The organism is Stenotrophomonas sp. Y6 (genome assembly GCF_022436665.1).
GTDB lineage: Bacteria > Pseudomonadota > Gammaproteobacteria > Xanthomonadales > Xanthomonadaceae > Stenotrophomonas > Stenotrophomonas acidaminiphila_A.
The window spans coordinates 1-55,357 of record NZ_JAKUKB010000008.1 but is presented as its reverse complement, the minus strand read 5'-3'; the positions used below and the strand labels follow the sequence as shown (position 1 = coordinate 55,357).

At 65.3% G+C, this 55,357-nt stretch carries 61 protein-coding genes (1 of these 61 cut by a window edge); 56 read left to right on the top strand and 5 right to left on the bottom strand.

The window, feature by feature from the left end:
• The 47 genes from MKP15_RS09975 to MKP15_RS09745 all read left to right on the top strand — a co-directional run.
• On the top strand, positions 1–1,997 hold the 3' portion of the coding sequence (locus MKP15_RS09975; protein ID WP_240212606.1) for a DNA topoisomerase III. The gene continues 16 nt to the left of window position 1, outside the view; only the last 1,997 of its 2,013 coding nucleotides appear in the window; the start codon falls outside the window, past its left edge; its stop codon occupies positions 1,995–1,997.
• Between the two features lie 533 nt (positions 1,998–2,530).
• Positions 2,531–4,147 (top strand): DNA cytosine methyltransferase, encoded by a 1,617-nt coding sequence (locus MKP15_RS09970; RefSeq protein ID WP_240212605.1) that lies wholly within the window; start codon positions 2,531–2,533, stop codon positions 4,145–4,147.
• A gap of 243 nt (positions 4,148–4,390) precedes the next feature.
• Positions 4,391–4,948, top strand: coding sequence for a hypothetical protein (locus tag MKP15_RS09965; RefSeq protein ID WP_240212604.1), 558 nt, complete (start codon positions 4,391–4,393; stop codon positions 4,946–4,948).
• A gap of 330 nt (positions 4,949–5,278) precedes the next feature.
• Positions 5,279–5,491 carry a hypothetical protein gene (locus MKP15_RS09960; RefSeq protein ID WP_003290186.1) on the top strand — a complete coding sequence of 71 codons (213 nt, stop codon included), beginning with the start codon at positions 5,279–5,281 and terminating at the stop codon, positions 5,489–5,491.
• A gap of 21 nt (positions 5,492–5,512) precedes the next feature.
• On the top strand, positions 5,513–5,905 hold the full coding sequence (locus MKP15_RS09955; protein ID WP_003290188.1) for a hypothetical protein: 393 nt from the start codon (positions 5,513–5,515) through the stop codon (positions 5,903–5,905).
• Between the two features lie 143 nt (positions 5,906–6,048).
• Positions 6,049–6,735 (top strand): hypothetical protein, encoded by a 687-nt coding sequence (locus MKP15_RS09950; RefSeq protein WP_205168987.1) that lies wholly within the window; start codon positions 6,049–6,051, stop codon positions 6,733–6,735.
• 79 nt (positions 6,736–6,814) lie between these two features.
• On the top strand, positions 6,815–7,552 hold the full coding sequence (locus MKP15_RS09945) for an ABC transporter substrate-binding protein (protein WP_240212603.1): 738 nt from the start codon (positions 6,815–6,817) through the stop codon (positions 7,550–7,552).
• 97 nt (positions 7,553–7,649) lie between these two features.
• On the top strand, positions 7,650–7,928 hold the full coding sequence (locus MKP15_RS09940) for a hypothetical protein (protein WP_011347586.1): 279 nt from the start codon (positions 7,650–7,652) through the stop codon (positions 7,926–7,928).
• Between the two features lie 282 nt (positions 7,929–8,210).
• The gene (locus tag MKP15_RS09935) at positions 8,211–9,023 is read left to right on the top strand and encodes a GTPase (RefSeq protein ID WP_240212602.1); all 813 of its coding nucleotides are present in this window, start codon (positions 8,211–8,213) and stop codon (positions 9,021–9,023) included.
• Positions 9,020–9,241, top strand: coding sequence for a hypothetical protein (locus tag MKP15_RS09930; RefSeq protein ID WP_011347584.1), 222 nt, complete (start codon positions 9,020–9,022; stop codon positions 9,239–9,241). Before MKP15_RS09935 ends, MKP15_RS09930 begins: the two co-directional genes overlap by 4 nt.
• A 79-nt stretch (positions 9,242–9,320) precedes the next feature.
• Positions 9,321–9,674 (top strand): DUF3085 domain-containing protein, encoded by a 354-nt coding sequence (locus MKP15_RS09925; protein WP_011804748.1) that lies wholly within the window; start codon positions 9,321–9,323, stop codon positions 9,672–9,674.
• A gap of 365 nt (positions 9,675–10,039) precedes the next feature.
• Positions 10,040–10,957: a DUF3577 domain-containing protein gene (locus tag MKP15_RS09920; RefSeq protein WP_041855054.1), complete on the top strand. Its 918-nt coding sequence runs from the start codon at positions 10,040–10,042 to the stop codon at positions 10,955–10,957.
• Between the two features lie 57 nt (positions 10,958–11,014).
• A complete protein-coding gene (locus tag MKP15_RS09915; RefSeq protein WP_011347581.1) occupies positions 11,015–11,704 on the top strand; it encodes a DUF3275 family protein in 690 nt (229 codons plus the stop codon).
• A gap of 94 nt (positions 11,705–11,798) precedes the next feature.
• Positions 11,799–12,122, top strand: coding sequence for a hypothetical protein (locus tag MKP15_RS09910; protein WP_010894230.1), 324 nt, complete (start codon positions 11,799–11,801; stop codon positions 12,120–12,122).
• A gap of 101 nt (positions 12,123–12,223) precedes the next feature.
• On the top strand, positions 12,224–12,631 hold the full coding sequence (locus MKP15_RS09905; protein ID WP_240212601.1) for a hypothetical protein: 408 nt from the start codon (positions 12,224–12,226) through the stop codon (positions 12,629–12,631).
• A 16-nt stretch (positions 12,632–12,647) separates the two neighbouring features.
• Positions 12,648–12,908, top strand: coding sequence for a hypothetical protein (locus MKP15_RS09900; RefSeq protein ID WP_011347578.1), 261 nt, complete (start codon positions 12,648–12,650; stop codon positions 12,906–12,908).
• Positions 12,909–12,984: 76 nt separating this feature from the next.
• On the top strand, positions 12,985–13,635 hold the full coding sequence (locus tag MKP15_RS09895; protein ID WP_240212600.1) for a hypothetical protein: 651 nt from the start codon (positions 12,985–12,987) through the stop codon (positions 13,633–13,635).
• Between the two features lie 40 nt (positions 13,636–13,675).
• Positions 13,676–14,809, top strand: a complete 1,134-nt coding sequence (locus MKP15_RS09890) for a DUF6094 domain-containing protein (protein WP_345778732.1) — start codon at positions 13,676–13,678, stop codon at positions 14,807–14,809.
• Between the two features lie 50 nt (positions 14,810–14,859).
• Positions 14,860–15,180 carry a methyltransferase gene (locus tag MKP15_RS09885; protein ID WP_205169323.1) on the top strand — a complete coding sequence of 107 codons (321 nt, stop codon included), beginning with the start codon at positions 14,860–14,862 and terminating at the stop codon, positions 15,178–15,180.
• Positions 15,181–15,270: 90 nt separating this feature from the next.
• Positions 15,271–15,576 carry a hypothetical protein gene (locus MKP15_RS09880; protein ID WP_240212598.1) on the top strand — a complete coding sequence of 102 codons (306 nt, stop codon included), beginning with the start codon at positions 15,271–15,273 and terminating at the stop codon, positions 15,574–15,576.
• Positions 15,577–15,711: 135 nt separating this feature from the next.
• Complete coding sequence (locus tag MKP15_RS09875; protein WP_240212597.1) at positions 15,712–17,991, top strand: helicase-related protein; 2,280 nt, start codon at positions 15,712–15,714, stop codon at positions 17,989–17,991.
• 111 nt (positions 17,992–18,102) lie between these two features.
• Positions 18,103–18,789, top strand: a complete 687-nt coding sequence (locus MKP15_RS09870; RefSeq protein ID WP_240212596.1) for a hypothetical protein — start codon at positions 18,103–18,105, stop codon at positions 18,787–18,789.
• Between the two features lie 336 nt (positions 18,790–19,125).
• Positions 19,126–21,312: a c-type cytochrome gene (locus MKP15_RS09865; protein ID WP_240212595.1), complete on the top strand. Its 2,187-nt coding sequence runs from the start codon at positions 19,126–19,128 to the stop codon at positions 21,310–21,312.
• A complete protein-coding gene (locus MKP15_RS09860) occupies positions 21,299–22,417 on the top strand; it encodes a hypothetical protein (protein ID WP_240212594.1) in 1,119 nt (372 codons plus the stop codon). The genes MKP15_RS09865 and MKP15_RS09860 overlap by 14 nt, the downstream gene beginning before the upstream one ends.
• 188 nt (positions 22,418–22,605) lie before the next feature.
• Positions 22,606–23,205 (top strand): PilL N-terminal domain-containing protein, encoded by a 600-nt coding sequence (locus tag MKP15_RS09855; protein WP_240212593.1) that lies wholly within the window; start codon positions 22,606–22,608, stop codon positions 23,203–23,205.
• Entirely contained in the window at positions 23,202–23,828 is a 627-nt protein-coding gene (locus MKP15_RS09850) for a hypothetical protein (RefSeq protein ID WP_240212592.1), read from the top strand. Before MKP15_RS09855 ends, MKP15_RS09850 begins: the two co-directional genes overlap by 4 nt.
• Positions 23,829–23,840: 12 nt before the next feature.
• On the top strand, positions 23,841–24,566 hold the full coding sequence (locus MKP15_RS09845; protein ID WP_240212591.1) for a TIGR03759 family integrating conjugative element protein: 726 nt from the start codon (positions 23,841–23,843) through the stop codon (positions 24,564–24,566).
• Positions 24,548–25,138, top strand: coding sequence for a transglycosylase SLT domain-containing protein (locus tag MKP15_RS09840; RefSeq protein WP_240212590.1), 591 nt, complete (start codon positions 24,548–24,550; stop codon positions 25,136–25,138). Before MKP15_RS09845 ends, MKP15_RS09840 begins: the two co-directional genes overlap by 19 nt.
• On the top strand, positions 25,135–25,674 hold the full coding sequence (locus tag MKP15_RS09835; RefSeq protein WP_011347565.1) for an integrating conjugative element protein: 540 nt from the start codon (positions 25,135–25,137) through the stop codon (positions 25,672–25,674). Before MKP15_RS09840 ends, MKP15_RS09835 begins: the two co-directional genes overlap by 4 nt.
• A gap of 4 nt (positions 25,675–25,678) precedes the next feature.
• Positions 25,679–27,871 (top strand): type IV conjugative transfer system coupling protein TraD, encoded by a 2,193-nt coding sequence (gene traD / locus MKP15_RS09830; RefSeq protein WP_046934842.1) that lies wholly within the window; start codon positions 25,679–25,681, stop codon positions 27,869–27,871.
• Positions 27,868–28,617, top strand: a complete 750-nt coding sequence (locus MKP15_RS09825; RefSeq protein WP_011347563.1) for a TIGR03747 family integrating conjugative element membrane protein — start codon at positions 27,868–27,870, stop codon at positions 28,615–28,617. Before traD ends, MKP15_RS09825 begins: the two co-directional genes overlap by 4 nt.
• Positions 28,618–28,715: 98 nt before the next feature.
• A complete protein-coding gene (locus MKP15_RS09820; RefSeq protein ID WP_240212589.1) occupies positions 28,716–29,096 on the top strand; it encodes an RAQPRD family integrative conjugative element protein in 381 nt (126 codons plus the stop codon).
• Positions 29,093–29,326: a TIGR03758 family integrating conjugative element protein gene (locus MKP15_RS09815; RefSeq protein ID WP_011347561.1), complete on the top strand. Its 234-nt coding sequence runs from the start codon at positions 29,093–29,095 to the stop codon at positions 29,324–29,326. The genes MKP15_RS09820 and MKP15_RS09815 overlap by 4 nt, the downstream gene beginning before the upstream one ends.
• A gap of 17 nt (positions 29,327–29,343) precedes the next feature.
• Entirely contained in the window at positions 29,344–29,700 is a 357-nt protein-coding gene (locus tag MKP15_RS09810; RefSeq protein ID WP_011347560.1) for a TIGR03745 family integrating conjugative element membrane protein, read from the top strand.
• Positions 29,701–29,712: 12 nt separating this feature from the next.
• A complete protein-coding gene (locus tag MKP15_RS09805) occupies positions 29,713–30,111 on the top strand; it encodes a TIGR03750 family conjugal transfer protein (protein ID WP_240212588.1) in 399 nt (132 codons plus the stop codon).
• Positions 30,108–30,800 (top strand): PFL_4703 family integrating conjugative element protein, encoded by a 693-nt coding sequence (locus MKP15_RS09800; protein WP_240212587.1) that lies wholly within the window; start codon positions 30,108–30,110, stop codon positions 30,798–30,800. Before MKP15_RS09805 ends, MKP15_RS09800 begins: the two co-directional genes overlap by 4 nt.
• Positions 30,797–31,714, top strand: a complete 918-nt coding sequence (locus MKP15_RS09795) for a TIGR03749 family integrating conjugative element protein (RefSeq protein ID WP_240212586.1) — start codon at positions 30,797–30,799, stop codon at positions 31,712–31,714. The genes MKP15_RS09800 and MKP15_RS09795 overlap by 4 nt, the downstream gene beginning before the upstream one ends.
• On the top strand, positions 31,704–33,122 hold the full coding sequence (locus MKP15_RS09790; RefSeq protein WP_240212585.1) for a TIGR03752 family integrating conjugative element protein: 1,419 nt from the start codon (positions 31,704–31,706) through the stop codon (positions 33,120–33,122). Before MKP15_RS09795 ends, MKP15_RS09790 begins: the two co-directional genes overlap by 11 nt.
• Complete coding sequence (locus tag MKP15_RS09785; RefSeq protein WP_023435212.1) at positions 33,103–33,543, top strand: TIGR03751 family conjugal transfer lipoprotein; 441 nt, start codon at positions 33,103–33,105, stop codon at positions 33,541–33,543. The genes MKP15_RS09790 and MKP15_RS09785 overlap by 20 nt, the downstream gene beginning before the upstream one ends.
• On the top strand, positions 33,543–36,410 hold the full coding sequence (locus MKP15_RS09780; protein ID WP_240212584.1) for a conjugative transfer ATPase: 2,868 nt from the start codon (positions 33,543–33,545) through the stop codon (positions 36,408–36,410). The genes MKP15_RS09785 and MKP15_RS09780 overlap by 1 nt, the downstream gene beginning before the upstream one ends.
• A 13-nt stretch (positions 36,411–36,423) precedes the next feature.
• Positions 36,424–37,209 (top strand): DsbA family protein, encoded by a 786-nt coding sequence (locus MKP15_RS09775; RefSeq protein WP_240212583.1) that lies wholly within the window; start codon positions 36,424–36,426, stop codon positions 37,207–37,209.
• Between the two features lie 181 nt (positions 37,210–37,390).
• On the top strand, positions 37,391–37,885 hold the full coding sequence (locus MKP15_RS09770; RefSeq protein ID WP_205168788.1) for a JAB domain-containing protein: 495 nt from the start codon (positions 37,391–37,393) through the stop codon (positions 37,883–37,885).
• Positions 37,886–38,047: 162 nt separating this feature from the next.
• Positions 38,048–38,494, top strand: a complete 447-nt coding sequence (locus MKP15_RS09765) for a TIGR03757 family integrating conjugative element protein (protein WP_205168786.1) — start codon at positions 38,048–38,050, stop codon at positions 38,492–38,494.
• Positions 38,491–39,438, top strand: a complete 948-nt coding sequence (locus MKP15_RS09760; protein WP_240212582.1) for a TIGR03756 family integrating conjugative element protein — start codon at positions 38,491–38,493, stop codon at positions 39,436–39,438. Before MKP15_RS09765 ends, MKP15_RS09760 begins: the two co-directional genes overlap by 4 nt.
• Positions 39,439–39,447: 9 nt before the next feature.
• Positions 39,448–40,845 (top strand): integrating conjugative element protein, encoded by a 1,398-nt coding sequence (locus MKP15_RS09755; RefSeq protein ID WP_011347549.1) that lies wholly within the window; start codon positions 39,448–39,450, stop codon positions 40,843–40,845.
• Positions 40,842–41,213, top strand: coding sequence for a hypothetical protein (locus MKP15_RS09750; protein WP_011347548.1), 372 nt, complete (start codon positions 40,842–40,844; stop codon positions 41,211–41,213). Before MKP15_RS09755 ends, MKP15_RS09750 begins: the two co-directional genes overlap by 4 nt.
• Positions 41,214–41,227: 14 nt before the next feature.
• Positions 41,228–42,751, top strand: coding sequence for a conjugal transfer protein TraG N-terminal domain-containing protein (locus MKP15_RS09745; RefSeq protein ID WP_011347547.1), 1,524 nt, complete (start codon positions 41,228–41,230; stop codon positions 42,749–42,751).
• A 6-nt stretch (positions 42,752–42,757) separates the two neighbouring features.
• Here MKP15_RS09745 and MKP15_RS09740 read toward each other — a convergent pair whose 3' ends face one another.
• The 3 genes from MKP15_RS09740 to MKP15_RS09730 form a co-directional block, all read right to left on the bottom strand.
• Positions 42,758–43,117 carry a DUF3742 family protein gene (locus tag MKP15_RS09740; protein ID WP_240212581.1) on the bottom strand — a complete coding sequence of 120 codons (360 nt, stop codon included), beginning with the start codon at positions 43,115–43,117 and terminating at the stop codon, positions 42,758–42,760.
• Positions 43,118–43,216: 99 nt separating this feature from the next.
• The gene (locus tag MKP15_RS09735) at positions 43,217–43,834 is read right to left on the bottom strand and encodes an RES family NAD+ phosphorylase (protein ID WP_011347545.1); all 618 of its coding nucleotides are present in this window, start codon (positions 43,832–43,834) and stop codon (positions 43,217–43,219) included.
• Between the two features lie 12 nt (positions 43,835–43,846).
• Positions 43,847–44,473 carry an integrase gene (locus tag MKP15_RS09730; RefSeq protein WP_240212580.1) on the bottom strand — a complete coding sequence of 209 codons (627 nt, stop codon included), beginning with the start codon at positions 44,471–44,473 and terminating at the stop codon, positions 43,847–43,849.
• A 313-nt stretch (positions 44,474–44,786) separates the two neighbouring features.
• On the opposite strand from MKP15_RS09730, the gene mobH reads away from it, so the two are divergent.
• The gene (gene mobH, locus MKP15_RS09725; protein WP_240212579.1) at positions 44,787–46,628 is read left to right on the top strand and encodes a MobH family relaxase; all 1,842 of its coding nucleotides are present in this window, start codon (positions 44,787–44,789) and stop codon (positions 46,626–46,628) included.
• 64 nt (positions 46,629–46,692) lie between these two features.
• Here mobH and MKP15_RS09720 read toward each other — a convergent pair whose 3' ends face one another.
• Together MKP15_RS09720 and gcvA are read right to left on the bottom strand one after the other, a co-directional pair.
• Positions 46,693–47,265, bottom strand: coding sequence for a DsrE family protein (locus MKP15_RS09720; RefSeq protein WP_228903378.1), 573 nt, complete (start codon positions 47,263–47,265; stop codon positions 46,693–46,695).
• A gap of 182 nt (positions 47,266–47,447) precedes the next feature.
• On the bottom strand, positions 47,448–48,383 hold the full coding sequence (gene gcvA / locus MKP15_RS09715; protein WP_114470476.1) for a transcriptional regulator GcvA: 936 nt from the start codon (positions 48,381–48,383) through the stop codon (positions 47,448–47,450).
• A 200-nt stretch (positions 48,384–48,583) separates the two neighbouring features.
• On the opposite strand from gcvA, the gene MKP15_RS09710 reads away from it, so the two are divergent.
• The 8 genes from MKP15_RS09710 (at position 48,584) to MKP15_RS09675 (ending at position 55,255) form a co-directional block, all read left to right on the top strand.
• The gene (locus MKP15_RS09710) at positions 48,584–49,357 is read left to right on the top strand and encodes an SDR family oxidoreductase (RefSeq protein WP_240212578.1); all 774 of its coding nucleotides are present in this window, start codon (positions 48,584–48,586) and stop codon (positions 49,355–49,357) included.
• Positions 49,358–49,429: 72 nt separating this feature from the next.
• Positions 49,430–49,711: a hypothetical protein gene (locus MKP15_RS09705; RefSeq protein ID WP_041836231.1), complete on the top strand. Its 282-nt coding sequence runs from the start codon at positions 49,430–49,432 to the stop codon at positions 49,709–49,711.
• Positions 49,712–49,779: 68 nt separating this feature from the next.
• Positions 49,780–50,121 carry a carboxymuconolactone decarboxylase family protein gene (locus MKP15_RS09700; RefSeq protein ID WP_206540221.1) on the top strand — a complete coding sequence of 114 codons (342 nt, stop codon included), beginning with the start codon at positions 49,780–49,782 and terminating at the stop codon, positions 50,119–50,121.
• Between the two features lie 73 nt (positions 50,122–50,194).
• Entirely contained in the window at positions 50,195–50,863 is a 669-nt protein-coding gene (locus MKP15_RS09695; protein WP_046934841.1) for a cupin domain-containing protein, read from the top strand.
• A gap of 2 nt (positions 50,864–50,865) precedes the next feature.
• Positions 50,866–52,014: an FAD-dependent oxidoreductase gene (locus tag MKP15_RS09690; protein WP_240212577.1), complete on the top strand. Its 1,149-nt coding sequence runs from the start codon at positions 50,866–50,868 to the stop codon at positions 52,012–52,014.
• 18 nt (positions 52,015–52,032) lie between these two features.
• Positions 52,033–53,211 carry a MalY/PatB family protein gene (locus MKP15_RS09685; RefSeq protein WP_240212576.1) on the top strand — a complete coding sequence of 393 codons (1,179 nt, stop codon included), beginning with the start codon at positions 52,033–52,035 and terminating at the stop codon, positions 53,209–53,211.
• A 36-nt stretch (positions 53,212–53,247) separates the two neighbouring features.
• Positions 53,248–54,276, top strand: coding sequence for an alcohol dehydrogenase (locus tag MKP15_RS09680; protein ID WP_114470773.1), 1,029 nt, complete (start codon positions 53,248–53,250; stop codon positions 54,274–54,276).
• A gap of 52 nt (positions 54,277–54,328) precedes the next feature.
• Complete coding sequence (locus tag MKP15_RS09675; RefSeq protein WP_240212575.1) at positions 54,329–55,255, top strand: MFS transporter; 927 nt, start codon at positions 54,329–54,331, stop codon at positions 55,253–55,255.
• Positions 55,256–55,357 lie beyond the last annotated feature (102 nt).

Sequence of the window (55,357 nt, the reverse complement as noted above, 5' to 3'; positions counted from 1 at the left end):
GCGAGAAGCCATCGCAAGGCAAAGACATTGGTCGAATCCTCGGCGCAACGCAGCGCGGTGAAGGCTGTCTCAGCGGCTCCGGCATCACCGTCACCTGGTGCATCGGCCATCTCGTAGAAGCGGCAGCTCCCGAGGTCTATGACGCGGCGCTCAAGCGCTGGTCGCTGGAGCAGTTGCCCATCATTCCCCAGCAGTGGCGGGTCGAGGTCAAACCGAAGACCGCCACGCAATTCAAGGTCGTCAAGGCGCTTCTGGCGAAGGCGACTCATCTGGTCATCGCCACCGATGCCGACCGCGAGGGCGAGCTGATCGCCCGCGAGATCATCGACCTGTGCGGCTACCGCGGCCCCATCGAACGGCTGTGGTTGTCGGCGCTCAACGATGCGTCGATCCGCACCGCGCTCAGCAAGTTGCGGCCGTCTTCCGACACGCTGCCGATGTACTACTCGGCACTGGCGCGCTCACGCGCCGACTGGCTGGTGGGCATGAACCTCAGCCGGTTGTTCACGGTGCTCGGGCGTCAGGCCGGCTACGACGGCGTGCTGTCCGTCGGTCGCGTCCAGACGCCGACCTTGAAGCTCGTCGTGGATCGCGACCGCGAGATCGCGGCCTTCAAGTCGGTGCCGTTCTGGGCCATCGACGTGTCCCTGTCCGCGGGCGGTCAGGCTTTCAGCGCGCAGTGGGTTCCGCCAGATGGCTGCACCGACGACGCCGGCCGCTGCCTGCAGCAGCCTATCGCCCAGCAGGCCGCGCAGCAGATCCGCGCTGCGAGCAGCGCCCAGGTGGTGTCGGTCGAGACCGAGCGCGTGCGCGAAGGGCCACCGCTGCTGTTCGACCTGGGAACGCTTCAGGAGGTTTGTTCCAAGCAGCTTGGGCTGGATGTGCAGGAGACGCTGGAGATCGCCCAGGCCCTGTATGAGACCCATAAAGCCACCACGTACCCGCGTTCCGATTCGGGCTACCTGCCCGAAAGCATGTTCGCCGAGGTGCCGACTGTTCTGGACAGCCTGCTCAAGACCGACCCCTCGCTGCGCCCGATCATGGGCCAGCTCGACCGCTCCCAGCGCTCGCGCGCCTGGAACGACGGCAAAGTGACGGCGCACCACGGCATCATTCCCACCTTGGAACCCGCGAACCTCTCGGCCATGAGCGAGAAGGAACTGGCGGTGTACCGGCTGATCCGCGCGCATTACCTCGCGCAGTTCCTCCCTCACCACGAGTTCGACCGCACTGTAGCCGAGCTGTCCTGCGGCCAGCAGAAGCTGGCGGCCACCGGAAAGCAGGTGGTCGTCAAGGGTTGGCGCCTGGTGCTGGCCGAGCCGCAAGCGGACGAGGACGGTGAAGCCACGGCGCGCAGCCAGGTACTCCCCCCGCTGCGCCAGGGCATGGCGTGCCAGGTGGCCGAGGCCGAGATCAAGGCGCTCAAGACGATGCCGCCCAAGCCCTACACGCAGGGCGAACTGGTCAAGTCCATGAAGGGGGTCGCCAAGCTGGTGACGGACCCGCGCCTGAAGCAGAAGCTCAAGGATACGGTCGGCATCGGCACCGAGGCGACACGGGCCAACATCATCAGCGGGCTGATCACCCGCGGCTACATCGTGAAGAAGGGGCGCTCCATTCGCGCATCGGATGCGGCGTTCACCTTGATCGATGCCGTACCCGCGGCGATTGCCGACCCCGGAACCACCGCCGTGTGGGAACAGGCACTCGACATGATCGAGGCCGGACAACTCACCCTGGACGTGTTCATCGGCAAGCAGGCCGCATGGATTTCGCAACTGATCGCGCAGTACGGCAGCACCTCGCTGTCCATCAAGGTTCCTCAGGGTCCCGCTTGCCCGCAGTGCGGCGCACCGATGCGCCAGCGCACCGGCAAGACCGGCCCCTTCTGGTCGTGCAGTCGCTACCCCGACTGCAAAGGCACGCTGCCGGTCGAAACCGGCGCGTCCAAGCGCGGTGCCTCGCGCCCGCGCAGTAGCGGCCGCAAGGGCTCTTGACCGACCCCGTTCCCCGAGAGCCGTGCCCGCCATCGGCGGCGTGGCCCATGTCCCGCACGCCCTGCGGGACGCCCAGCGCGCAACGCCTTCTCTTGTCCGTGTGCGCGTCCCGCCCGGCCGCCCCCGGCCGCGGGACCTGAAGGTAGCTTCTCCGCGAACCGTGTCCGGGTTTTCCCGGCGCGTTCTGCTGATCTGCATTTTTCCGCCTCTGCGAAGGGTCCCCCGATGGCTTGCCAGCCTGCGAGCCACCCGGAGACCCTTCACGGTCAGCGGTATTCGATGCCGTGCCCAACGGCGAAAAACTGGGCTCCTTTTGTGCGCGGATGTGCGCCAGAAGATGCCGGCGCCAACCACGACTTGCGCCGGGTGCGATTGCTGACAGCAGACGGTTCTAGCGACGACCGGCCTGCAACAGCCCACGGGTGGTTCCGTCCTCCCGAGCCGAAGGCCGCAAGGCCTTCGGCGCCTTTCTCCTGCCAATCAACGTCCGGCCAGGCCACACGGTCCAGGGCCACACGAACAGGAGACCCGACATGAACCCGCAACCTCGCACCCCACGCGGTGCGCCCCAGGCCGCGCCACTGCTGTACGGCAGCGTGTGCAGCGGCATCGAGGCCGTGAGCCTCGCCTGGCAACCCCTCGGCCTCGAAGCCGCGTGGTTCGCCGAGATCGAGCCGTTCCCGAGCGCCGTGCTCGCCCACCGTTACCCCCGCGTGCCCAACCTGGGCGACATGACCGCGATCGCCCGCCAGGTGCGCGCCGGCACCGTGCCGGCGCCCGACATCCTGGTCGGCGGCACGCCGTGCCAGTCGTTCAGCGTTGCAGGTAGCCGTCGCGGGCTGGATGACCCGCGCGGAGCCCTTTCCCTTGCCTATGTGGAGCTTGCCAATGCCATCGACCAAATCCGCCACCAAGACCGCCGCTCGCCGGCAACGCTCGTCTGGGAAAACGTCCCCGGCGTCCTCAACGACCGCAGCAATGCCTTTGGGCATTTCCTGGGCGCACTGGCCGGAGAAAGCCGTGCGCTCCAGCCGCCAGGGGAAAAATGGGCGCACGCGGGTTGTGTGTCTGGACCCCGCCGCCGCATCGCCTGGCGCGTGCTCGACGCTCAATATTTCGGTGTCGCCCAACGCCGCAAGCGCGTGTTTCTTGTGGCAAGTGGTGGAGATGACCTCGATCCCGCAGAAGTACTTTTTGAGCGCGCAGGCCTGCTCGGGGATTCTTGTGCGGGCCGCGCGCCGTGGCAAGAAGCTGCCCGCGATGCTGAACCGGGTGCTGAAGCAGCAGGCGCATGCGCAGGACTTGCAGGATTCGCAGGACTGAAGCAGCCCTACGGCAAGGTCACGGCGACGTTCGGATTCAGCGGTGGCATTGGCCCCGTCGATGTGGCGGCATGCCTGATGGCCGCTGGCCCCAAGCACGACATCCGCACCGAGACGTTCATGGTGCAGTCGGTCGCCGGCAGCATCGCCCACACCCTCGACACCGCCAACAACGGCAAGGGCAGCAGCGAGGACGGCACCGGCAAGGGCGTTCCGATCATCGCCTTCACCGCCCAGGGCAGCGGCGCGGATGCCACGCTCGACCTGACGCCGACGCTGCGCGCTGGCGGCCATCGCAACAGCCATGCGAACGCCGGGGTCGTGCCCGCCATCGCGTTCGCGCAGAACAACCGCGGTGAAGTGCGCTTCGAGTCGGGCCATGGCCAGGTCGCTTGCACCGTGCTGTCCAACGGCAAGCCGGGCTACGGCGTGCCTATGGTGGCCTGCGTGTCTCTGCGCGGCCGCGAGCAGGGTCTTGCCGCCGAACTGGGCGGCAGCGTAGCTGGCGCGCTGCGCACCAGCGGCGGCGGCGCGGACAAGCCCTATGTCCTGGCTCCCGACTTCGAGGCGCATTTCCGCTACGACTGGAACGACCCTGGCCCCGGCGACTGGTCGCACTGGCGGGTGCGGCGGCTGATGCCCGTGGAATGCGAGCGGCTGCAAGGCATGCCCGACGACTACACGCTGATCACCTACCGCGGCAAGCCCGCCGCCGACGCTCCACGCTACAAGGCGATCGGCAACTCCATGGCTGTCCCGTGCATGGCATGGCTGGGCCAGCGCCTGGTGCAGTACCTGCACAAGACGGGCTCAACCGCTTCGGATTGATCGGCGACGCAGCCTGCGGGCCGCGCCATTCTCCCTCCTGCATTGCCGATGTATCGGCAGCAGCCCGCAGCCAGGGTGTCAAGGCTGCCGCGGGTTCTACCCGTGCCACCCACCAGTTCGCCTCGGCATCTCACCGGCGAACGCTGCCCGCCGGGGCATCGATGCCTCTTTTCTCCAACCCACGGGATGGCCGCCACGTCCCGTCGGGGGCATGTCGCCACCCGGTCGATTTCAGGACTTCCCATGGACAACATCACCAAGCAAGACCGCATCACGCTGAAGAACCTCAAAGTGGCCGACTTCGCCAGCGAAGAAACGATGTGCTTCAGCGCCACCGTCGTGTTCGACGGCACTCCCATCGCCGAGGCCCGCAACGACGGCCACGGCGGCTCGACTTTCCTCCACGCGCTCAACGGCAAGGCGCCACTGCTGGCGCAGGCCGAAGCCTTCGCCAAGGGCCTGCCGCCTGCGCCGCTCGACCTCGGCCAGGAGGGCGAAGACCCTCACTACATCGACATGACGCTCGACTTCCTGGTCGATGAACTGGCTGACGCCATGCACGCGGAACGCAAGGTGCGAGCCGCGTTCAACCGCGACATCGGCAACAAGGTGCTGTTCATCAAGGACGGCAAATTGCTGTTCATCAAGGGCATCAAGCTCAAGGCCATCGCCGACCGCAAGGCGTACTTCGCTTCGCTGCGCGCCCGGCAGGCCCAGCCCATCGTCATCCTCGCCGAGCTTGCACCCGAGCAGGCATTCGAGCTGTGGAAGCAGCATGTCCTGGGCGACAAGCCCGACTGACCCAGCACCGACGCACTCTCCTGACAGCCCCGCACTCGATGCGGGGTTTCTTTTTCTCTGCGCGCATCAATCGGGGGTGGGCCGGATGCCGTTTTCCAACTGACGCGACGCGGCCCGCGCACGAAGCTGCCCGCATGTTCGCTGATTCGTCAGCACATGCCAGCAGCCAGGGTTCCAGGCTGCCGCGGGTCTCTCCCGCGTTGCCCACCAGTCCGCATCGCATCAATTCCGCGGACGCGCGTCCTCGTGACGCTGATGCTTTTTATCAACCGCGTGCGGGAGCTGCCATCCCGTGAGGGACGAGGCCCCGCTTTTCCAAGGAGCCCGTCCATGTCCCAGCAAGCCTCTTTCGGCCAACTGGCCCTGACCTACTGCGGCAAGTTCCTGCCGCTCGAAGTCCTGCAAAGCGCCGCCGGTCACTACATCGGCACGCGCGATACCGAAGGCCCCGTTTCGCGGGAATCCCGCGAGTACTTCCGCAGCTATGCCGCGGCTCAACGTGCCCTCGAAAGAGGCGGCTGGTCTCAGCTCGCCATTCCCTGATCCAACTGGAGGAATCACGTCATGAACCAGCTTCTACCAAGGGAAGTCGTCGATCAGATCATGCGGGAAGAACAGCATTTCGCGGCCGCGCCCCAAGCCTTTTTCGAGGCCTGGAAGCGCGGTGTCGAGATCGCTGGCCCCGAATGGTTCGGCGACGGCACCCGCGAAGGTCTGAACCAGGCCAAGAGCAAGTGGGATCTGCGTCCCAACATGCTGCAGCTCAACGACGCCCTCGGCGTCCTGAGCAGCGGGGAACGCATGTTCCTGTCCGCCATGGTCAGCTTCTACAACGCGCGCGAGGGCGGTGCCATGCTCAAGCGCTGCCACTTCAACGGACTGTCGGATTTCGACGGTCTCGATCTGCAACGCCGCAAGGTCATCGCCGACCTGCTGGTGAACTACAACGGCTGGTGAGCCGGTCGCCGGTGCACCACTGCTTTTCGTTCCCCCCGAGAGGGACATGCGCCCACAAGGCCATGTCCCTCAATTTCTTCTTCATCACCCTGCGGATGCCATCGTCCGCATGGGCTGGCTCCGCTTTCTCGAAAGGAGCCACCATGGCGAACAACTACTACGAAGGCACGGGCGTTCTCGTTCTGGAGCGTGTTACCCCCGTCATCAAGGCGCTGTTCGGCGCCTTCGCGCTGGACGATGGCCATCCCGGCAACGGGCAGGCCTACATCGCTCAGATCGCCGAGACCAATGATCCGCAATGGACGGATGTGCTGGACGGTCTTGAAGACCTGGCCGTACAACTCGGCATCCCCATGCCCGACGACGAAGAGTTGTCGATTCCGTCTCTGCTCGAACGACTGGCCCCTCACTTCGGTGCCGAGCAGGACGCGGAGCTGGAGAACCTGATCGAACACCACCAGTTCGAGGACAGCGCCGACCTGGATGCCTTGCTTCTGATCGCCTCCTGCTTCGATGACGGCCATCGCCTGACCGCTATCCAGTTCGAGGGTTGTTGGTACTGCAGCAAGCCGAGGCTGTTCGAGTTCGGCGGCAACGGCTGCTACCTGAGCCGCGAGGTGCAGGTCTTCAGAACGTCCTCGCAAGCGCTCCAACTCGGCGACCAACTACGCAAGACCATCCTGGCCGCCGACATCGAAGAGGCCTCGGCGTTGATCGCGCTGGAGGCCGCCAACCTGCTCGCAGGCATCAACGACGAGCAGTTCCGCCTGAACGTGCGCCGTCGCGTCGCCGACCGACTGGCCCAGATGCCAACGATCAGCGCCGCCTGACGCATTTTCCATTTTCAACCCACCGGGTCCAATTCCCGGTGGCGGGAATTGGCTCCATTATTCAATCTGGAGAGTTCCCATGTCCCAGAAACCCAATCCCTTTCTCCGTGGCTACTGGAATCTGAAAATCGTCCGCACGCTGTCCATCAGCTACGAGGACGGAAGCCCGCATGTCTGGCGAAACATCCACCCGAGCCAACAGCACTTCTCCGACGAGGAACTGGTTTCATCCTCCTGCATCGTCAGCAGCGATATCGCGGTGGTCAGCAACAGCCCCGAACCCCTGGGTGCCGAAGCGCTGGCCGAGTGCGATGCCGGTGAAGGCGTCGGCGGCGAGGGCGTGATCGGTGCCGTGGTCTATGCCATCCATGGCGAGGACTTCGACGGTCGCCCGGTTCACGTCGGTGACACCTATTCGGCAGAGGCCGCGCGGGAAGTCGTGCAGCGCCTGAGTTTCGAGACCGGCTATTACAGCCGTTGCTGGGAAATCAGCACCGCACACATCAGCCAGGAAACCGGCCAGTACCTCGCCAACCTGGCTGACCTCGCCACGCCGGAGGCCTTTCTGTTCATCGCGTTCCGGGTTCCGTACAGCCCGGCGATCGGCGTCAAGCTGATCTCCACGCCCTGGACGGACCATAACCTGGAGCACGCCGTGGGCATCAGCGCAGAGCAGCTTCGACAAGAGCACCGGAACAAGGGCATGCCGGACGACTTGGCGAACATCCTTGAACTGGCTGGCCAGGCCGATGTTCGCATCCTGATCCTCGACGCCGACGCTCCCGTGCTGCTGGGCCTGCCGCTAGTCGAGTCCTAGCAGCCTCGCCACGCACCGGCCTTCCTCTTTGTCTCCCCCAAGCCGGCCCGACTCCTCGCCAGGAGCCGGGCTGGTCCATTTTCATAGGAGCACCCTCATGTTCCCTGAACTCACCTCGCGCGTACCCGACTTCGAGCACCAACTCGGAGCCTGCGTCAATGCCATGAGCCAGGACGACGCCATCGGCCAGATCCTGGTATTCGAGCGCATGCGTGGCACGCTGCACATGCGCCATATCGCCAGCGCCGACTTGGTAGATACCGACATTGACGACTACGAAATGGTCGTCTTCGACGGTGGCAACACCAACGGCGACACGTGGAAGCATGTCTTCTTCCCGCGTCAGCGCGAGCACTACTTCGTGTACGAAGCCTGACCCGACCAGCCCCTTTCGAGGGGCTTTTTCTTGCCCGCAGCACAGGAAACCGGGTGCGGCGAAATGCCATTTCATGCAGGCGAGTAGCCCGGCCCAGGGCCATCCTTGCGCCATGTTCGTCGGCGTTGCCGACACATGCCCAGGCAGCCGAGACCTTCGAGGCTGCAAGCGCGGGAAACCGTGCTGGTCGTTTCTTCCTACGGACGCTCCGCGTCCATCCACCCACAAGGGACCTCTCCCTTGCGGGCGGGGAATCCCTTGTTCTTCCTCAAGGAGATTCCCATGGACCGTTCCCTCATCAAATCCATGATGCCTTCGCTTGTCGCAGGCCATGTGCCCCGCAACGTGCGGTCGTTCAAGTACCGCGTGTTCGATGATCAGCCGCAGTCCTCGACGCTGGGCTTCGCCATCGATCCCCAGCCCTTCGACGGCAAGGTGGTCGCGGCCAACGACGACGCCATCGTCGTCAAGCTCAAGCCCAGCGAGTTCGCGGTGCTCGATCCCAACCTGGTCACCACCGTTCCCAGCGAGGGTGCCAAGGTGCATGTCCAGCCCTACGCACGGCGCCGTTTCGACGGCCTGCGCGCGGACACGCCGGAAGAGCGCACCGAGTACACGTCAGATGGCAGACCCTACACCATCAAGACGCACATCCTCGGCTCCGCGCCGGCCAAGCTTCCCATCCCCGAGCCGCAGTGCATGGAACTGGGCCAGCTCATCCAGCAGTTGGAGGAAATGCCGGCGCCCGACGGGTTCCGGTGCATCACCCACATGCTGGTCGACGCGGGCGCCCGCGACTTCACCTGGGTCGATCCCAAGCCGTCCAAGATCATCGAGACGCCTCCGGCGATCAGCTTCACGGTCTCGACCGCGAAGTTCGAGGGCCAGGTGACGATCCTCTACGACCGCGGCGGCGACACCTACGTGGTGGAACTGCATCGAGACGGCGCACTGGTCGATCGGCATGACGAGGTCTATTTCGACATGCTCGGCGAAGTGCTGGAGCGGCTCATCGATGACGGGCGCTGGCGCCTGATCGACGTGAGCGTGATCGACGCCAAGGCCACCCGGCGACGCCAGGCGGTTGCGGCATGACGTGCGAGACAAGCAACTGCTGGGTGGTGCATTCGCCCAACGAGTCGGCCATCAGCAACGATGGTGCCGGCTTCTGGTCAAACGAGTTCGGCTGGGTTCCGTTCGACCAGGCGACGCGCTTCTCGACGGAAGAGACCGGGCGCTTGCGCCTTCCGTTCTCGACTGGTGGCGATGCGCGCTTCGTTCCGTGGCAGGAAGCCCTACGGCACTACGGCTGAATCCGCAGCCCACCGGCGACTTGTCCCACAGGCCTTCCATCCATTCGGGTGGAAGGCCTTTTTCTTCAGGAGATCAACCATGTCACTGCGATTCAAAGGCTCCGACATGCGCCCCGTGCTGACCGAGGCCATTGCCAACCAATGCCGCATTGTCCTCGCCAAGGACCAAGGCGTGTACTTCCTCGCCGAGCACGGGGAGCGCCGCCCCGATGGCCGCGTGAAGCTGCTGGCCTATGCCGTCGGCTGCAACCCGGATACCGACCCGTTCGATGACTGGTGGGAACTGGCGCGCGCCGAGCTGGGTGGCGACGACTTCGGCGAGTTCTTCGACCCGACGGACCGTGTTTTCACCCGCATTCTGCAAAGCTCGGACGATCTGGAGCTGACCGTCACCTCGACGTACCTGTCACTGGCGGCGGTGGAATGGGCGTAGCCCAGAAATGTCCCCGTCCCCCTTGAAGCCCCCAGTTTGGGGGCTTTCTTTTGGGCGGAACCAGGCAACCCGGAAAAAAGGAAACGCCCGGATGCCGATTGATTGCTGCCGCGCGCGCGAGGCCCGGCCATGCTGACCCCATGCCTGCTGACGTTGTCAGCGACATGCCAGGCAACCATCGGTCTTCGAGGTTGCCGCGCAGTTCCCACTGCGTGACCGAGCCAGCTCGCACCGCATCCATCCGCGAGCGGCCACCAGTCCTGGTGGCGGATGCTTTCGCCTTATCAACCCACCGCGGGGTTACGCACCTTTCCCCGCATGCGTGGGGCCGGTGTGTCTCCGCTTCATCCCTATGGAGATTCACCATGAGCACCACGTCCAACGAGAAATCGTATTTCGACCTCCACACCTCGGGCATCGGCTACATCCAGCGTGCTCGCGAGGTTCCCGTCCGGGGCGGCCGCCGTGCGCAGCCCTTCCTGGCATGCACCATCGCCGCGCTGGTCGGTTCCGCCAAGGACCCCAGCTACCGCTACTTCGACGTCAAGGTCTCGGGTGCCGAGGCCAAGAAACTGGTCGAGCGCTACATCGGCGTTGACGATCCCAAGCAGCGGCCGCTGGTGCGCTTTCGCCTCGGCGACCTCTGGGGCGATGCGTACATCCGCGACAAGGGTGAGCACAAAGGCCAGGCCGCCGCGTCTCTGAAGGCGCGACTGCTGAAGGCCGAGCCGCTTGACCGGGCCGAACTGGCTTCGATCAAGCAGCACGAGCTGATCACCCGCGGCATCGGCTACCTCAGCCGTCCGAAGGACGTCTCCCCCAAGGATGGCGATCCGTTCCTGTCGTGCTGCGTCGCGGCGCTGGCCGGACCTGTCGGTGAACCGGAATATCGGTACTTCGACACCATCGTCGCCACCCCTGAAGCCGAGCACCTGGTTCGCCGGTGCGTGCAGGCCATCGAAGGGGACCGCAAGGTGCTGATCGCCTTCCGTCTGAACGACATGAAGATCGATCCGTACATCCGCACCAAGGGCGAGCGCGCCGGGGAACCGGGAGCGAGCCTGGAATCGACGCTGGTCCACATCGGTCTCATCAAGATCGACGGCACCCAGGTCTATCCGACGAGCCAGACGCAAGCCGAGGCGCCGCAAGCCGAGGACGCACCCGCGCCCGAAGCCGAGGTTGCCGCCGAAACCGCTGCCGACCAGCCTGTCGAGCCCGCCGAGCGCGAGCCCGCAGGTGAAGTCGAGGAGCAGGAGCCGGCATTGGCTGCTTCGTTCTGATCCGGCATGGCCCCTCACGGGGCCTTGCCTTTTTCCTATTCCCCAAGGAGAACCATCATGGCAGCCACATCGGCATCCACAAGATCGGCACTGCCCATCGTCGTATCAGGCCAGCTTTCGATTCGCACAATCCACGGCCGCAATGGTCCGTTCTGCGTCGGCTACCTCGTCACTCCTATCGGAAACTTCGCGGTGAAGGACGCGGAGCTGGAGCAATACCCCGAAGGCAAGTACGACGGGGAGTTCGTGATCCGCTACATCTTTCCGAACCCGATCCCCATGCGGGGCGGCATCAAGTTCGAGATTCGTTGCAACCTGGATGGCATGACGCTCTTCGGCGTTGACAAACTGAGCCGCGACGATATTCGCAGCTTTTCCACCCAGGACATCGATCCGCTCGATGAAGAACTGGGGGCGCAGCCTGCGGCAACGCCGGCCAAGTCCACCAAGGCATCCAGACCCGCCAAGCCCGCATCCGTGCAGGCGTCCGCGGACCCGATGGTCGATACCACGCCTTTCGGCGTGGATGCGCCGACGCCCGCTGCGGCGGCTGCCCCCGGCAGCACCGAAGATGGCGACGCCGCACTGTTCGGGCTGCTCTGGCCGCTGGGTGAGTCCGTGAAACTGGATTCGACCATCGACCGGCGCACCCTGCGCGCGCAGATCGCCCGCCTGGGTGAACTGGGCTACGCGCTGGACTTCAAGACGCAGGAGTGGAGCCGCCAGGCCGAACTGCAACCTGCGTGATCGCAGACGCCGCATCCGCGGTGTTCTTCATCCACCCGCCGGGGTTCCTTCCCCATGCGGGGGAGGCTCCGGCTTTCTTCTGGAGGTCTCCATCATGTCCACCATCGCTTGCGATGCACCTCATTCCACGCTGGACGAACCCGCGTGGCGCGCTGTCTGCAAGACGGCCGCCGAGCACGCCCAGCGTGGTTGCGGCCTGTCCTGGGATCACTGGGTCACGCTTTTCAGTTCGGAGATCGACGCGCAAGCCAGTCGGTTGCCGGAAAGCCAGCGGGCTCAGGCCCTGGAAATCGCGACCCAGGAATGGGACTACGCAACACCTGCCGAACGGCAGGAAACGCAGGAGTGGAACGCTGCGAACGGCTACTGCTCCCATGGCATCGAACTGGGCTACTGCCCAGCCGGTTGCGGTTCCTAGTCCGCACCGGACTCCATCGCCGCACGCGCGGCATTCCATCACCCGCTGGGGGCTCTCCCCCCACGGGGAGGCCTCCGGCTCGATTCTTCAGGAGGCCTTTCATGGGCTGGTATTTCTCCCCCCAATCGCGGTCTGAACTGATCGCGGAACTGATCGCACCGCAGGAGACCGAGCGCGCCAGCGTCAGGGTCATCGCCCACGCGCTGCGCGGCAACGTCCTGTGGTCCGTCGCGGAAGTGACGGCCAAGGTCGAAGGTGTGCATCGTCATCTGGCGCCGGGCCAATCCCTGCGCTACATCCGCTGCGATCTGCTCGAACGCAGCGGCAACCAGTGGGGCTACAAGCCACTGGACGAGTCCATGCACCCGTACTACTACACGTGCCCGCTGTCCTATCTGGACCTCGCACCGGAGCAGTCCGCCGACTGGCGTGCAGGCGTTCGCGCCTACCACGCGCGTCGGCGCACACCCACGGCACCTGCGGCACCCACCGCAGCGCTGATGGCCTGAGCCAGGAGGAACCGACATGGACCCGATCCTGGCTGCGCTTCCGCCCTCGCTGCTGAAGCTCGTTGAAGGGAGTTTGTCCAACGACGAAGTTTCTTCCGACGAGGAAATGCTGGAGTACTTCATCAGCAACGGCCTCACCGAGGAACAGGCACGGCAGGCACTGACCTACCGCGACCAGTACCTCAACAACATCTACCTGGAGGGCTTCACGCCAATCACTTCGGTAGATGAGGCGCTTCACTTCAACCCGCACACCCGGCAGTTCGAGCCGGACTGAGCGGCTTTCTTCCACCCCTTGGGGCAGTACTTGCCCCAGCGGGCGGTGCTGTTCCCGTTCATCCGAGGACACCACCATGCCCGCAAACACTTCTTCCACCACGCTGTATCGGATCGACGAATGCTCCGACGTGATGGCCGACGCTTGCGTCGGCGATGATCAGGGCAATCTGATCTTCCTGTCGATCTGGGCGCGCGACACCGCCGTCCAGCAGTTCCTCGCTCGTCTGACCCTCGGGCGCGACGAACAGGGCCTGGACCAGTTCCACGTCATCACCGACCAGGGCGGCAGCGTCCCGGTGTTCGTCGGCAACGTCGATCGCCTGGAAAAGCGCATGACCCGCGCCTACCGGCGAACGCTGTTCGGTTCGCTGTCCAACGTATGGCTGTTCGACCGCCGCTGCGTCAAGCCCGACAAGGCCAACGCCAGCGCACTGGCATTGCTGCCCAAGGGCAGCACCCACCGGCTTGACCGCCTGTGGATGCTGGTACGGGACACCTGCCCACTGCCGCTGCTCGACCACTGGCGCGAAACCGTGCTGGAGCTGCTACAGACCCGCGAGATGCTGGCCCGTCTTCCGTTCGCCCTCGGGCCGCTGGAAGGCCATCGGCTCGCCATCGACGTGCCGGCGCTGACCCTGGCGCTGGGCTCCCTGATCCGCAGTGACGTGCTCACCGCCTATCCGTATCCGGCCAAGATTTGGACGCCGGAAGCGGTAGCGGCTTGACCCACCCGCGAGAGCACGCCAAGGCGTGCTCTCGCACTTCATCCCCGCCAACCAGGAGACTTCCATGGCCCTCATGTTCCCGCGGCTCGCCCGCAATTTCGCCAAGAACGGGTATTACCCGACCGACGAACCCACGCTCGAAAGAGCCCTCAACGCACTGATGCCCAGCGATGGGCCGATGTGCATCCTCGATCCCTGCGCCGGCGAAGGCGTGGCGATCGCTGAAGCCGCTCATGCCCTCGGGCGCCAGCAGGCCAAGGCGTTCGCCGTCGAGTTCGACGCGGAACGGGCACGCCATGCCCGCGGCCTGGTCGATCACTGCCTGCACGCGGACCTGATGGACACGATGATCTCCAAGCAGTCCTTCGGGCTGCTCTGGCTCAACCCGCCGTATGGCGATCTGTCCAAGGACGTCAACGGCAACATCGGCTATCAAGGCCAGGGCCGTCCCCGCTTCGAGAAACTGTTCTACCAGCGCAGCCTGTCGCTGCTGCAGTATGGCGGCGTGCTGGTCTTCATCGTCCCCGGCTACGTGCTCGATGCGGAGCTGGTCGGCTGGCTGACACGCCACTACACGGACCTGCGGATCTACCGAGCGGTGGAGACGCAGTTCAAGCAGGTGGTGATCTTCGGCCGCAGGGTGCGTCAGCGCGAGCTGGCACCCGATGGTCTCAAGGCCGTGCGCAATCTGCTGCTGCAGGTTGGGCTTGGCGAAGTCGAAGCCGAGGAACTGCCGAGCGAATGGCCGTTCCTGCCGTACATCGTTCCCTCCAGTCCGGCCGAGCCGGAGCATTTCTTCCGCGTGACGATGGAGCCGGAGCAGTTCGCCGATGAAGTCGGCCGGCTGCAAGGCCTCTGGCCGTCGCAGGACACGCACCTGGGGGCCGCGCAGCAGTCGCTGCGTCCGCCGGCGCGCGCCTTGTCCCACTGGCATCTCGCCCTGGCCCTGGCCGCAGGCGCGATCTCGGGGGTTGTGCGCTCCAAGACCGGGCGCGTACTCGTCGTCAAAGGTGACACCCACAAGGACAAGACGCTTCAACGCGAATTCACCGAACGCGAAGACGGTTCCGTCGCCGAGACCCGCATCCTCACCGACAAGTTCGTGCCTGTTATCCGCGCGTGGGACATGACACCCGGCTCCGCTACACGGGGCGAGGTTCTGACCATCCGTTAATCCATCGGACGCGCTGTCGTCCTGCTGTACCACATCGAAGGAGAAACACCATGTTCCCCAATCTGTTCAAGCGGCCCGCGCCGCAGAAACAACCGTTGTTCGCACCAGGTACGTTGCAGTTGAGCGAGAAGGTGCATTGGCTGGCCCGCAAAGGCCTGATCGACCCCTTGGCTCTTGTCCAGCGCCATGTGCGCGGTGACTGGGGCGAGACCGACGAGGCCACCCGCCAAGCCAACGATGTCGCAATCCGTGGGGACGATCTGATGATCTCCCACTTCAGGATCACGCCCGAACTGGTGTTGATCGTCAAGACCAGCGAGGACCACCAGACCACGGTGATCCAGCTTCCCGAAGAACGCGACATGCTCTGAAGGAGCTGCCTCGTCAACTTCATCCATCTGACGGAGCTACTTCACTCCGTCAGGAGTGTCGTGGCTCAATGACTCATCAAGGAGGAGGCCATGGCATCACATCGCATCGAAACCTATAGCCAAATGCTGGCGTTCCCAATCGGTGCTCTCATATTCAGTAGAAGCGTTAATCGCCTCATGCAAGCGGGTTATCTGGACCCGATTCCGTACTTCAGACGGCACGCTCGTGGCGACTGGGGTGATGTCAGCGTTCAGCAATGGCAAGCCAATACCACTGCACTTCAATCGGGTGCGCCGCTGGAATCGCATTACGAGATCCACCCGGGGCTCGCCATCCGCATCATCACGGATCGAGGCCGTAACGTCACCGCCATCGTGCTGTCGTCCGAAGACTGAGCACGATTCACCAGCAGGCCGCCACGGCCGGCAACTTCGACCACCTCGGCCAAGTGCCGATTTCCTTCCCACTGCGGGGCATGCCATTGCCCCGCTGGGGGTGGTGCATGCCCCATTTTTCTTTGGAGCATCACCATGTCCCTCGATCTCGAAACCACCGCCGCTGAAGCCACGCCCGTACAGGGCGAACTGCTCGATGCGGAATCTTCCCCTCTGACCCTGAGCCTTCAGGATTTCGTCGGCGAATTCGGCGACGAACTGCTCGACGCCCTCAACAGCGCAAACCCGCCGGTCTATAACGGCCAGCCACAGACGCGCCGGCAACTCATCGTCGCCGGCCTCAAGCGCAAGCTGTTCCCGGCCCAGGCCGAAGTTGTCCACGCCGCTGCCGAATTGCTGATCGACCGTGGCGAACGCGCTGCGATCGTCAACGGCGAGATGGGCTGCGGCAAGACGACCGTCGGCATCGCCACGGCCGCGGTGCTCAACGCCGAAGGCTACCGCCGCACCCTGGTTCTCTCGCCACCGCACCTTGTTTACAAGTGGCGGCGTGAGATCCAGGAAACCGTAGCAGGTGCCAAGGTCTGGGTGCTCAACGGACCGGATACGCTGGTCAAACTCATCAAGCTGCGCGAGCAGTTGGGTGTACACCCCACGGGCCAGGAGTTCTTCATCCTGGGGCGCGTGCGGATGCGGATGGGGTTCCACTGGAAACCCGTCTTCACCCAGCGGCGTACCCGCCACGGCCACGTGGCGGCATGCCCGGACTGCGGCACGGTCATCACCGACCTCGACGGCGAGCCGGTCAATCCGGTAGCGCTCGAAGCCGAGGAGTACCGCAGGAAGTGCAGCCATTGCGCCGCACCCCTGTGGACGTTGGTCCGCCCGCGCAGCCTGTCCGGTAGCGACCAGTCCTCGGCCGTGCTGAAAGCCTTGAAGCGCATCCCGACAATCGGGGAAGTCACTGCGCAGAGGCTGATGCAGAAGTTCGGCGACGGGTTCCTCGCGTCGATGCTCGGCGACAACATTCACGAGTTCATCAACCTCATGGACGGCAACGGCGAGCTGGTGTTCTCCGACCGTCAGGCCACGCGCATGGAGCGTGCGATGGCCAACATGGAGTTCGGCTTCGGCGAAGGCGGCTACCAGCCGTCCGAGTTCATCAAGCGCTACCTGCCACAGGGCACGTTCGACCTGCTCATCGCCGACGAGGCGCACGAGTACAAGAACGGTGGTAGCGCCCAAGGCCAGGCCATGGGCGTGCTGGCGGCGAAGGCTCGCAAGACCTTGCTGCTGACCGGCACGTTGATGGGCGGCTACGGCGACGACCTGTTCCACCTGCTGTTCCGGGCACTGCCTGGACGGATGATCGAAGACGGCTACCGCCCGAGCACGAGTGGGAGCATGACTTCGGCCGCGATGGCGTTCATGCGCGATCACGGCGTCCTGAAGGACATCTACTCCGAGAGCGCCAGCACGGCGCACAAGACGGCCAAGGGCACCAAGGTATCGGTGCGCACGGTCAAGGCTCCCGGCTTCGGGCCGAAAGGGGTCTTGCGGTGCATCCTGCCGTTCACGATTTTCCTCAAGCTCAAGGACATCGGTGGCAACGTCCTGCCGCCGTATGACGAGGAGTTCCGTGAAGTCGCAATGGACACGGCGCAAGCCGCGGCCTACCGCGACCTGGCGGGTCGGCTGACCGCGGAGCTGAAACAGGCTCTGGCGCGACGCGATACGACTCTGCTGGGCGTGGTGCTCAACGTGCTGCTGGCCTGGCCGGACTGTTGCTTCCGGTCGGAAACCGTGGTGCATCCGCGCACGCGCAACACCTTGGCGTTCGTCCCGGCTCAGTTCAACGAGTTCGAGGTGACGCCGAAAGAGCGCGAGCTGATCGACATCTGCAAGGAAGAGAAGGCGCAGGGCCGCAAGGTCTTGGCGTACACGGTCTATACCGGCACGCGCGACACCACATCGCGCTTGAAGGTGCTGCTGGAGCAGGAGGGTTTTCGGGTGGCGGTGCTGCGCGCAAGCGTGGACGCCAGCCGCCGCGAGGACTGGATCGCCGAGCAACTTGACCGTGGCATCGACGTGCTCATCACCAACCCCGAGCTGGTCAAGACGGGCTTGGACCTGTTGGACTTCCCGACGATCGTTTTCATGCAGTCGGGCTACAACGTGTACTCGCTCCAGCAGGCGGCACGCCGCTCCTGGCGCATCGGACAGAAACAGCCGGTGCGCGTGATCTACCTCGGCTACGCCGGTTCCTCGCAGATGACCTGCCTGGAGCTGATGGCCAAGAAGATCATGGTCTCGCAGTCCACCTCGGGCGACGTGCCCGAATCGGGCCTGGATGTGCTCAACCAGGACGGTGATTCCGTCGAGGTTGCATTGGCCCGGCAACTGGTCGCCGCCTGATCCCCACGCCAACGCCAGCCTAGCGCCGCCGGCTTTCCGTTGTTCCCACCTAGCAGCCACGTTCACGGTCTCCGTGTACGTGGCTGCGCTTTTTATCTCAAGGAGATTTCCATGAGCACCAACACCCAATCCTCCGAAACCGTCAGCGCCCGCCTGAAACTGGAAGCCGAGATCGCTGATTTCCTGCGACAGCGCATCGAAGACGGAAACCTGTGCGCAGAAGATGTTCCGGCACGCTTGGCGCGCTACGGTCTTATGCCTCCCGAGACGTTCGTCTCCGAAATGCGGGAGCGCATGGGCTTGGATGACGGCGACGAGGCTGCGGCCACCGTATCGACCGCGGTCACGCATCGTAGTGACTTCGGCACGCCAGTCGTGGTCGCCTGCGTCAACGCTTCGGGCATGCCCGACATGCCGGTATTCATCGTCAGCGCCACCCAGGAGGAATACGACCTAGGTGTCCACTACGACAAGGCCGAAGCACTGGCCGAGGAATCCGGGTATGAAGGACCGTTCGTTTGCTTTGATATGGCCGAACAGGAAGCCATCGTGTCGGCAGCGCGCGAACTGGGCCTTGTCCCGCAGGTCGTCGTAGTCGATATGACCGACGGCCAGATCCACTCCATTCGCTGCGACAGCGGCGAGATCAAGGTTGTCTGCTACGACACCAGCGACACCGACGAGCATTCGGCGGCCGTGGCGAATCGGCCCCTCGGCGAGAACGGGCAGCTCGTGCGCTGCTGGTCGCACGCCCAACTGGCGCAGGTCGATCCCGGCCTGAAGCCGGCTCGGATTTGATCGGCAAGTTCGATGTGCGTTTTCACAGGCCCTTCGGGGCCTGTTTTTTTGACACGCGGATGCAGACCAGGAGTTATGTCCCGCAGCAAACCAGAAGATATTTCAATCACCCATCGACGCATCGGAAAAGAAAACAACCAGTCGCCGCCTTTATTTCCACCGAGCCATTAAAACGATAAAGAACGAGTCTTAATTTTCAACTAATCGACATATGAAATAATCTATCAGGGATTTATTTTTCAATATAAATCATAAACTTACCGATTGATTTAGATCAATCAAACAAATTCGGCCAGCACCCATACTTCAGTCATTGGACGTCAATGGATGCTCGCAATGGCCAAGAGGCACCTTCTCGAATCCACACATCCTTCCGGCAGGAAGCGCCGCCTATTGATGCTTTCGGTCGCATTGGTGGGAGCGGTATTTTTGATATGGCTGGCGGTGGCCGTGTTCAACACGCGCACTTCCCGTGTCGCAGTGAATGATGATGGTCTCCCGGTCAGCGGCGCGACCGAGTTGACCCCGCAGCAGCACCAGCTGGTTGAACAGGGCCGCTACGTCGCGCGCTTGGGCGATTGCGTTGCCTGCCATACGTCTGAGCCTTCCAAGCCCATGGCAGGTGGCCTTGCGCTGGAAACGCCTTTCGGCAAGCTCTATTCCACCAATATCACGCCGGACAAGGTCACGGGCATCGGCGGTTACAGCCTGGAGCAGTTTGACCGCGTCATGCGCCTTGGGGTGGCGGCCGATGGTCACAACCTGTATCCGGCCATGCCGTACCCGTCCTACGCGAAGATGACGCCGGACGACATGAAGGCGCTTTATGCCTACTTGATGCACGGCGTCACGCCCGTCGAACAAGCGAATCGGCCTTCGGATATGGGCTTTCCGTTCAACCAGCGCTGGGGGCTGGCGCTTTGGAACGCGGTGTTCCTGGAAGACGAACCCTTCCAGCCTGTGCAGGACAAGAATGAGGTGTGGAACCGAGGGGCGTACCTCGTGCAGGGGCTAGGCCATTGCGGTGCCTGTCACACGCCTCGCGGCGTTGGCTTCCAGGAGAAGACCATGACCAGCGAGGGCTCCGCCGGCCACCTGTTCCTGGCCGGTGAAACCGTCGAAGGCTGGCGTGCTCTGAGTCTGCGCAACCTCTGGACCCCGGAGGAAACCGCCGAGATGCTCAAGACCGGACGCAACAAGCACGGCACCGTCTCCGGCAACATGGTGGATGTGGTGCAGCACAGCACCCAGTACATGACCGACGACGACCTGATGGCCATCGGCATCTTTCTGAAATCGTTGCCGCCCGGCGAGGACGACCTACCCATGCAGCTCGCCCAGGGCCCGGAGTCTGGCATCCCACCGTACCGGACTGGTGGCATGGCCAAACCCGGCGAAGTGCCCGGTGACATCTTCACTACGCGCGGTGGCCTTGGCTATCTGCAATTCTGTGCCGACTGCCACCGCTCCAACGGCGATGGTGTACCCAATGCGTTCCCGTCGCTGGCCGGCAACAACACCCTGCAATCGCAGGACCCGGCCACGCTGATCCACATCATGCTGACGGGCTGGCAGGCGCCGGTCACGCAAAGTCATGCACGGCCACTGACGATGCCTTCGTTCGCGCAGTTGAGTGACCAGGAGATCGCCGAAATCCTGAACTTCACACGCCGCGCCTGGGGACGGGCCGACGCTCATGAAATCAGAGCCAGCGAAGTAAGCCGCGCCCGCAAGCACCTTGACGCCACCGCCGACAATCACCGTCCGTTCGAGACACCGCGCCTGGCAGAGATGCTCAAGGAAAAGAACGCGGAGCAACTGGTGTTGGGGGCACGCCTGAACATCGACACGGCGCGCATGCTGCCGAACAATGTGGGCAACAAGCTCAACTGCGCCAGTTGCCACCTGAATGCCGGCACGGTGGCCGACGGCTCGCCCTATGTCGGGGTCTCCGCGTTCTTCCCCAGCTACGCCTCGCGCGCAGGTCGCGTCATCACGCTGGAAGAGCGCATCAACGGATGCTTCCAGCGCTCGATGCACGGCAAGCCATTGCCCATCACCAGCGACGAGATGAAGGCGATGGTCGCCTACTTCGACTGGATGAAGCGAGAAACCAAGCCCGAAGACAAGGTGGAAGGCCGCGGCGTGGGCAAGGTCGATCAAACGCTCATCCCCAACACCGAGAACGGCAAGCGCATCTATGCCGCCCAGTGCGCGCTGTGCCACGGCGCGAACGGGGAAGGTGTCAGGAACGCCAAGGGCGAGATGGTCTATCCACCGCTGTGGGGCGGCGAGTCCTTCAACATCGGCGCCGGCATGGCCCGCACCTACACAGCGGCGGCCTTCGTCAAGCGGAACATGCCCATCGCATTTGGCACCCATTTCCCACTCGGCCAAGGAGGGCTCACTGACCAGGAGGCCGTGGACGTGGCCGAATATTTCACCCACATGGATCGCCCGGATTTTGCGCCCAAGGGTAAGGACTGGCCCAACGATAAGAAGCCCGCTGATGCGCGCTATTAAGGGTGTTGATAGACATATGGGGCTGCACGCACCCTATGGGTCGCATGCAGTCGAAGGCATGCCACGCGCAGCAACCGAGACCAGGGGAGAATCAGTCCGGCTCATTCCTTGGAAAACACTGTCGGCGGTACTGATGTTGTCCTGCGCACCGGCGCTGGCAGTGAATGTGGCACCTGCCACCGACGTGTCGGCGCAAATATTCATCAACGCCAGCCAGCTCGACCGAGGCGACGTGACCAGCGCTGACGAAGACCCGGCGCTGGATCTGAAGCGCACTTTTATTACCCTTGACCATCGCTTCAATCAGAATTGGTCAGCGCAGGTAACGACCGACGTGCAGTGGCTGCGCAACGACGATCCGAGCGACGTGTGGCTGCGCCATGCCTACCTGCAGCGCAGCTTCGGCAAGGGCCGCTGGCTACGTCTGGGTAATGCGCCGACGGCATGGATTCAACAGGAGTCAATGCGTGAAGGCTACCGCTACATCGATGCCGGCCTGATCGCACGTACCAAGATGGGCGCACCGGCAGACTACGGAGCGCACGTCCAGTATGTGCGTGGGGATTTCACTTATGCCGCATCGATCGTGACCGGCGCGGGCTTCCAGCGACCTCGCCTGGGCAAGCGGGCCGATGTTGAGATGAGGCTCGGCTGGACGCCAGGCAAACGCCTAGAGCTGGCAGTGGGCGGTTACCGCGGCACCCGCGCCCAGGATGCCGGTCACAAACCGCGCGAGCACACCGCGCGGCGCTGGAATGCCATGGCCAGTTGGGTCGGCGAACGTGGACGCATCGGCGGGCAGTATTTCCACGCCGACAATTGGACCCGGGTCACCAAGCCCGGTGACGATGACCAGCGTGGATGGTCGGCATGGGCGAGCCACCAGATCACCCCTCGGTATGCGCTGTTCACCCGCCACGACATGACTCGCATGAGCCTGGACATCGACCCACGCATGCAGGAGCGTTACCACGTGATCGGTGTGGAGTGGAAACCCAATCGTCACCTGCGTCTGGCAGCAGTAGGCAAGCGCGTGCTGCAGGAGATGGCGAACGTGCGGATAGAGAGTCACGAGGCAGGCTTGTGGACGCAACTCGCATTCTGAACAGACGATCATGACCCGCCGCTGGCGCAGGGCTTCTGATCCACCCGACATGGCTTCTGTCCTAGGGGAGCGACCCGGCCGTCACTAACGGCATGCCGATAATCGGATAATCCGCAGATCGTATTGTTTGCTGCCGCGCACCGCTTGAGCGGCGATGGTGAGGGCTCGATGTTTCAGGACGCCGAGCCATGTGCCCCTCTCCCCCCTGGTTTCACCATCCCGAACGCCGCCTGCTGGCGGGTTTTCTCGGCCTGCTTTGGTCGGTGCTGGCTGGCGGCTGCGCGACGGCGAGCGCGCCGGTCGCGCCCGACACCATCGAGGAAGTCTCGGCCGCGCCCGTACCCGAGGCGCCCGAGTACATCCCCGTCGTGCGCTACGACCGCTACACCCTCGTGGAACTGGCACCAACAGCAGCGCAGCGCGACCTGCTGTTGCAGACCATCGACGTGTCGATGCCCGAGGATGCACGCGCCACGGTCGGCGACGGGCTACGGCATGTGCTCAAGCGCAGCGGTTACGGCTTGTGCCAGACGGCGCACGCGGTGATCGAGCTGTACACCCTGCCGCTGCCGGCGGCGCACCTGCACCTCGGCCCCATGACCCTGCGCGATGCGCTGCTCACCCTGGCTGGTCCGGCCTGGGAACTGCACGCGGATGACCGCGCGCGGCAAATCTGCTTCGAGCGGCCCGGCGACAGCATGACCGCCGACAACGTACCCGCGCCGCCCGCCACCGAGGCGGTGCAGACGTTCCCGCTGGTGCCCGAGGCATCGGAAGGTCAGCCATGAACGCCCCGCAGCCCGCCCACCGTTCAACGGCCGCCGTGATGGTGCAGAGCCTGATGTGGCTCTGGCTGATCGGCCTCAGTGTTCTGGTGGCCCTGGGCTACCAGGCCATGAACGACCAGGCCGACCAAGATCGCCTCGATTCCCGCCTGCAACGCTTGGAAGCGCAGGCAACAGGCCTGGCCGAGGCCGTCGAGGCCATCCAGCAGCGTCCGGCCGTCGCCACGGCGGCAGACCTCAAAGACACCCGCCAAATCCTGGAAGCACGCGCGGCCCAGGTCGAGAAATCGCTCAGCGGCTACGCCGCTGCCGACGATCTTCAGGCACTGCGCGCCGAGGTCGAGCAGATCAAGACGCGCCAGACCGCTGCGCGCGCGGCTCGCGCACCGAGCAAGCCCGCCGCCAAATCCGAACCACCGCCGTTCCCGTTCCGCATCGTCAGTGCCGAACTGCGCGCCGGCCAGCGCAGCGTGTCCGTCGCGCCGAGCGGCGGGGACTTCACGCCCGACCAGCTCCAGGTGCTGCTGCCCGGCGATGCGGTCGGCCCGTGGCGCTTGCAGACCGTCGAGGGCAGCACCGCGGTGTTCCAGGCCGGCGCCCAAATCCGCCGCGTGGCGATTCCCTGATCGGAGCACACTATGAAGCCGTCGATCATCCTCTCCGCGTTCCTGCTGGCCTCGGCCCAGTGGCCCGCCTGGGCCCAGCAGCCCACCTCCGCTCCCGCCCGCAATGCGCAGAGCCAGGAGCGCCCGCTGGCCGCCCGCGCCCTGGACGACCGGGTGGCAAGCGACTGGGGGCTGCAACCACAGGAATGGGCGCGCTACCGCGAACTGATGGACGGGCCCTTGGGCATCTACTCGCCCAACCTGGACCCGCTGTCGGCCCTGGGCATCGAGGCCCGCACCGATGAAGAACGGCGGCGCTATGCCGAACTGCAAGTGCAAGTCGAAGCGCGCCGCGTGGAGAAGCTGCTCGCCTATCAGCGTGCCTACGACGAGGCCTGGCAGCGCTTGAACCCCGGCATGCAACGGGTAAACCTGCCTGACGACAAGCCAGCGGCCGGAGCCACGCGCGGCTCGGGTCGCACGGCGGTGTTCGTGAAGGACGGTTGCGCGGCCTGCGACCAGCTCGTGCAGCGTCTGCAATCGGCGGGCACCGAGTTCGACCTGTACATGGTGGGTAGCCGCCAGGACGACGGGCGCATCCGCGATTGGGCCAAGCGCGCGAACGTCGATCCTGCGCGCGTGCGCGGCGGCACCATCACGCTGAACCATGACGGCGGCCGCTGGCTGTCGCTGGGCCTGCCCGGCGACTTGCCCGCGGTCGTGCGCGAGGTGAACGGCCAATGGCAGCGCCAGCCGTAGCCGTCCCCCTGCGCGCACTGATGCTCGTCGCTGGCTTGTGCGCCTGCGTAGCCCAGGCCCAGGAGGTTCCGCCACCGGCCTACCAGCTTGCCGCCCAGCGAGCAGGCATCCCTTCGACGGTGCTCTACGCCGTGGCCTTGCAGGAGAGCGGCATCCGCCGCAACGGTCGCACCGTCCCGTGGCCGTGGTCCCTCAACGTCGCCGGCCAGTCGCGCCGCTTTGCCACGCGCGCCGATGCCTGCACAGGTCTCCAGCAGGCGATGCGCTCCACGCCGCACACGCGCATCGACGCGGGCCTGGGCCAGATCAACCTCGGCTATCACCAGCGGCGCTACGCCAATGCGTGCGACTTGCTCGACCCGTACCGCAACCTCGCCACCGCTGCCGAGATCCTGAAGGAACAGCACGCCCCCGGCGAGGACTGGTTGCTGGCGATCGGCCGCTACCACCGCCCCGCGGGCGGTGAACCCGCTGCCCGCTATCGCCGTAGCGTGTCCCGCCACCTTGCCCGTGTGCAGGGCGTGCGCCCAGCCGCCGCGGCCCTCGCCGCGCGCCAGGAGACATCCCCATGACGACATCCCATCTGGCCTTTCGGGGTCTGCTCGTACTGCTGGCGGGCCTGCCGCTGGCCTCGCGTGCCGGCGAGCCGCTGATCGTGGTCGAAGACCGGGGCGGCGCGGCGGCGCTGCCGTACTACGAAGCCCTGAACCTCCAGCCGCGCGCCGGAGCGCCGGCCCGGCCGCCGATCCCGATGCCCCAGGTTCCCTCCACGCCGGCAGACGAGGCCGCGATGCTGCCGGTACGCAGCGCCAAGCTCACACCCGGCACCGTCGCGCAGCGGGTCATCGAGGCTCCGGGTCTGCGGCCTTTCGTGGTCGTCGGCGACGACGAAACTTCCCGGGCCTGGCTGCGTCGCCGTGCGGTTGCGCTGCGCGAGCGCGGCGCGGTCGGCCTGGTGGTCAACATCGAGACCGTGCAGGCCTTGGCGCGGTTGCGCGCCCTGGTGCCCGGCGTGCCGCTCGCACCCGTGTCCGGCGACGACCTGGCCGAGCGCCTGGGCCTGCAGCACTACCCGGCGCTGATCACGGCCACCGGCATCGAGCAATGAAGCCATGTCGGGGAAACAGCCAGTTGAGGTACTGCTTCGCCCAGCGGTGGAGCTATATACCGTCGCGGCGTGTGCAGGCGCCGCGTTTCTGTCCCTGGTGGCACCCTGGTCGCTCGCGCTGAGCCCCGCCATGGGCGTCGGCAGCGCGCTGGCGTTCGGGGCCTACGGCGCCATCCGCTACCGCGATGCCCGGGTCATCCTGCGCTACCGGCGCAACATCCGCCGCCTGCCGCGCTACGTGATGACCAGCAGGGACGTGCCGGTCAGCCAGCAGCGGCTGTTCGTGGGGCGTGGGTTCTTGTGGGAGCAGAAGCATACCCATAGGCTCATGCAGACGTACCGGCCGGAGTTCCGCCGCTACGCCGAGCCGACACCGGCCTACCGGCTGGCGCGTCGCCTGGAAGAACGGCTGGAGTTCGCCCCGTTCCCGCTGTCCCGGCTGCCTGCGCTCACCGGCTGGGACGTGCCTTTCAACCCGGTGCGGCCGCTGCCGCCTGTTGGCGGCCTGCCGCGCCTGCACGGCATCGAACCCGACGAGGTGGACGTCAGCCTGCCGCTGGGCGAGCGCGTCGGGCACTCGCTGGTGCTGGGCACTACGCGCGTAGGCAAGACGCGACTGGCCGAGTTGTTCGTGACCCAGGACATCCGGCGCAAGAACGCCGCGGACGAGCACGAGGTCGTGATCGTCATCGATCCCAAGGGGGACGCGGACCTGCTCAAGCGGATGTACGTCGAGGCCAAGCGAGCGGGCCGCGAGCGCGAGTTCTACGTCTTCCATTTGGGCTGGCCGGACATTTCCGCGCGCTACAACGCCGTGGGCCGCTTCGGCCGCATCAGCGAGGTGGCCACCCGCGTCGCGGGGCAGCTTTCCGGCGAAGGCAACTCAGCCGCCTTCCGAGAGTTTGCGTGGCGATTCGTCAACATCATCGCCCGCGCCCTGGTGGAGCTGGGACAGCGGCCCGACTACATGCTGATCCAGCGGCACGTCATCAACATCGACGCGCTGTTCATCGAGTACGCCCAGCACTACTTCGCCAAGACGGAGCCCAAGGCCTGGGAGGTGATCGTCCAGATCGAGGCCAAGCTCAACGAGAAGAACATCCCGCGCAACATGATCGGGCGCGAGAAGCGCGTGGTGGCGCTGGAGCAGTACCTCTCGCAGGCGCGCAACTACGACCCGGTGCTGGATGGCCTGCGCTCGGCGGTTCGCTACGACAAGACGTACTTCGACAAGATCGTCGCATCGCTGCTTCCGCTGCTGGAGAAGCTGACAAGCGGCAAGATCGCCCAGCTCCTGGCCCCGAACTATTCCGACCTGACCGACCCGCGCCCGATCTTCGACTGGATGCAGATCATCCGTAAGAGGGCCATCGTCTATGTGGGCCTGGACGCGCTGTCCGACGCCGAGGTCGCCGCAGCGGTGGGCAACTCGATGTTCAGCGATCTCGTGTCGGTCGCCGGGCACATCTACAAGCACGGGATCGACGATGGCCTGCCGGGAGCATCGGCCGGTGCGCGCGTGCCGATCAATGTCCATGCCGACGAGTTCAACGAGTTGATGGGCGACGAGTTCATCCCGCTCATCAACAAAGGCGGCGGTGCCGGCCTGCAAGTCACGGCCTACACGCAGACCCTCTCGGACATCGAGGCCCGCATCGGCAACCGCGCCAAGGCCGGTCAGGTGATCGGAAATTTCAACAATTTGTTCATGCTAAGGGTCAGGGAGACCGCGACGGCCGAACTCCTAACGAGGCAGTTGCCGAAGGTCGAGGTCTATACGACCACCATCGTGAGCGGCGCGACCGACAGCTCGGACATTCGCGGGGCGACGGATTTCACGTCGAACACCCAGGACCGCATCAGCATGTCCAGCGTGCCGATGATCGAGCCGTCGCATGTCGTCGGCCTGCCCAAGGGCCAGTGCTTCGCGCTGCTGCAGGGCGGCCAGCTTTGGAAAGTGCGCATGCCGCTGCCGGCGCCGGACCCGGACGAGGTGATGCCGGCAGACTTGCAGCAACTGGCCGGGTATATGCGCCAGAGCTACAGCGAAGCGACGCAGTGGTGGGAGTTCACCAGCTCCCCGGCCTTGCAGGAGACAGGCCTGCCCGACGACCTGCTGGATGACGCCGCTCCGGCCGAACCTCCCGCGGTGGCCACCGTCAGCGACGATGGCGCCGGCAACGAGGCCTCGCAATGAAGGACGCCGCCTCGACTGCGCAGAGGGAGCAGAACCAGCGCCAGGGCCTGATCGTCGGCACCATCACCTTGCCGTTCCGGCTGCTCGGGGTACTGATCGGCTCGCTGCTGTTCTCGATCGTCGTGGAGTGCGTCGGCATGCACCTGTTCTGGAAGGACCAGGGCTGGCGGCACTCGCAGGAGATGTTGCAGTACGAACTGGGGCACCTGTCCAGCCACTTCACGCGCAGCGTGGTCGTGCAGGAGCCGGGGCGCACGGCGCACGAGCTGGTGGACACCGGCTACGAATGGGTATTCGTGCGCTCCGGTCTGCTGGAACGCATGAGCCAGACCGCCGGACGCGCCCGCGCTCCCAGCCAGGGACAGACGCACAATTTCCGCTACTACATCAGCCAGGTTTATGTCTGGACCGAGAGCTACCTGATCGCCGCTGCTTTCACGACGCTCACGTTCCTGGTGCGCCTTCTGATCCTGGTGCTCACGCTGCCGCTGATCTTCACCGCGGCGTTTGTCGGGCTGATCGACGGCCTGGTGCGGCGCGACGTGCGCCGGTTCGGCGCGGGCCGGGAATCCGGCTTCATCTACCACCGTGCGAAGGCGAGCCTGATGCCGCTGGCCGTGCTGCCCTGGGTCACGTACCTCGCGCTGCCGATCTCGGTGCATCCGCTGCTGATCCTGCTGCCGAGCGCCGCCTTGCTGGGGCTGGCGGTCTCCCTGACCGCGGGGAGCTTCAAGAAGTACCTCTAGGTCATCAATCCGGGCATGCGCGAGTTCCTATTGTTTGCGGCCTAAAAGGCCCTCGCTGCCCACGATCAAGCCATTGCTGATCACACAGGAATGGCGCGATGTTGGCTCCGATCTGGCAGCGTGCCGCGCATCGCGGCGTGCCCATCTTTCTCGTGACGGCCCTGCTGGGTCAGTCCCCGATGGCGTTGGCCGAATCCCCCGCACAGCGCCAGGAGCTGGTCGCCGCGCTGCGCCAGCTCGACGCGCTGGAGCGCTCCGTCGCCGACAGCGCCGCGCATGCCCCCGTCCAGCCGGGCGAGCGCTACCACTTCGACTACCCGCGGCTGCTGGCTGACCTGGCGCGCGTGCGCGCCGGCATCCAGGCCCATCTCGCACCGTCGCGTGCCCAGCCGCGCGATCCCTCCGAACTGGCCGGCGACTACCGCGCCGAGCGGGCCGCTTCGCCATCGCCGACGGCGACTGCGGAAGGCAAGCCATGAACGGTGCCCAAATCTCGGCATTTCAAGCCAATAGCGGCATTGCGCCTTCCGCGATGGCGACCGTGCTGATCGGCGTCGTGTTCGCGGTGCTCCTCGTGTGGGGCGTTTGGGCCATCCGCACGGCCTATGTCGGCTGGGCCGAGAACCGACTCAACCAGCGCCAGTTTCTCGGCGTCGTCGTCCGCTTCCTGGCGATGTACCTCGTGCTGACTTTTTTCCTCCTCTCCTGACCCTGAAGGGACTGACTATGCAAACCATCCTCACTTCCCGCATCGCCCAACGCATCGCCGTGGCGCTGGCCTTCGCCACGCCTCCGGTTCTGTCGTATCCGCAAGGCTTGCCGCAGTTGGAGAACCCGACCCGTGGCACCGGCAACGGCATCATGGAGACCATCCGCAATTACGGCTACGACATCATCATGCTGGTGGCCCTGCTGGTGGTGGCCTCCATGTTCATCGGCGTCTGCTATCACGCCTACGGGACCTACGCGGAGATCCATACCGGCCGCAAGACCTGGGGCCAGTTCGGCCTCACCGTCGCGATCGGTGCCGTGCTGCTCGTAATTGGCATCTGGCTACTCACCGAAGCCACCGGCATCCTGTAAGGCGAGGCCGGTATGTCCGAGCAGCAGCACGTCCGTGCGGACGGGACGGTCACGTTCCTTCCGCACCGGCTCAACCGTCATCCCGTTGTCGTGCGCGGCCTCACCGCCGACGAGCTGTGGATCTGCTGCGGCCTGTCCGGTGCCGCCGGCCTGCTGGTCGGTGCCCCGTTGTCCTGGGTGTTCCGCACCATCGCCATCGCGCCGACGTTCGTTGTCCTGGGTGTGGCCCTGGGCATCTTCGTCGGCGGCGGCATCCTGCGCCGGCTCAAGCGCGGACGTCCCGACACCTGGCTGTATCGGCAACTGCAATGGCGAATCGCCACTCGCCATCCACTGATGGCCGGCTGGGTGAGCGGCCATGCGCTGATCTCGCGCTCGGGCTTCTGGACCACACGCAGGAGCACGCAATGAGCCGTTTCAAGAACGAAATTTCGCACCTGCAGGCGCACATCAAGACGCTCCGCCTGGGCGCTGGGGCTCTGGTCGTCGTCGCCCTGGTCATGGGCGCCGGCTGGTGGAGCGCCCCGCGCGACCTGACCATCCACGTCCCGCCCGACCTGCGCTCCGGCAGTACCCGCAAATGGTGGGAGGTACCGCCCGAATCGGTCTATGCGTTCACGTTCTACGTGTTCCAGACGCTGAACCGCTGGCCGACGAATGGCGAAGAGGACTACGCACGCAACCTCCACACGCTCTCGCCGTACCTCACCCCGTCCTGCCAGGCCTTCCTGCGCGCGGACTACGACTACCGCCGCAGCACGGGCGAGCTGCGCCAGCGCGTGCGCGGCATCTACGAAATCCCCGGCCGCGGCTACGGCGACGACCCCACGGCGCGCGTGCGCGTGGTCTCCGAGCGCGACTGGGTGGTGACGCTCGACATCACCGCCGACGAGTACTACGGCGCCGAGCAGGTCAAGCGCGCTCTCGTGCGCTACCCGGTGAAAGTCACGCGGGTGGACATCGATCCCGCCCGCAACCCCTTCGGCCTGGCGCTTGACTGCTACGACGGTGCGCCCCAGCGCATCAGCGCCCCGGAGCCGACGCGCCCGGCGCCTGGCGGCCTGTCTCCGCAAGCGCCCCAAGGAGGAAACACCCCATGAAGCATCCTGTACTCGTGCTGCTGGGGCTGCTGGCCGCGGCCGCGGCACCCGTCTCCCATGCTGTGGAGATTCTGCGCTGGGAACGCATGCCGCTCGCGGTGCCGCTGAAGGTGGGCCAGGAGCGCATCGTGTTCATCGACCGGAACGTCCGCGTGGGCGTGCCTGCGGGCGTGGGCGAACGCCTGCGCGTGCAGAGCGCGGGGGGCGCGGTGTACCTGCGCGCCAGCGAGCCGATCGAGCCCACGCGGCTGCAATTGCAGGACGCCGACACGGGCGCGCTGATCCTGCTCGACATCGCGGCCGAGCCGCCCAAGGACGGCGAAGCCGAGCTGGAGCCGGTGCGCATCGTCGAGGGCAGCAGCACCCCGGCGCGCTATGGCGATCAGCCAGGCGGTGCCGATGAGGCCCCGGCACGCGCCCAGGATCAGGCAGGTACGCGGGCAGCGCGGCGCGAGACGCCGGTTTCGGTCGTCCTGACGCGCTTCGCCGCGCAGAACCTCTACGCGCCGCTGCGCACCGTGGAGCCGCTGCCCGGCGTCATGCGGGTGAACCTGCGCCGTGGCCTCGACCTCGGCACGCTGATGCCGACGCTGCCGGTGCGCGCGGTCGCGCTCGCGTCGTGGCGTCTGAAAGACCAGTGGGTCACCGCCGTGCGTCTGACCAACAGCAGCAGCGGCTGGGTCACGCTCGACCCGCGCGTGCTGCAAGGCGATTTCCTCACCGCCACCTTCCAGCACGAAGCACTCGGCCCCCGCGGGACGCCCGAGGACACGACCGTCCTGTACCTGGTAACGGGGGGGCACGGCCTCGCGCAATCGCTGCTGCCGGCGATCCACCGCTTCGATCCGGCTGTGCACCTGCCGCAGCCGGACGCTGAAGCCGACGACGGCAAGGAGGCTCGCCATGCGCAGTAACGGCTTGCTCAAGTGGCTGATGATCCCGGTTGCCTTGCTGGTGCTGTTCGTTGCCATCCGGCTGTTCTCCGGCGGAAGCACGTCGGCACCGCCCACCGCGGATGCCGGTTCCAAGCTCACGCCCGAGGAAATGAAGGCGTTGGGCATCGAAGGCGACACCCCGCGCGATACCGTGGCAACGCTCGTCGCCCAGGTGAAGCAGTTGCGCACCGAGCTTCAGACCGCGCTGACCGACAACAAGTCGCAGCGCGAGGAAAACCAGCGGCTGCGCCAGCGCGAGAACTCCATCGACCAGCGCATCAATTCGGCCCTCGAATCCGAGCGCTCCAACCTGCGCCGCGACCAGGAACAGGCGGCCAGCGCGCGCCAGCAGACCGAGGGGCTGCTCGCCGACCTGCAGCGGCGTCTGGACAGCATCGGCGGGCGCGGCGGCGGCCATGCCGATCTGCCCGTGGGCCTGGGGCTGCGCGATGGCGACGAGGCCGGCATGGAAGGCGGCATGCGCTGGGTCGAGCCGGACGACGCGAAGAAGACCGAGGGACGCAACGGCAGTCGTGGCGCGGGCAGCGGCATGAGCTTCCCGACGAGCTTCGGCCCGGCACAAAGCACGCTGGAAACGAGCGCGGAAACCGTGGCGAACGCTGGCGCACGTGCGGCAGGCGTCAAGAGCGCCAAGCCGGTCTATACCGTGCCAACCAACTCGACGCTGATGGGGTCGGTCGCGATGACGGCGCTGATCGGTCGTGTTCCGATCGACGGGACGGTGAACGATCCGTACCCCTTCAAGGTACTGGTCGGGCCGGACAACCTGACGGCCAATGGCATCGACATTCCCGACGTAGCAGGTGCCGTGTTCAGCGGAACCGCATCGGGCGACTGGACGCTTTCGTGCGTGCGCGGTCAGGTGCGCAGCATCACCTTCGTCTTCCACGACGGCACGATCCGCACCATTCCCGAAGACCGCGACGGCAACCAGCAGAACAACCAGCAGCGCGACGGCCTGGGCTGGATCAGCGATCCGTATGGCATCCCTTGCGTCAGCGGCGAGCGGCGCAGCAACGCCCAGCAGTACCTCGGCTCGCAGGCCCTGATCACCGCGGCCGGTGCCGGTGTGGCCTCGCTGATCGACAGCGACAGCGGCCAGATGTCCTACGTGGGCGCCGACGGTTCCATCGGCAGCGTCGGCATCTCGGGCAACGAGGCCGTGGGCCGCATCCTGGCCGGTGGCGTGCGCGACATGGCGGACTGGGTGAACAAGCTGTACGGGCAGGCGTTCGCGGCCGTCTATGTCCAGCCCGGCGCGAAGGTCGCCGTCCACCTCGAAAAACCGCTCGCCATCGACTTCGATCCCGAAGGCCGCAAGGTCGATCACCGCGCAGGAGAAAGCCATGCTCTCGAACTTGAATAGGGGCCTGGCGCTGGCCCTCGCCGTCGCGGTGCTCGGCGGCTGCGCCACCAGCAAGGAAAAGCTGCTGCCCCACGGCGACAGCACGATGATGGACATCTGGCAGCAGAACGCCGGCGACGGCGGCGGGAGCGCCGGCCAGGCGGCACGCCGGCAGTTGCTCGACGCGCGCCAGAGCCTGCGCCGGCCGCTGACCGAGGCCGACGTGCAGGCCGCGCCCGCCGAGCAGACGCGCTACACGCGCACCGCACGCAACGAGGTCTATCGCCAGTTCCACCGGCTGCCGAATCCCGATCTCGTCATGTACGTGTATCCGCACCTGGCGGGCTCGGACCCTGTACCTGTGCCGGGCTACACGACGGTCTTCCCCCTCTATCAGCGCGTGCAGTACGCCATGCCGGGCGAGCGCGTGGAGGACTACTGATGCGCTGGAAACTTCCCTGGCCAAAGCTGGCCGCATCCGGCATCGGCGACGAAGAGAAGCCGGACGGCTGGCAGCGCCATGTCCAGGCCTTGCACCAGGCCGGCATCCCCGAACCCGGCACAGCGGTCCAGGACCGCAGGCCGGCGACGGTAGCCGACGAGCAGGCGCTGTACGACGTCGCGCCGTCGTTCGCGGAACTGCTGCCTTGGGTGGAGTTTCTGCCGCAGTCGAAGTCCATGCTGCTGGAGGATGGGCAGTCGGTCGCTGCCTTCTACGAGCTGGTGCCGCTGGGCACCGAGGGCCGGGAACCCGGCTGGCTCGCGCATGCCCGCGATGCCTTGGAGAACGCGCTCCAGGACTCGTTCGATGAGCTGGACGAAAACCCCTGGGTGCTCCAGCTCTACGCCCAGGACGAGCCCAGCTTCGACCAGTACATGCAGACCCTGCGCGACTATGTGCAGCCGCGCGCCCGCGATACCGCGTTCACCGAGTTCTACCTGCGCTTCTTCGGCCACCATCTGCGCGCGGTCGCCAAGCCGGGCGGCCTGTTCGAGGACACGGTGGTCACGCGGCTGCGCTGGCGCGGCCAGACGCGGCGGGTGCGCATGGTGATCTATCGCCGTGCCACCGGGCAGGCAAGCCGCCGCGGCCAGACACCCGAGCAGATGCTGAACATCGTCTGCGACCGCCTGTGCGGCGGCTTGGCGAACGCCGGCATCCAGGCACGGCGCATGGTCGCAGCCGACGTCCACGACTGGCTGCTGCGGTGGTTCAATCCGCGCCCCGCGATGCTCGGGCCGAGTGCAGAGGACCGGGAGCGCTTCTACGCGCTGGCGCGCTACCCCGACGAGGCCGAGGAAGGCGAAATCGAGCTGGCGAGCGGGCGGGATTTCAGCCAGCGGTTGTTCTTCGGCCAGCCACGCTCCGACGTGGAGCACGGCACCTGGTACTTCGACGGCATGCCGCACCGTGTGCTGATCACCGACCGGCTCCGCATGCCGCCCGCCACGGGTCACCTGACGGGCGAAACCCGCAAGGGCGATGCGATCAACACCCTGTTTGACCAGATGCCGGAAGACACCTTGATGTGTCTCACCATGGTCGCCACACCGCAGGATGTGCTGGAAGCGGACTTGAACCACCTGGCGAAGAAGGCCGTGGGCGAGACGCTGGCGTCGGAGCAGACGCTCAAGGACGTGCAGGAGGCGCGGTCCCTGATCGGCAGCGCGCACAAGCTCTACCGGGGAACGCTGGCGTTCTACCTGCGCGGGCGCGACGAGGCGGAACTGGACCGGCGCGGCCTGGACCTGGCGAACGTGATGCTCAACGCCGGCTTGCAGCCGGTGCGCGAGGACGACGAGGTGGCGCCACTCAACAGCTACTTGCGCTGGCTGCCGTGCTGCTACAACCCCGGCCAGGATCGGCGCAGGTGGTACACCCAACTGATGTTCGCGCAGCACATCGCGAACGTATCGCCGGTGTGGGGCCGCGCCCAGGGTACCGGGCATCCCGGCATCACCGTGTTCAACCGCGGCGGCGGCCCGATCACCTTCGATCCGCTCAACCGCCTAGACCGACAGATGAACGCCCACTTGTTCCTGTTCGGCCCCACCGGCTCCGGCAAGAGCGCCACGCTCAACAACCTATTGAATCAGGTCACGGCCATCTACCGGCCAAGGCTGTTCATCGTGGAAGCCGGCAACAGCTTCGGCCTGTTCAGCGACTTCGCCAAGCGCCTGGGCCTGACCGTGAACCGGGTCAAGCTGGCCCCCGGCTCGGGCATCAGCCTGGCCCCCTTCGCCGACGCGCGCCGGCTGATCGAGACGCCCAGCGACGTGCAGACGCTCGATGCCGATGCGCTGGACGAAGACCTGCCACCGGATGTCGCGGCGATGGAGGCAGACGAGCAGCGCGACGTGCTGGGCGAACTGGAGATCACGGCACGGCTGATGATCACCGGCGGCGAGGACAAGGAAGAAGCCCGGATGACGCGGGCCGATCGCTCGCTTATCCGCCAGTGCATCCTCGACGCCGCCGAGCACTGCGTGGCCGAGAAGCGCACGGTGCTCACGCGCGACGTGCGCAATGCACTGCGCACCCGCGGCCAGGACCCAACGCTGCCCGAGATGCGCCGCGTGCGACTGCTGGAAATGGCGGATGCGATGGATATGTTCTGCCAAGGCACGGATGGCGAGATGTTTGACCGCGACGGCACACCATGGCCGGAAGCCGACATCACCCTGGTCGATCTGGCGACCTACGCCCGCGAGGGCTACAACGCACAGCTCTCCATCGCCTATATCAGCCTGATCAGCACGGTGAACAACATCGCCGAACGCGACCAGTATTTGGGGCGCCCGATCATCAATGTGACCGACGAAGGACACATCATCACGAAGAATCCGCTGCTCGCGCCCTACGTCGTGAAAATTACAAAGATGTGGAGGAAATTGGGGGCCTGGTTCTGGCTCGCGACGCAGAACATCGACGACCTGCCACGCGCCGCGGAGCCAATGCTCAACATGATCGAGTGGTGGATCTGCCTCAGCATGCCACCCGATGAAGTCGAGAAGATCGCGCGGTTCCGCGAACTCTCGCCCGCGCAGAAGGCGCTGATGCTGTCGGCCCGCAAGGAGGCGGGCAAGTTCACCGAGGGAGTCATCCTCTCCAAGAGCATGGAAGTGCTGTTCCGCGCCGTGCCGCCAAGCCTGTACCTCGCGCTTGCGCAGACCGAACCCGAAGAGAAGGCCGAGCGCTACCAGCTCATGCAGCAATACGGCTGCACCGAACTGGAAGCGGCCTTCAAGGTAGCCGAGAAGATCGACCAAGCACGCGGCATCGAGTCGCCGGCCTTGGAACTGTCGTAAGCCGGAGAACGCCATGGAACCGAAACGTCCCTCCATCCCGATGCAGGTCCAGGCGTTCCGCCGTCGCAATCGGCGGCTCCGCTGGCCTTGGGTATTGGCTGCTGCGCTGGTCGCGCTGCTGCTGATCTGGCTGGTGTCCCGGTCGCCCGGTGATTCCTCGCCACAGCCGCCCGCGCCGGCCAGCATCATGCAGCCCTCCGGCCCGCCCTGGCAGATGGGCAACCCGGAGGGTCGCTTCACGCTGACGCTCTATGCCGACCTGGAATGCCCGTTCTGCCGGGAGTACTTCCCCCAGCTCAAGCACTGGGTCGGCAACAACACCGACGTGGCGCTGCAATGGCACCACCAGCCGCTGGCCGCGCACGAGCCGGCCGCGTCGGCCGAGGCCCGCCTGGCCGAGTGCGCCGCCGAAGCAGGCGGGCATGCGGCGTTCTGGCAGGCAGTCGAATGGGTCTATGCCCATACGCGCAGCGACGGCCAGGGCTTGCCGGATGGGCTGCGCTACCCCGAATCCACACCGGCCGTCGAGCAGTGCATGGCAAGCGAACGTCCCGATGCGACCATTCGCGCCCAAGCCGCGGAAGCCACCAAGAGCGGCGTAACCGCAACGCCGTCGCTGCGCCTGCTCGATCGCCAGACGGGACAGGCCATCCTGCTGCAGGGGCCGATCGAGGGCGACGCCTTGCTGTCGGCGATGGACATGCTGGCGGCCGATAACCCGGCCAGCGATGCGGCGGCCGTGGTCACCACCCCCACATCCGAAATGCCTGCCGACGTTGTCGGCGACATGCCCAGGTAGCCCTCGGTCTTGGAGGCTACGGCTCGGCTTGCCGCGCTGACCGCTACCCGTTCGCTTCGCATCCTGGCTGCGAACAATCACCGCTGCGCGGTGGTGGATGCAACTTGCTCCGCTGTTTCCATCCCCAGGAGGGCTTGCCCTCCCAGGGTGGCGCCTTCCGTCTACATTCTGGAGGTTCGCCATGTCTCTCATCGTCAATGGCTCCTGCGTGGAGCCACGTATTGCCCCAGCGTCCCAATCTGATGACCGGATCATCCGGCAAGCCATCGCGCTGCTGGAACAGCGGATCTTCAAGAAGGGGCCATTCCTGGATGGGCCCACCGCTGTCAAGGATTACCTGCGCCTGAAATTGGTCGCCGAGCCGAACGAAATCTTCGCTGTCGTTTTCCTCAACAACAAGCACGAGGTACTCGCCTACGAACCGATGTTCAAGGGCACGATCCATTCGGCCACGGTACATGCGCGCCCGATCATGCAGCGTGCCCTGGAACTGAACGCCGCAGCCGTCATTTTTTCGCACCAACATCCTTCTGGCTGTACGGAGCCATCAAGCGCAGACTGCGCGATAACGCAAACATTGAAGACTGCCTTGGCACTGATCGATGTGAGGGTGCTGGATCACCTCATCGTCGGCCAGGGTACACCGTACTCGTTCGCGGAATCCGACATGCTGTAGCAATGACATCGGCTCCTTGATCTATGCGGAGGCTTCGGCCTCCGCTTTTTCATGGGTGGAAGACAAGCAGGTATGCGGGCAGTCCGCGATGCGCATTGTTTGTTGGGGCCGCATCGGCTTCGCGTTTGACTACTGTCCTGATCAACTTCAAGGGCACGCGACATGCCAGCATCTCTTTCCAGGTTCGCGCCGGGCTGGCGAACCCTCGGCCTGGCCGTCGCGTTGCCGGCCGCCCTGGCCGTTTTCAGCCCGGCCACCTTCGCCGCCGACGTAGTGGTCGTCACCGACAGTCGCCACCCGGTCAAGACCATGGGCGGCGAACGGCTGATCGAACTGGACGAAGCCCACCGGATTGAAGCGGAGCTTTCGGCGGGACTGTCCGCCGACTCCGAACAGGCAACAGTCATCGTCAGGCGCCGGCTCTCCAGCGGCGGTGCCGATCTCCAGCGACGCATCGCTTCCGCATACCAGGGCGTCACAGACGCATGGAGCCTGGGCATCACCGGCATCCCGGCCGTCGTCGTAGACCAACGCTACGTGGTCTACGGCGAACCGGACGTGGCTCGCGCCGTCGCGCGCATCGAGCAGTACCGGAGGAACCAGCCGTGACCCGACCATTCGACCTGTTGAGGCGCCTGCGCGCTGGCGTGGCGTCCGTGCTGCTACTCAGTGCCACCGGAAGCTACGCCCTCGACACCGCCACCGTCGTCGGCTCGGTGGCATCGCCCGACTGCCTCGAATACCGGGTCGTCGGCATCTGCTACTGGCTCTACTGCACTTGGACCGGCTGCACCGTGCGCACGTCTATCAAGGTTCGCCACTACATCCCCGATGCCGTCGTCTCCAGCTACAGCAATACCGGCGAGAACCCCTGGGTCGAAGTCCGGGCGATGAGCACGCCCAACCCATCCGCCCAAGCAGGCGGCGACGGAACCACGAACGAATACCACGAGAACGACCTCGCCAAGTTCAAGAACGCCGACGTGATCGGCCACCCTGGCGTCGAGGTGTTCAACCAGTTCGTCTCGTCGTCGGGCTACTTCTGCGAGGGCGCGGGTACGGCGTTCATGCCGTACTTGCTCAGCACGTTGGATACGCTGGCCTGGCGCTACAACGTGCCCGAGATGGCCTACCCGGAAGCGCTGGTTCCAGGCATGCGCGAGGTCGGCGCACGCACCACGATGAACCTCTGGGGCAACGTGTATCCCCGTGGCGGCTTCCTGCACCAGACCGACGACCACAAAGCTGGTGCTGTGGTGGCCCAACGTGCAGGTGATGTTGTCACGCGCCGCGGGCAGATCCACGTCTATCAGCCGCTGCTCGCCGATTCGCGGCCCGGCTACTGGCCTGCCGGCGCGCTGGTGGAGGGCGACGCATCGACCGGGAAATGGCAGGAACTCACACCCGTTCTGTCCTCGTCCTGCACGGTTTTCCCGCGTAACGATTTCCTGACCCAGTCCCAGCAAGGCGACTACGCCTGGGCATTGTGGCGGCCCTATGCCTGCTGCGAACGCAAGGGCCAGGTCTTCCTCGGCAGCGTCGATTTCAACTGAGGTGGCACCATGAAGATTCGTACCGCACTCAATCCGCTCTCCCGCCAGGCACGCCACACGAAGATCGTCCTGGCGCTGGCCGGCACGCTCGCGCTGGCCAGCGGCGTGGCCTGGGGCCAACTGGGCTACCAGACCAGCGGCAGCGTCATCGGCGATGACGTCATGTACTCGATCGGCGGCGGCAGTGCCGTGTCGATGGGACGCGCGGCCGGCATGCGCTCCCTCGGGGTGGGCGTGGGCTGGAACAGCAACTTGATCTGCGGCGACATGAGCATCCAGACCACGTTGAAGAACCAGCTCAACGGCATCACCAACGGCTTCCAGCAAATCATGTCGTCAGTGATCCAGAGCGCCACCAGCGCGGTGGCGTCTTTGCCTGCGCTGATCATCCAGCGCGCCGATCCCGGCCTCTACAACCTGCTTACCAATGGCGTGCTGCAGGCACGTCTCGATTTCGACCGCTCCAAGCTGACGTGCCGTGCCATGGCCGAGAAGATGGCCGACACGGCAGGCGGCCAGCTCGGCTGGAGCCAGATGGCCGAAGGCTTGGCGCTGCGCGATGCTGTGTCGAGTACGGATGCGGTCTCGGCCATCGAGCAGGCCGAGACGCGCCGCGGCAATGACGGCGTGCCGTGGATCGGGGGCAGCAACGCGGGCGGCTCCGGTCAGCCCGCAATCAAGGTCGTCGGCGATGTCACCCGCGCCGGCTACAACCTGGTCAACGGCCGCGGCGTGACCGATACGTCGTCCATCGCGCCGTCCAGTTGCAGCAGCCTCTCGTGCCAGACCTGGGCCTCGCCGCAGGCGGCCGTCGAGTGGGCCACGCGCGTGCTCGGCGAGAAGGAACAACGCACTTGCGATGCCTGCACAAAGACCGAGACGACGCCCGGCGTCGGGCTGACGCCGCTGATCCAGGAAGAGTACGACGCGAAGCTGCAGGCGCTCCAGGGTCTCGTCTCCAAGGCGAAGAACACGACGCCGGAGAACCTGCGCGAGGCCGGCAGTGCATCGCTGCCGATCACGCGCGGCGTGATCGAAGCACTACGCGACGAGCCCGACCAGCATCTGCTGTCGCAGCGCCTGGCGTCCGAGGTCGCGCTGTCGTCCGTGCTGGAGAAAGCGCTGCTGCTGCAGCGCACGCTGCTCACGGGGAAGAAGGAGCCCAACGTCGCGGCCAACGAGCTTGCGGTGGATGCCGTAAACAAGGAGAGCGACACACTCGACCGCGAAATCCGCAACCTCAAGACGGAACTGGAGCTGCGGCGCGAGCTGGCGAACAATTCGCCCATGGCGATCATCCAGCGCCACGGCGCGCGCGCGACTGGCTCGCGCGGCATCTACGAGGGCGACCCGGTGCCTGATCGTCTCGACCAGCTCCAGAAGGGCAATCCGGGGAGTCAGCCATGAACCAGGCGCGCATGACTTGGCGCCCCCTGCGCTGGCTGTTCAGCCGGCGCGCGGCGAAAACCCTGCTGTGGTTTGTGCTGGCCGTTGCCGCCGCTGTGGGGGTCAACGTCGCGGGCATCTACCTGGTCGGCAGTGTTTCGGCCTGGGAGCGGTGGCTGGCGGCCTCGGCAGGGTATTTCTTCATCTGGCGGCTGGGCGTGTATGGGGCAACGGCCTACGGATGGCTCTGGATGCGCCGCCGGGTGCTGGCCCGCGAAGACCAAAGCGGGACAGATGGGCAGGCGCGGCGCAGGCTGATCCGCGCCGAGATCGCCGGCGTCGCCGCCATCGTCGCGCTGGAGGCCGGCCTGCTGACCCAGGCCGCTTGAGGGAGATCAAGGCCATGACGCTTTTCACGACCGACTACCTGGAGTACTACCTCACCCTCGTGTCCTGGATCGTCAACAACGGCATCTGGGCCGTACTGGTGTCCAGCGGTGTGTTCGCGCTGCCGTTCGTCGCCATCGTCGTGCAGGAATGGCTGAAGGCCCGCGCAGAAGGCGCTGACGAAGGTAACAAGGGTGTGCTCTCGGCCGCGCGCATCGAGAACCGGGTCTTCGTCGCCATCGTGGTGGTGATGTTCGCCGGCATTCCGTTCATCGACGTGGACCTCAGCACCATCCAATACGACAGCTCACGCTCGGCACAGTGCCAAGTCAGCGTGCCGCAGCCCGCGGAGACCGGCTGGTCGCAGTCTTTCAGCACCATCAACAACCAGTCGGCGAAGGTGCCGGTCTGGTGGGCCTTCATGCACGCGCTTTCGCGTGCCGTCACGAGCGCCTCGGTGGCTGCGATCCCGTGCGGCACTGACCTGCGGCAGATGCGGATGGAGATCGACGCGACCCGTATCGACGACCCGGTGCTGGCCCAGGAAGTGGCGGATTTCTCGCGGGACTGCTACGGGCCGGCGCGCGCCAAGCTGTTCATGCAGCGCCCGGATCTCGATGAGCAACAGATGCACGACGTGACCTGGATCGGCTCGCGCTTTTTCACGGACACGGGTGGCTACTACGACAGCTACCGCTCCAGCACGGCGCGCGAGGCATGGCCCTATGACGACACCCGCGATGCAGGCCTCGCGCAGGTTGCCAATGGTGGCGGCTATCCGACCTGCAGGCAGTGGTGGTCGGACGGCAGCAACGGCCTGCGCGCGCGGCTGCTGGGGCAAGTGGACCCGAGCCTGCTGAATCGCCTGGCGGGCTGGGCCGGGTTCCTGAGCCGGGCCGAGGTGGACGATTCGGTGATCCGCGCCATCGCGTCACCGCGGCAGCAGAAATTGAACCAGGGCAGCGTCTATACGGACTACGGCGGTCAGATCGACAAGTCCTTACCGAACATCGTCACCCGTGCCGCGGGCGATGTGGGGATGACAGTCGGGGCGATCGCCGCATTCCCCGCCATGGATGTAGTACGCCAGGCCGTACCGATGGTGCTCGCCCTGCTCAAGATGGCGCTGGTCATCTGCATCCCGCTTGTGCTGCTCGTGGGCACCTACGACCTCAAGACAGTCGTTACCGTCAGCGTCGTGCAGTTCGCGCTGTTCTTCACGGATTTCTGGTTCCAACTCGCCCGCTGGATCGACAGCACCATCCTCGATGCGCTCTATGGGTGGGGCTTCGGGTGGAACCGGCCGCATACCAACTTCGATCCGCTGGTGGGGCTGAACAACGCCTTCGGCGACATGCTCATGATGTTCGTCATGGGCACGATGTTCATCGTGCTGCCTACGTTCTGGATCATGGCGCTGGCTTGGGCGGGCGTTCGCGCCGGCAACGTCCTGCAAGGCCTCGCCGGGGCGACCGCTGATGCCAAGGCCGCCGGCGGGAAAGGCGGAAGTATCGCGATCAATGCAGTGGCGAAGAAGTGAACACCACTAGTCATCCTCGACATGAGGATCGATGCGGAAACCATCGTAGGTGTAAAGGCCGAAACCTGCCGGTCCGTTTCGCCACTCTGGCTCGGGCAACGCTTCGCCCGAGTCGGCGTTGCGGGCCATCCAGGCAACCACCATGACGAACAACAGCAACAGAGCCAGCCAGAAGGCGGTGTAGAGCAATACCCCCAGCGCGGCCAGCTTGACCATCCACACCAGCACGGCAGCGGTGGCCAGCGGCATCCCCTTGGATGCCAACCAGTTCGACACACGCCGTTCGCCTCGCGCATACGCACGCCATCCGCGGCCAAATGCGCGGCCGAGACGTTCTGCGGCGCTGATGCGGGTGGTGGTGTTCATGGTCGTCTCCTACTACTGAGGAATACCTATTCCAGTTTGCTCCACTTCATTCGTTTCGTGGCGTCAACGTGTCTTCTTGCTACTTCAGGACGCTTCGTCCTATGGCCCCGCCGGACCGGGATCGGGCTCCACGCCGATGCGGTAGGTGGCAACGAAACGCGGCCAGTCCACATGGTCAACCAGGTCGATGTCCTCGACAACGCCGACCTTCGATCCCGTCCGCTCGAACAGTGCGATGCTCTTGTCGGGATAGTTGTTGCGCGACGGATAGAGCACGCCGTCGAACAGAGGCTGGCGGTCGTCTCGGCACATCGCATGCACCTGGGCAGACACCTGCTGCGTGTACGTGTAGTCGCGGCTGGCCAACTGCTCCAGGTTCAGGCCGAAGTAGCCCGCCATGACGCCCGGTGCCGTGAGGTCGGCCAGGCGCACGTCTTCCAGAACGCCTACGGCACGCACCAACCGGCTCTGGACTTCTTTCAGCGCGATCGAGCGTTGCGTGTCCGCGAGCCACTGGTGCTTGTGAAACACCGACTCCATCAGCGCCGTAGGCAGGTCGCGCCCCAGATAGAGCACGCCATAGGCCCGTGCCGGGTCATCGTAGCGATTCGTGCCGCTGCGGCCGTAGTAAAGGGGGCTGCCCCGATAGGCGACGCGGCTCACATGCTGGAGCAGTTCACCGGCATCGATCAGGAACGAAGGCAGCTCGTGGCTCATGACGGTCTCGCTTCAATGCACCTGCACGCCCAGCACGTTGAACACGGCCTCGGCCACGTCGTCGATCGTGCCATGCGTCACCGCATCCACCGGCGAGCGGCCGCCCAAGCCTTCGAGCGGTTCGGACAGCGCGCGATAGATCGTCCAGTGGTCGATGCCATCGATCTCCTGGAGCACGGTTTGGGTCAATTGCTGCTTCACCGGGTCGAGCTGCCAGTCGGGCAGCTTCTGGCCGCGCGGCCCCACGTTCAGCGCCAGCAACCGGCGCGCGAGGATGTCCTTGTAGATCTGCTGGCGCGACTTGTCGGCCAGCTTGGCGAACTCGGCGGGCGGCAGGTTGTGCGGCTGGTTGAAGGCTTCGAGCAGCACGGCGCGGCCTCGCTGGACGTCGGTTTCGGCCGGTGCCCAGCGCGTGTCGGCGCGCAGCGCAGCCGCCTTGCGCTCCAAGGCCTGCGCCACCGTTTCACCTTCCAGGTTGGCGGGCAGCTTCACCGCTTCCACGCGCTCGTGAATGAACGCCTGCAACTCGGCCGCGAAAGCCGGGGCATTGCGGATTTCGACGGTATCCGCGAAACGGCGCACATCCTCCACGGTGACGCGCGGCAGACGGTCGGCAATGAATTCGATCGCAGTGGGCATGGTCATCTCCCAAGTAGGTTTGAGACAGGATTCACTCTAGTCGCCTTTGTCGCCTTTGTCAACTTTGTCGCCTTGGCGACGACCTACCTGGTGGAAGCGCTCTCGGAGCATAGGCCGAGGGCGGTGCTGGGTCCGCGTCCAATCCATTCAAGCGAGTTCCGCATTGACGCTGGAGCCGCAGCTCAAGCCCCGCTATACCGAAACGGTGAAAGGCCAAAGGGCCGAAACGGCAAGGGAATGGGGCGCAAGGGGAAAGGCCCTACCTCGAAAAGGCCAAAAGGCCTCCTGGCCGGCCCGCCATGAGGACATCGACATGCTCTCCCTGTTCCTGCGGAAACGGCCCCCGGTCGCCGCCGCTCCATCGCCATCGCCCGCCATCGACCTCCCGAAAGGGTTGCTGCGGCCGGAGTCGGCCGCATCGCTGCTGGCCACCCCGCGCCGGCAGAAGTTGCTGGAGCACATCTGGCAACGCACGTCGCTTTCGCGCAGACAGTTCGCCACCCTGTACCGTGCGCCGCTGGAGCGTTACGCCGAGCTGGTCCAGGGCTTTCCGGCCTCCGAGGCACATCACCATGCCTACCTGGGCGGCATGCTCGACCACGGCCTGGAAATCGTCGCCTACGGCCTGAAGCTGCGGCAGTCCCATCTGCTACCCGTCGGTGCCAGCCCCGAGGATCAGGCGGCGCAGGCCGAAGCCTGGACTGCGGCCGTCGCCTACGCGGCACTGTTGCACGACATCGGCAAGGTGGCGGTCGATCTGGACGTCGAGCTGGCCGATGGCAGCACCTGGCACCCATGGCACGGCCCCCTACGTCAGCCGTACCGCTTCCGCTACCGCGAAGATCGCGAGTACCGGCTCCACAGCGCCGCGACGGGCTTGCTCTACCGGCAACTGCTCGACCGAGATCTGCTCGACTGGCTCAGCGGCTATCCGTCCCTATGGGCACCGCTGCTCTACGTGCTGGCTGGGCAATATGAGCACGCCGGGGTGCTGGGCGAGCTGGTCGTGCAAGCCGACCGCGCCTCCGTCGCCCAGGAGCTGGGCGGCGATCCCGCGCGCGCCATGGCCGCGCCCAAGCACACGCTGCAACGCAAGCTGGTCAACGGGCTGCGCTATCTGCTCAACGAAGAGCTGAAATTGAACCAGCCCGAAGCCTCCGATGGCTGGCTCACCGAGGATGCGCTATGGCTGGTGAGCAAGACCGTTTCCGACAAGCTCCGCGCGCACCTGCTGTCCCAGGGCGTCGATGGCATCCCTGCGAACAACACTGCGGTGTTCAATGTGCTCCAGGACCACGGCATGCTGCAGCCGACGCCCGACGGCAAGGCGATCTGGCGCGCGACCGTGACGAGTGCCACCGGCTGGACCCACTCGTTCACCCTGTTGCGCCTCGCACCGGCACTGATCTGGGAGCCTGGCGCGCGACCGGCTCCGTTCGCAGGCACGGTAGCGATCGATACGGCACCCGCGGACAAAGAGGCCGAGGCATCGCTTCCCCTTCCTGTGGACGGCAAGACGTCCACCGAAAGCAAAGAGGCTCCGCTGTGGGAAGGCGGCAGCGTCGCGCCGGCTCCCCAAGCCAAGGCCCCGGACACGCCCGACGTGATGGAAGACATGCTGGCGATGGTGGGAATGGGCGATTCGCCCGACGCCACGCAGAACGCGGAAGCCATCTTGGACGAGGCACCTGCCGCACCATCCAGTACAGCCGCGCCGGCCCCGGCTCCTGTACCTGTACCTGTACCCGTACCCACGTCCTCGGCGACGCAGCCATCCGGCGAGCACTTCATGGCATGGCTGCAACAGGGCATCGCCTCCCGCCGGCTCATCATCAACGATGCGAAGGCGCTGGTGCATACCGTGAGTGATACCGGATACCTGGTCAGCCCCGGCGTGTTCCAGCGGTACGCGCAAGAGCACCTGCAGGTAGGCGCGCTGGCCAAGCAGGAGAACCTGCAGGATTGGCAGTGGGTGCAAAAGCGCTTCGAGCGGCTGCAATTGCACCGTAAACATGCCAACGGCCTGAACATCTGGACCTGCGAAGTCACTGGCCCGAGGAAGTCCCGCCGATTGCATGGCTACCTGCTGCAAGACCCTGCGGGACTGTTCGGCGAACTCCCGCCGAACAACCCCTACCTATCCGTGCAGCCGTAGCACCTTGGCTCGGCACCCCGGTCCAGCGATGTTTCTTGAACGGGCCTGCTCAATGCTTGAATCGTCAACCGGAGATCAGCGCCCAGCCCTTCAACTGAAGGGTCGCAAGCGTAGTCATCGCTGCGACGTCGATGGTTACATCCTTGGCAACGGCGCTCCTCTCAATCTTCTGATTGGCGAGTGCGTAGCTGCACACGTGGACGCTGACGCCGGCCTGTTGCAGTGCCGCTACCAGCGCGGCATTCGGATTTTCCGTGTGGAACCGCGCCTGATAAGCGGCATCGGTCAGAATCGACGGTGTGGCCGGGCCGTGAATCACCACCACGATGTCGCCCTGAGCGGGATGGACTCCCGATGCTCCCAGCAAGTTCACGAAGCGGGCAACCCGATCAAGCGCAGGGTTGACCTCTTTGTTGTCGCTTGCCGACCGCGTAACCTCGAACGCTACCCGATAGCGCAGCGATGGGTCTGGGGCATTGGCGACATCCTTCGCAGGCATGATCGCGCCATAGCCAGCGATGACGGGATGGCTTGCATCCTGGGCAGCGGCCCCACCTGTCATGGTCAATCCCAGAGCCAGTCCTGCTACAGCCACCCGCCAAGAAAGCGCCAGCCCGCGAATCTTGCTCGATTGCATGAATCCCTCCGTATGCTCTTCTGAACAATTCAGCCTAATACATTGGCACCATCGTCCCACGGCGGGCAGATTCGCCTCAAGCGTTCCATGCCGGGCGATCTGGAACGGGGCAATCGTCCCGAAAACGCGAACATACGAAGGCACCGCCCCCGGCGTTCTGGCGGCCCACGCGAAGGGATCGCCTAGATAGCGGATGGCTCGTTCTGCGACGCCGCCTCATCCAACAGCCAGTTCCTGAAAGCCACCAGCCTTGGCAGGCTGGCGCACTCGGGGCGATAAACCACGTAGTAGGCGACCTCCAGAGCAAAGCTGACGTCGGGGAAGAGCCGCACCAGGCGACCGCTTGCCAGGTCGTCGCGCGCCATGACGCTGCGCGCGAGCGCGATGCCGTGTCCCTCGATTGCCGCCTGCAGGACGGCCGCTGAATTGTTGATCTGCAAGCCGCGCCAGATCATCGCGGCATCTGCCACTCCGGCTTTCTCCATCCAGGCCTCCCATGTGGGGAAGCCCGCATGGCCGACCATCGACAGGTCATGGATGAGGGTCTGCCGTGCCAGATCGCCCGGCTTGCGCAGCTTTCCGCGCTGGCGCAGCAGATCCGGGGAGCACACCGGGAACACTTCTTCATCCATGAGCTTGTCGGCCTGCAGGCCCGGCCAGTTCCCCAGGCCGTAGCGCACACCGATATCGATCCGCTGGGCCACGAAATCCACCGACTTGTGATTGGTGTCCAGGCGCACGTCGGTATCCGGGCACGCGGCCTGGAATCGGTCGATGCGCGGCAGCAGCCACTTGGCGGCGAACGCCGGGCTGACCGTCACGGTGAGCACCCCGCTGGTCGATCCCTCGCGCAATCGCTCCATACCCAGCGTCAACCGACTGAACCCGGCCCGGATATCGGGTAGCGCGCGCTCGGCCGCCTCGGTCGGCACCAGCCGCACCTTCCCACTGCTGCTCCGCTCGAACAGCGGCGCCCCCAGCGCGTCCTCCAGCGTGCGCACAAGCTGACCAACGGCTGCCGGCGTCACGTTCAGTTCGGCCGCTGCCGCGGAAAAGCTCTGGTGGCGAGCGCTGGCCTCAAACGCCCGCAAGGCATTCAGGTGGATGGGTGACTTCATGTCAATAAAGTTTTTCTTCTACACAGAAAAACTTTATCTCATTTGTCTAGGAATGGGAATCGAGGAAAAATTCATATACCCCAGTGGATTGAATATATCCGTTACGAAGGCGGCGGCCGGCACAGGCCAATTGTCCCAACGAAGCACGACAGCTTTTCTTGTCGGCAACGCCGCGATCTCCAGCATAGAGAGGATTCACAGTGAGCAATCAATTTAGCGGCAAGAAGCTACTCGTTGTCGGCGGCACCAGCGGCATGGGCAAGGAAACGGCCCGGCTGGTGCTGGCGCAGGGCGGCAACGTGGTGATCGTGGGCAACCGCCCCGAAAAAACCGAGGAAGCGCGCAAGGAGCTGGCCGCGCTGGGCCAGGTGTCGGCGCTGACCGCGAACCTGACCAAGGACGAGGATGTGGCCGCGCTGCTGAAGGCCATCGACGAACAGCACCCCGACATCGACCTGCTGGTGAACGCTGCCGGCGTGTTCTTCCCCAAGCCCTTCCTGGAACACTCGGACGCCGACTATGACCAGTACATGAAGTTGAACAAGGCGTTCTTCTTCATCACCCAGAAGGTCGCCGGCAATCTTGCCGCCAAGGGCAAGCCGGGCGCCATCGTCAACATCGGCTCGATGTGGGCGAAGCAGGCCATCGCCGCCACCCCATCTTCCGCCTATTCGATGGCCAAGGCAGGCCTGCACTCCCTGACCCAGCACCTGGCGATGGAGTTGGCTCCCAAGCACATCCGCGTCAACGCCGTGTCGCCAGCGGTGGTCGAAACGCCGATCTACGAGGGCTTCATTCCGAAAGCCGAAGTGCATGGCGCGATGCAAGGTTTCAACAGCTTCCATCCCATTGGCCGCGTCGGCACCCCGCAGGATGTCGCAGAGGCCGTGGTCTTCCTGCTCTCCGACAAGACGGGCTGGGTGACTGGCGCGATCTGGGACGTGGACGGCGGCGTCATGGCTGGCCGCAATTGAGGCACGACGGGTAAGCATTGGCGCTTGCCCCTACCTGCGTTTGTTTCATCACCCTATCTAGGAGAAATGCACATGGTCTATCTGCAAATCACCCTCAAGATCGCCGACGCCAACCGCGCGGCCGCCGCCGGTGTCTACCAGAAGTACAAGGGCCCGTTCCTCGACACCATCGCCGGCGCGAAGTCGAAGGAATTGCTCGTGCGCGACGAAGACGTGCAGGTGCTGCACGGGTTCGACACCAAGGAGAACGCAAGCGCCTACCTGCAAAGCGAACTGTTCACCGCCGACGTGGTGGCGGGTCTGAAGCCCCTGCTCGAAGCCGATCCCGACGTGCGCATCTACCAGGTTGCGTGATGCTCATCGTTGCCGGGTGTGCCCACCGCCCACCCGGCATTTTTTGACAAAGAAAGGTTGATCTCATGATGCAAGACTGGAACGCATACCGAGGCGCGCTGCAAGAGCGTGTGGGCGATTTCGCTGCGTTGGTCCCCGACGTGATGGAGGGCATGGCCAAGTTCAGTGAATTCGTCGCCAAGCCCGGGCACCTGGACCCCAAGGTTCACGAGCTGATCGCCCTGGCCGTCGCCGTGACCACGCGCTGCGATGGCTGCATCTCCGTGCACACGCAAAAGGCAGCGGAGTACGGTGCCACCAAGGAAGAGATCGCTGAAGCGCTTGGGGTCGCCATTGCCCTGAATGCCGGTGCAGCACTCGTCTATTCGGCGCGGGTACTCGATACCCACGCGCAACTGCCCAGCAAGTAAGCCATGCAGGCAACGACGGGTTGGCCCGCGATCCGGGCCAATTCGCGTTTCTGCTGCGACAGGAAGATTGCCCATGCGCATCAACGCCGATTTCTCGCGCCGAGCCATCGTGACGCCCAGCCAGCATCAGTGGGTCGCTTCCCCCCAAGGAGGGGTCGAGCGCGTAATGCTGGACCGCGTGGGCGCGGAGAAAGCCCGGGCTACCAGCATCGTGCGCTACGCACCGGATTCCTGGTTCCCGCATCACCCGCATCCGGGTGGAGAGGAAATCCTCGTGCTGTCGGGGACCTTCTCCGAAGGCGACGCCCACTTCCCGGCAGGTTGGTACTTGCGCAACCCGCCTGGCTCCAGCCATCAGCCCTCCAGCGGCGAAGGCGCGCTGATCTTCGTCAAGCTCTGGCAGATGCAGCCGGACGACCGGCAGAGCGTGCGCATCGATACGCTGGACCCGGCCGCCTGGTCCCATCAGGATGGCCGCCAGGTCTGCCGGCTGTTCTCCAGTGCTGTTGAGCAGGTCAGCTTGCAGCGGTTGGCAGCGCATGAGGTGCTGCCGGCAGACCCCGACGGCGGCACCGAGCTGTTGGTACTGTCCGGCGAGATGATGGTGGATGACCAGCGCTGCGACAGCAGAAGCTGGATACGCCTGCCCGTGGGTGATCGTGCGCAGATCAGCGCCGGTGAACACGGTGCCACGGTCTATCTCAAGACCGGCCATCTGGCCGCGGCGGCGGTGGAGGTATAGCCATGCAGCATGCACGCATCGCCATCGTCGGTGGCGGCCTCAGCGGACTGTACGCGGCTGCGCTGCTTGAGGAGCGCGGCATCCACGACTATGTGGTGCTGGAGGCCCGAGAGACCTTCGGCGGCCGGATCGTTTCCTGGCCGGATGCTTCCAGAAACCATGACGATGGCACGGCCGAGAGGTCGATCATGGGGCGCTTCGACCTGGGTGCGACCTGGTACTGGCCGGCAATGCACCCGGCCCTGCAGCAGCTCGTGCAACAGCTCGGCCTGGAGACCGTCCAGCAGCATGAAGACGGCCAGATGCTGATCGAGCGGTCCAGGGCGCATGCGCCAAGCCGTGTCGATGGCTTTACCTCCGCGCCGCCCGCGCTGCGCCTGGCTGGCGGCATGGGCGCGCTCGTGGACGCCATCCGCGCCCGCCTGCCTGCCGACCGGCTCGTGCACGGTCGCCAGGTGACGGGGCTGCGGCAGCATGACGATCGCATCGAGGTGCAAACCGACAACGCGCTCGGACAAGCCGCGTCCTACCACGTCGCGCATGTCCTGCTGGCGGTCCCGCCCAAGCTCGCCGCCAGCACCATCGAGTTCACGCCGGCCCTGCCGGACGTGCTGCAGCGGCGATGGCAGGCATGTGGAACCTGGATGGCCCCCCACGCCAAGTACGTCGCTGTCTATGACGCGCCGTTCTGGCGTGAGCAAGGCCTGTCCGGCGAGGCGCGCAGTGCGGTCGGGCCGATGGGCGAGATCCACGACGCCTCGTCCAACCAGGGCGACGCCGCGCTGTTCGGGTTTCTGGGCGTGCCCGCCCAGATACGGCGCCAGACACCGGACACGGTATTGCTTGCCCACTGTCGCGCCCAGTTCGTCCGGCTGTTCGGAGACAAGGCAGCGCGGCCGAAGGCGGAATTCTTGAAGGACTGGGCCGCCGACCCGTACACCGCGGTTGCCGGCGATGACAACCCGGACCTCAACCATCCGATTCCGCCGCCCAGGAGTTCGACCGAGGGCCCTTGGCGAAACCGGATCGTCGGGATCGCCAGCGAATGGTCGCCCAACTTCCCCGGCTACGTGGCCGGAGCTATCGAGGCAGCACGCCTTGGGGTCGAAGCGTTGTGCGCCCCCAACACGGCGGCGTCCGTCCTGCATTGACAGAGGAAAGAAACAGCGATGTACGACTTCGACACCCTCATCGACCGGCGCACCACCAACTCCATGAAGTGGGAACATGGGCGAGCGTTCCTGACGCCCGAGCAACAGGCGGTCGATCCGCTGCCGATGTGGGTGGCCGATATGGATTTCCGGGCAGCCCCGCCGATCCTCGACGCCCTGCGCAAACAGGTGGAGATGGGCGTACTCGGCTACGGCGGCACACCGGACAGCTACCGTGAAGCCGCGGTGGACTGGCAAGCACGCCGCTTCGGCTGGCAGGCCCGGCCCGAATGGCTGGTGCAGTCCCCGGGCGTCATCAGCGCGCTGAACATGACGGTCCAGGCGTTCTCCCAGCCAGGCGATCACGTGCTGGTGCAGACGCCGGTCTATTTCCATTTCCTGCACGATGTCGTCAACAACGGCCGCCGCCTGGCCCTGGCACCGCTGACGCTGGATGCGGGCCGCTACCGCTTCGATCCCGAGGCGTTCGAGGCCGCCATCCAGCCGGGCACCCGGTTGTTCATCCTCTGCAATCCGCACAACCCGACCGGCAATGTATGGACGGCCGAAGAGTTGCTGGCGATGGCCACAATCTGCGAACGGCACGGCATCCTGATCGTTTCCGACGAGGTGCACCAGGATCTGGTGTTCGGCGAGGGGCGCTGTCATGTTCCGCTGGCGATGCTCGACGAAGAGATCGCATCGAACACCATCGTCTGCACGGCACCGAGCAAGACCTTCAACATCGCCGGGCTTTCCTGCGCCAACATCTTCATCCCCAATGAACGCCATCGGCAGCGGTACTGGACGCAGTGCGAGCGCAACGGCGTGTTCCTCGTCAACACGATGGGCACGGCGGCCTGTGAAGCGGCTTACCGGCACGGCGAACCATGGATGCACGCCATGCTCGACTACGTGCGCGGCAACCAGCGGCACTTCGCCGCGCAGGTCGAGGCCTTGGGGCTACCGCTGACCGTCACGCCCACCGACGCGCTCTACCTGGCCTGGGTGGACTTCCGCGCACTCGGGATGCCGCCGGCCGAGTTGCATGACTTCCTGCTGCGCCGCGCGCGGCTCTGGCTGGACCCGGGGCACAAGTTCGGAGCGGCCGGCGAAGGTTTCATGCGCATCAACCTGGCTTGCCCGCGCAGCGTGGTCGATGAGGCATTGAGCCGCCTGGCCTCGGCCTTGCCCTGACGCCCTTGGCCTATTTCAACGATTTTTGGAGCGACCATGAAGACTACCTACCGCGCGATGCAAGTAACTCGGCCGGGCTTCCTTGAGCTGGTGGAGCGCCCGGCACCGCTGCCGGGTATCGGCGAGGTGCTGATCGAGGTCGAAGCCTGCGGCATCTGCGGTGCCGATGCCAGCGACATCGAGCGAGCCGATCCCGCACTGCAACCTCCGCGCGTACCGGGACACGAGGTGGTCGGCCGCATTGCCGCGCTCGGCGAGCACACCCCCTCGATCTGGAAGGTGGGACAGCGCGTGGGCGTGGGCCGCATGGGAGGACACTGCAATGAATGCGTGCAGTGCCGGCAGGGACGCTTCCAGCTTTGCCTGAACCAGCCCATCACAGGAGCGAGCCGCGACGGTGGCTACGCCGAAATGATGCTGGCGCGGGCCACCGGGCTGGTATCGATCCCGGACGAACTCGATGCCGAGGAAGCCGCGCCGATTCTGTGCGCCGGTATTGCGACCTTCAACGCGCTCAAGAAATGCGGCGCGCAGGCCGGCGACACGGTGGCCGTCCTGGGCATCGGCGGCCTGGGGCACATGGCATTGCAGTACGCGCGTCGCATGGGATTCAAGGTCATCGCCATTGGCCGGGGCAGCGACATCGCGCAAGATGCACTGAAGCTGGGTGCCCACCTCTACATCGACACCAACGAGGAAGACGCGACCGCCCGGCTCAAGAGCCTGGGCGGCGCACAGGCCATCGTGACCATGATCGACCATGCCGAAACGGTATCGGGGCTACTGGCCGGTCTGGCACCCGAGGGGCGACTGGTGGTGCTCAACCCGAGCAAGCAGCCCCTGCAAGTGCCCGCCGGCCTGCTGGTCGGCGGCCAGCGCAGCATCCTCGGCTCGATCACCGGCACGCCCTACGAGAACGAGAAGACATTGAACTTCAGCGTCCTGGCAGACGTGCGACCCTGGATCGAAACCATGCCTCTGGAAAAGGCCTACGACGCCTACCAGCGGATGAAATCCGGCGACGTGAAGTTCCGCATGGTGTTGACCATGAACCGCCCAGGTTGAACCTGACCAATCCAGCCCTGCGCGCAGGGCTTCCGAGCGAAAGCCAGAACTTATGACAGACAACGGTACAGCCTCCATCGGAGGCGCTTCGGACGAACTGCCCGAGAAAGTGCAGAGCGGAAACATCTGGCGCCTTTCCATCGCGCAGGCGCTGGCGGGGGCCAACTCGACCGTGCTTTACGCCACTGGGGCAATCGTCGGCGACATGCTCGCGCCGGTTCCCGTGTTGGCTACCTTGCCGATCTCGATCTTCGTGGTGGGCATGGCCGCGTGCATCTTGCCTGCGGGAGCGATAGCCCGGCGTCACGGGCGTCGCACAGCCTTCCTCGTGGGAACCGGGACCGGCGTGCTGACTGGGCTGCTGGGCATGCTCGCGGTCATCATCGGCTCGTTCTGGCTGTTCTGCCTGGCGACCTTCCTGGGTGGCGGCTACGCCGCCGTAGTGCTGACCTTCCGATTCGCGGCGGCTGACGGCGTGGCACCGGATCGGCGTGCGCGTGCGCTATCGCTCGTCATGGCGGGCGGCGTTGCGGCCGGGGTCGTGGGGCCGCAGCTCGTGAACTACACGATGAACATGTGGCCGCCCTACATGTTTGCGGCCACCTTCCTCGCACAAGGCGCTGTCGCAGCGGTGTCGGCGCTCATCCTGCTGGGGGTTCGGTTGCCGATGCCCACGGCGGCCGAGGTGGCCGGAGGCAGGCCGCTGGCGGTGATTGCGCGACAACCGCGCTTCGTTGCTGCGGCCATCACCGGCGCGGTGACCTACATGCTGATGAACTTCCTGATGACGGCCGCGCCGCTGGCGATGCACATGTGCGGCCATTCGCAGGAATCGGCCAACCAGGGAATTCAATGGCACGTCATCGCCATGTACGGGCCGAGCTTCTTCACCGGAAGCCTGATCAAACGCTTCGGCGCGGGCCGCGTGGCAACCGTGGGTCTGCTGCTGACCGGGCGACGTCCCCCCGGTTTTGAGTAGCACGGCGATTTGGAGTCCAATCCCGCAACCCAAGGAGATTGGACGTGAAGAAGCGTTTTACCGAGGAACAGATCATCGGCTTCCTGCGTGAGGCCGATGCCG

Bases quoted from the DNA above. Each gene is read 5' to 3' on its own strand.
- MKP15_RS09930 (WP_011347584.1), top strand. From the start codon at position 9,020: ATGACGTGCGAGACAAGCAACTGCTGGGTGGTGCATTCGCCCAACGAG.
- MKP15_RS09785 (WP_023435212.1), top strand. From the start codon at position 33,103: ATGCTCTCGAACTTGAATAGGGGCCTGGCGCTGGCCCTCGCCGTCGCG.
- MKP15_RS09865 (WP_240212595.1), top strand. From the start codon at position 19,126: ATGGCCAAGAGGCACCTTCTCGAATCCACACATCCTTCCGGCAGGAAG.
- MKP15_RS09955 (WP_003290188.1), top strand. From the start codon at position 5,513: ATGAACCAGCTTCTACCAAGGGAAGTCGTCGATCAGATCATGCGGGAA.
- MKP15_RS09820 (WP_240212589.1), top strand. From the start codon at position 28,716: ATGTTGGCTCCGATCTGGCAGCGTGCCGCGCATCGCGGCGTGCCCATC.
- MKP15_RS09775 (WP_240212583.1), top strand. From the start codon at position 36,424: ATGGAACCGAAACGTCCCTCCATCCCGATGCAGGTCCAGGCGTTCCGC.
- MKP15_RS09700 (WP_206540221.1), top strand. From the start codon at position 49,780: ATGCAAGACTGGAACGCATACCGAGGCGCGCTGCAAGAGCGTGTGGGC.
- gcvA (WP_114470476.1), bottom strand. From the start codon at position 48,383: ATGAAGTCACCCATCCACCTGAATGCCTTGCGGGCGTTTGAGGCCAGC.
- MKP15_RS09720 (WP_228903378.1), bottom strand. From the start codon at position 47,265: ATGCAATCGAGCAAGATTCGCGGGCTGGCGCTTTCTTGGCGGGTGGCT.
- MKP15_RS09805 (WP_240212588.1), top strand. From the start codon at position 29,713: ATGTCCGAGCAGCAGCACGTCCGTGCGGACGGGACGGTCACGTTCCTT.
- MKP15_RS09940 (WP_011347586.1), top strand. From the start codon at position 7,650: ATGTTCCCTGAACTCACCTCGCGCGTACCCGACTTCGAGCACCAACTC.
- MKP15_RS09850 (WP_240212592.1), top strand. From the start codon at position 23,202: ATGAACGCCCCGCAGCCCGCCCACCGTTCAACGGCCGCCGTGATGGTG.
- MKP15_RS09815 (WP_011347561.1), top strand. From the start codon at position 29,093: ATGAACGGTGCCCAAATCTCGGCATTTCAAGCCAATAGCGGCATTGCG.
- MKP15_RS09875 (WP_240212597.1), top strand. From the start codon at position 15,712: ATGTCCCTCGATCTCGAAACCACCGCCGCTGAAGCCACGCCCGTACAG.
- MKP15_RS09860 (WP_240212594.1), top strand. From the start codon at position 21,299: ATGCGCGCTATTAAGGGTGTTGATAGACATATGGGGCTGCACGCACCC.
- MKP15_RS09755 (WP_011347549.1), top strand. From the start codon at position 39,448: ATGAAGATTCGTACCGCACTCAATCCGCTCTCCCGCCAGGCACGCCAC.
- MKP15_RS09905 (WP_240212601.1), top strand. From the start codon at position 12,224: ATGGGCTGGTATTTCTCCCCCCAATCGCGGTCTGAACTGATCGCGGAA.
- MKP15_RS09690 (WP_240212577.1), top strand. From the start codon at position 50,866: ATGCAGCATGCACGCATCGCCATCGTCGGTGGCGGCCTCAGCGGACTG.
- MKP15_RS09735 (WP_011347545.1), bottom strand. From the start codon at position 43,834: ATGAGCCACGAGCTGCCTTCGTTCCTGATCGATGCCGGTGAACTGCTC.
- MKP15_RS09765 (WP_205168786.1), top strand. From the start codon at position 38,048: ATGCCAGCATCTCTTTCCAGGTTCGCGCCGGGCTGGCGAACCCTCGGC.
- MKP15_RS09770 (WP_205168788.1), top strand. From the start codon at position 37,391: ATGTCTCTCATCGTCAATGGCTCCTGCGTGGAGCCACGTATTGCCCCA.
- mobH (WP_240212579.1), top strand. From the start codon at position 44,787: ATGCTCTCCCTGTTCCTGCGGAAACGGCCCCCGGTCGCCGCCGCTCCA.
- MKP15_RS09810 (WP_011347560.1), top strand. From the start codon at position 29,344: ATGCAAACCATCCTCACTTCCCGCATCGCCCAACGCATCGCCGTGGCG.
- MKP15_RS09870 (WP_240212596.1), top strand. From the start codon at position 18,103: ATGAGCACCAACACCCAATCCTCCGAAACCGTCAGCGCCCGCCTGAAA.
- MKP15_RS09935 (WP_240212602.1), top strand. From the start codon at position 8,211: ATGGACCGTTCCCTCATCAAATCCATGATGCCTTCGCTTGTCGCAGGC.
- MKP15_RS09915 (WP_011347581.1), top strand. From the start codon at position 11,015: ATGGCAGCCACATCGGCATCCACAAGATCGGCACTGCCCATCGTCGTA.
- MKP15_RS09895 (WP_240212600.1), top strand. From the start codon at position 12,985: ATGCCCGCAAACACTTCTTCCACCACGCTGTATCGGATCGACGAATGC.
- MKP15_RS09920 (WP_041855054.1), top strand. From the start codon at position 10,040: ATGAGCACCACGTCCAACGAGAAATCGTATTTCGACCTCCACACCTCG.
- MKP15_RS09675 (WP_240212575.1), top strand. From the start codon at position 54,329: ATGACAGACAACGGTACAGCCTCCATCGGAGGCGCTTCGGACGAACTG.
- MKP15_RS09845 (WP_240212591.1), top strand. From the start codon at position 23,841: ATGAAGCCGTCGATCATCCTCTCCGCGTTCCTGCTGGCCTCGGCCCAG.
- MKP15_RS09880 (WP_240212598.1), top strand. From the start codon at position 15,271: ATGGCATCACATCGCATCGAAACCTATAGCCAAATGCTGGCGTTCCCA.
- MKP15_RS09780 (WP_240212584.1), top strand. From the start codon at position 33,543: ATGCGCTGGAAACTTCCCTGGCCAAAGCTGGCCGCATCCGGCATCGGC.
- traD (WP_046934842.1), top strand. From the start codon at position 25,679: ATGTCGGGGAAACAGCCAGTTGAGGTACTGCTTCGCCCAGCGGTGGAG.
- MKP15_RS09900 (WP_011347578.1), top strand. From the start codon at position 12,648: ATGGACCCGATCCTGGCTGCGCTTCCGCCCTCGCTGCTGAAGCTCGTT.
- MKP15_RS09925 (WP_011804748.1), top strand. From the start codon at position 9,321: ATGTCACTGCGATTCAAAGGCTCCGACATGCGCCCCGTGCTGACCGAG.
- MKP15_RS09855 (WP_240212593.1), top strand. From the start codon at position 22,606: ATGTGCCCCTCTCCCCCCTGGTTTCACCATCCCGAACGCCGCCTGCTG.
- MKP15_RS09795 (WP_240212586.1), top strand. From the start codon at position 30,797: ATGAAGCATCCTGTACTCGTGCTGCTGGGGCTGCTGGCCGCGGCCGCG.
- MKP15_RS09790 (WP_240212585.1), top strand. From the start codon at position 31,704: ATGCGCAGTAACGGCTTGCTCAAGTGGCTGATGATCCCGGTTGCCTTG.
- MKP15_RS09965 (WP_240212604.1), top strand. From the start codon at position 4,391: ATGGACAACATCACCAAGCAAGACCGCATCACGCTGAAGAACCTCAAA.
- MKP15_RS09970 (WP_240212605.1), top strand. From the start codon at position 2,531: ATGAACCCGCAACCTCGCACCCCACGCGGTGCGCCCCAGGCCGCGCCA.
- MKP15_RS09800 (WP_240212587.1), top strand. From the start codon at position 30,108: ATGAGCCGTTTCAAGAACGAAATTTCGCACCTGCAGGCGCACATCAAG.
- MKP15_RS09885 (WP_205169323.1), top strand. From the start codon at position 14,860: ATGTTCCCCAATCTGTTCAAGCGGCCCGCGCCGCAGAAACAACCGTTG.
- MKP15_RS09910 (WP_010894230.1), top strand. From the start codon at position 11,799: ATGTCCACCATCGCTTGCGATGCACCTCATTCCACGCTGGACGAACCC.
- MKP15_RS09685 (WP_240212576.1), top strand. From the start codon at position 52,033: ATGTACGACTTCGACACCCTCATCGACCGGCGCACCACCAACTCCATG.
- MKP15_RS09950 (WP_205168987.1), top strand. From the start codon at position 6,049: ATGGCGAACAACTACTACGAAGGCACGGGCGTTCTCGTTCTGGAGCGT.
- MKP15_RS09730 (WP_240212580.1), bottom strand. From the start codon at position 44,473: ATGCCCACTGCGATCGAATTCATTGCCGACCGTCTGCCGCGCGTCACC.
- MKP15_RS09695 (WP_046934841.1), top strand. From the start codon at position 50,195: ATGCGCATCAACGCCGATTTCTCGCGCCGAGCCATCGTGACGCCCAGC.
- MKP15_RS09835 (WP_011347565.1), top strand. From the start codon at position 25,135: ATGACGACATCCCATCTGGCCTTTCGGGGTCTGCTCGTACTGCTGGCG.
- MKP15_RS09705 (WP_041836231.1), top strand. From the start codon at position 49,430: ATGGTCTATCTGCAAATCACCCTCAAGATCGCCGACGCCAACCGCGCG.
- MKP15_RS09745 (WP_011347547.1), top strand. From the start codon at position 41,228: ATGACGCTTTTCACGACCGACTACCTGGAGTACTACCTCACCCTCGTG.
- MKP15_RS09960 (WP_003290186.1), top strand. From the start codon at position 5,279: ATGTCCCAGCAAGCCTCTTTCGGCCAACTGGCCCTGACCTACTGCGGC.
- MKP15_RS09740 (WP_240212581.1), bottom strand. From the start codon at position 43,117: ATGAACACCACCACCCGCATCAGCGCCGCAGAACGTCTCGGCCGCGCA.
- MKP15_RS09840 (WP_240212590.1), top strand. From the start codon at position 24,548: ATGGCAGCGCCAGCCGTAGCCGTCCCCCTGCGCGCACTGATGCTCGTC.
- MKP15_RS09680 (WP_114470773.1), top strand. From the start codon at position 53,248: ATGAAGACTACCTACCGCGCGATGCAAGTAACTCGGCCGGGCTTCCTT.
- MKP15_RS09825 (WP_011347563.1), top strand. From the start codon at position 27,868: ATGAAGGACGCCGCCTCGACTGCGCAGAGGGAGCAGAACCAGCGCCAG.
- MKP15_RS09945 (WP_240212603.1), top strand. From the start codon at position 6,815: ATGTCCCAGAAACCCAATCCCTTTCTCCGTGGCTACTGGAATCTGAAA.
- MKP15_RS09750 (WP_011347548.1), top strand. From the start codon at position 40,842: ATGAACCAGGCGCGCATGACTTGGCGCCCCCTGCGCTGGCTGTTCAGC.